At 66.4% G+C, this 54,676-nt stretch carries 56 protein-coding genes (1 of these 56 cut by a window edge); 32 read left to right on the top strand and 24 right to left on the bottom strand.

The annotated features are described in order from the left end of the window. On the bottom strand, positions 1-1,330 hold the 5' portion of the coding sequence (locus tag FCF25_RS03585; protein ID WP_137047348.1) for an amidohydrolase. It extends 86 nt beyond the left edge of the window; the window shows 1,330 of its 1,416 coding nt (coding positions 1-1,330); it begins with the start codon at positions 1,328-1,330; the stop codon falls past the left edge of the window. 277 nt (positions 1,331-1,607) lie between these two features. Between FCF25_RS03585 and FCF25_RS03580 the strand changes: the two genes are divergently transcribed. The 4 genes from FCF25_RS03580 to yciH all read left to right on the top strand — a co-directional run bounded on the left by FCF25_RS03580 (position 1,608) and on the right by yciH (position 3,929). Then, positions 1,608-2,423: a hypothetical protein gene (locus FCF25_RS03580; RefSeq protein WP_137047347.1), complete on the top strand. Its 816-nt coding sequence runs from the start codon at positions 1,608-1,610 to the stop codon at positions 2,421-2,423. Positions 2,424-2,564: 141 nt separating this feature from the next. Beyond that, the gene (locus FCF25_RS03575) at positions 2,565-2,804 is read left to right on the top strand and encodes a hypothetical protein (RefSeq protein ID WP_117594804.1); all 240 of its coding nucleotides are present in this window, start codon (positions 2,565-2,567) and stop codon (positions 2,802-2,804) included. 326 nt (positions 2,805-3,130) lie between these two features. Continuing rightward, entirely contained in the window at positions 3,131-3,538 is a 408-nt protein-coding gene (locus tag FCF25_RS03570) for a type IV pilin (protein ID WP_137047346.1), read from the top strand. Positions 3,539-3,626: 88 nt separating this feature from the next. Then, a complete protein-coding gene (yciH, locus tag FCF25_RS03565) occupies positions 3,627-3,929 on the top strand; it encodes a stress response translation initiation inhibitor YciH (RefSeq protein ID WP_117594802.1) in 303 nt (100 codons plus the stop codon). Positions 3,930-3,958: 29 nt separating this feature from the next. Here yciH and eis read toward each other — a convergent pair whose 3' ends face one another. Continuing rightward, a complete protein-coding gene (gene eis / locus FCF25_RS03560) occupies positions 3,959-5,323 on the bottom strand; it encodes an enhanced intracellular survival protein Eis (protein ID WP_137047345.1) in 1,365 nt (454 codons plus the stop codon). A 140-nt stretch (positions 5,324-5,463) separates the two neighbouring features. On the opposite strand from eis, the gene FCF25_RS03555 reads away from it, so the two are divergent. The 4 genes from FCF25_RS03555 (at position 5,464) to FCF25_RS03540 (ending at position 7,507) form a co-directional block, all read left to right on the top strand. After that, positions 5,464-5,718 (top strand): hypothetical protein, encoded by a 255-nt coding sequence (locus tag FCF25_RS03555; RefSeq protein ID WP_117594800.1) that lies wholly within the window; start codon positions 5,464-5,466, stop codon positions 5,716-5,718. A 43-nt stretch (positions 5,719-5,761) separates the two neighbouring features. Then, a complete protein-coding gene (locus FCF25_RS03550; protein ID WP_117594799.1) occupies positions 5,762-6,010 on the top strand; it encodes a hypothetical protein in 249 nt (82 codons plus the stop codon). Positions 6,011-6,089: 79 nt separating this feature from the next. After that, positions 6,090-6,965 (top strand): homoserine kinase, encoded by an 876-nt coding sequence (locus FCF25_RS03545; protein WP_117594798.1) that lies wholly within the window; start codon positions 6,090-6,092, stop codon positions 6,963-6,965. An 89-nt stretch (positions 6,966-7,054) separates the two neighbouring features. Beyond that, on the top strand, positions 7,055-7,507 hold the full coding sequence (locus FCF25_RS03540) for a universal stress protein (protein ID WP_117594797.1): 453 nt from the start codon (positions 7,055-7,057) through the stop codon (positions 7,505-7,507). Positions 7,508-7,549: 42 nt separating this feature from the next. On the opposite strand, the gene pdxS is transcribed toward FCF25_RS03540, so the two are convergent. Continuing rightward, the gene (gene pdxS / locus FCF25_RS03535) at positions 7,550-8,458 is read right to left on the bottom strand and encodes a pyridoxal 5'-phosphate synthase lyase subunit PdxS (protein ID WP_117594796.1); all 909 of its coding nucleotides are present in this window, start codon (positions 8,456-8,458) and stop codon (positions 7,550-7,552) included. Between the two features lie 91 nt (positions 8,459-8,549). Continuing rightward, positions 8,550-10,208, bottom strand: coding sequence for a TrkA family potassium uptake protein (locus FCF25_RS03530; protein WP_137047344.1), 1,659 nt, complete (start codon positions 10,206-10,208; stop codon positions 8,550-8,552). A 128-nt stretch (positions 10,209-10,336) separates the two neighbouring features. Here FCF25_RS03530 and FCF25_RS03525 point away from each other — a divergent pair, with 128 nt between their 5' ends. Next, positions 10,337-11,059 (top strand): DUF1405 domain-containing protein, encoded by a 723-nt coding sequence (locus FCF25_RS03525; RefSeq protein ID WP_137047343.1) that lies wholly within the window; start codon positions 10,337-10,339, stop codon positions 11,057-11,059. 50 nt (positions 11,060-11,109) lie between these two features. Next, positions 11,110-12,174, top strand: a complete 1,065-nt coding sequence (locus FCF25_RS03520) for a hypothetical protein (protein ID WP_137047342.1) — start codon at positions 11,110-11,112, stop codon at positions 12,172-12,174. On the opposite strand, the gene FCF25_RS03515 is transcribed toward FCF25_RS03520, so the two are convergent. The 5 genes from FCF25_RS03515 to FCF25_RS03495 form a co-directional block, all read right to left on the bottom strand. After that, complete coding sequence (locus FCF25_RS03515; protein WP_137047341.1) at positions 12,175-13,143, bottom strand: DUF6293 family protein; 969 nt, start codon at positions 13,141-13,143, stop codon at positions 12,175-12,177. It lies immediately after the preceding gene. A 59-nt stretch (positions 13,144-13,202) separates the two neighbouring features. Beyond that, positions 13,203-13,781, bottom strand: coding sequence for a cysteine hydrolase family protein (locus FCF25_RS03510; RefSeq protein WP_198665719.1), 579 nt, complete (start codon positions 13,779-13,781; stop codon positions 13,203-13,205). Continuing rightward, positions 13,778-14,587 (bottom strand): YqcI/YcgG family protein, encoded by an 810-nt coding sequence (locus FCF25_RS03505; RefSeq protein WP_137047339.1) that lies wholly within the window; start codon positions 14,585-14,587, stop codon positions 13,778-13,780. The genes FCF25_RS03510 and FCF25_RS03505 overlap by 4 nt, the downstream gene beginning before the upstream one ends. A gap of 70 nt (positions 14,588-14,657) precedes the next feature. Further along, positions 14,658-16,121, bottom strand: coding sequence for a sodium:solute symporter (locus FCF25_RS03500; protein ID WP_137047338.1), 1,464 nt, complete (start codon positions 16,119-16,121; stop codon positions 14,658-14,660). Further along, positions 16,114-16,329 carry a DUF3311 domain-containing protein gene (locus FCF25_RS03495; protein WP_117594789.1) on the bottom strand — a complete coding sequence of 72 codons (216 nt, stop codon included), beginning with the start codon at positions 16,327-16,329 and terminating at the stop codon, positions 16,114-16,116. The genes FCF25_RS03500 and FCF25_RS03495 overlap by 8 nt, the downstream gene beginning before the upstream one ends. 238 nt (positions 16,330-16,567) lie before the next feature. On the opposite strand from FCF25_RS03495, the gene dnaG reads away from it, so the two are divergent. The 3 genes from dnaG (at position 16,568) to FCF25_RS03480 (ending at position 20,566) form a co-directional block, all read left to right on the top strand. Further along, complete coding sequence (dnaG, locus tag FCF25_RS03490; protein ID WP_117594788.1) at positions 16,568-17,986, top strand: DNA primase DnaG; 1,419 nt, start codon at positions 16,568-16,570, stop codon at positions 17,984-17,986. Between the two features lie 48 nt (positions 17,987-18,034). After that, the gene (locus FCF25_RS03485) at positions 18,035-19,699 is read left to right on the top strand and encodes a DUF255 domain-containing protein (RefSeq protein WP_137047337.1); all 1,665 of its coding nucleotides are present in this window, start codon (positions 18,035-18,037) and stop codon (positions 19,697-19,699) included. A 63-nt stretch (positions 19,700-19,762) separates the two neighbouring features. Beyond that, the gene (locus FCF25_RS03480; protein WP_137047336.1) at positions 19,763-20,566 is read left to right on the top strand and encodes a TrmB family transcriptional regulator; all 804 of its coding nucleotides are present in this window, start codon (positions 19,763-19,765) and stop codon (positions 20,564-20,566) included. A 10-nt stretch (positions 20,567-20,576) separates the two neighbouring features. On the opposite strand, the gene mptA is transcribed toward FCF25_RS03480, so the two are convergent. Continuing rightward, positions 20,577-21,503 carry a GTP cyclohydrolase MptA gene (gene mptA, locus FCF25_RS03475; protein WP_137047335.1) on the bottom strand — a complete coding sequence of 309 codons (927 nt, stop codon included), beginning with the start codon at positions 21,501-21,503 and terminating at the stop codon, positions 20,577-20,579. 277 nt (positions 21,504-21,780) lie between these two features. Between mptA and FCF25_RS03470 the strand changes: the two genes are divergently transcribed. Continuing rightward, the gene (locus tag FCF25_RS03470; RefSeq protein ID WP_137047334.1) at positions 21,781-22,227 is read left to right on the top strand and encodes an ester cyclase; all 447 of its coding nucleotides are present in this window, start codon (positions 21,781-21,783) and stop codon (positions 22,225-22,227) included. 32 nt (positions 22,228-22,259) lie between these two features. Here the strand turns inward: FCF25_RS03470 and FCF25_RS03465 are convergent, their stop codons facing one another. From FCF25_RS03465 to FCF25_RS03455, 3 genes are all read right to left on the bottom strand, one after another. Then, positions 22,260-22,676 (bottom strand): hypothetical protein, encoded by a 417-nt coding sequence (locus FCF25_RS03465; protein WP_117594783.1) that lies wholly within the window; start codon positions 22,674-22,676, stop codon positions 22,260-22,262. A gap of 57 nt (positions 22,677-22,733) precedes the next feature. Further along, on the bottom strand, positions 22,734-22,943 hold the full coding sequence (locus tag FCF25_RS03460) for a hypothetical protein (protein WP_137047333.1): 210 nt from the start codon (positions 22,941-22,943) through the stop codon (positions 22,734-22,736). 87 nt (positions 22,944-23,030) lie between these two features. Continuing rightward, positions 23,031-24,269, bottom strand: coding sequence for an NAD(P)/FAD-dependent oxidoreductase (locus FCF25_RS03455; protein ID WP_117594781.1), 1,239 nt, complete (start codon positions 24,267-24,269; stop codon positions 23,031-23,033). Between the two features lie 159 nt (positions 24,270-24,428). Between FCF25_RS03455 and FCF25_RS03450 the strand changes: the two genes are divergently transcribed. The 4 genes from FCF25_RS03450 to FCF25_RS03435 all read left to right on the top strand — a co-directional run bounded on the left by FCF25_RS03450 (position 24,429) and on the right by FCF25_RS03435 (position 29,740). Then, entirely contained in the window at positions 24,429-25,031 is a 603-nt protein-coding gene (locus FCF25_RS03450) for a DUF6149 family protein (RefSeq protein ID WP_117594780.1), read from the top strand. Between the two features lie 183 nt (positions 25,032-25,214). Beyond that, complete coding sequence (locus tag FCF25_RS03445) at positions 25,215-26,018, top strand: ABC transporter ATP-binding protein (RefSeq protein WP_137047332.1); 804 nt, start codon at positions 25,215-25,217, stop codon at positions 26,016-26,018. After that, entirely contained in the window at positions 26,006-27,262 is a 1,257-nt protein-coding gene (locus FCF25_RS03440; RefSeq protein ID WP_117594778.1) for an ABC transporter permease, read from the top strand. The genes FCF25_RS03445 and FCF25_RS03440 overlap by 13 nt, the downstream gene beginning before the upstream one ends. 801 nt (positions 27,263-28,063) lie before the next feature. Continuing rightward, complete coding sequence (locus tag FCF25_RS03435) at positions 28,064-29,740, top strand: hypothetical protein (protein WP_168191198.1); 1,677 nt, start codon at positions 28,064-28,066, stop codon at positions 29,738-29,740. Positions 29,741-29,888: 148 nt separating this feature from the next. Here the strand turns inward: FCF25_RS03435 and FCF25_RS15855 are convergent, their stop codons facing one another. Beyond that, positions 29,889-31,343 carry an NAD(P)/FAD-dependent oxidoreductase gene (locus FCF25_RS15855; RefSeq protein WP_137047330.1) on the bottom strand — a complete coding sequence of 485 codons (1,455 nt, stop codon included), beginning with the start codon at positions 31,341-31,343 and terminating at the stop codon, positions 29,889-29,891. 125 nt (positions 31,344-31,468) lie between these two features. Between FCF25_RS15855 and FCF25_RS03425 the strand changes: the two genes are divergently transcribed. The 3 genes from FCF25_RS03425 to carB all read left to right on the top strand — a co-directional run bounded on the left by FCF25_RS03425 (position 31,469) and on the right by carB (position 36,036). After that, positions 31,469-31,900, top strand: a complete 432-nt coding sequence (locus tag FCF25_RS03425; RefSeq protein WP_137047329.1) for a hypothetical protein — start codon at positions 31,469-31,471, stop codon at positions 31,898-31,900. A 41-nt stretch (positions 31,901-31,941) separates the two neighbouring features. Further along, positions 31,942-32,478, top strand: a complete 537-nt coding sequence (locus FCF25_RS03420) for a DUF5815 family protein (RefSeq protein ID WP_117594772.1) — start codon at positions 31,942-31,944, stop codon at positions 32,476-32,478. 345 nt (positions 32,479-32,823) lie between these two features. Next, positions 32,824-36,036 (top strand): carbamoyl-phosphate synthase large subunit, encoded by a 3,213-nt coding sequence (gene carB / locus FCF25_RS03415; RefSeq protein WP_137047328.1) that lies wholly within the window; start codon positions 32,824-32,826, stop codon positions 36,034-36,036. 222 nt (positions 36,037-36,258) lie between these two features. On the opposite strand, the gene FCF25_RS03410 is transcribed toward carB, so the two are convergent. Next, positions 36,259-37,131 (bottom strand): NAD(+)/NADH kinase, encoded by an 873-nt coding sequence (locus tag FCF25_RS03410; RefSeq protein WP_117594770.1) that lies wholly within the window; start codon positions 37,129-37,131, stop codon positions 36,259-36,261. Positions 37,132-37,279: 148 nt separating this feature from the next. Between FCF25_RS03410 and FCF25_RS03405 the strand changes: the two genes are divergently transcribed. The 3 genes from FCF25_RS03405 (at position 37,280) to FCF25_RS03395 (ending at position 39,156) form a co-directional block, all read left to right on the top strand. Next, positions 37,280-38,467 carry a KaiC domain-containing protein gene (locus FCF25_RS03405; RefSeq protein ID WP_137047327.1) on the top strand — a complete coding sequence of 396 codons (1,188 nt, stop codon included), beginning with the start codon at positions 37,280-37,282 and terminating at the stop codon, positions 38,465-38,467. 85 nt (positions 38,468-38,552) lie between these two features. Further along, a complete protein-coding gene (locus tag FCF25_RS03400; RefSeq protein WP_117594768.1) occupies positions 38,553-38,792 on the top strand; it encodes an amphi-Trp domain-containing protein in 240 nt (79 codons plus the stop codon). 1 nt (position 38,793) lies between these two features. After that, a complete protein-coding gene (locus tag FCF25_RS03395; RefSeq protein ID WP_117594767.1) occupies positions 38,794-39,156 on the top strand; it encodes a hypothetical protein in 363 nt (120 codons plus the stop codon). Between the two features lie 83 nt (positions 39,157-39,239). Here FCF25_RS03395 and FCF25_RS15490 read toward each other — a convergent pair whose 3' ends face one another. The 4 genes from FCF25_RS15490 to FCF25_RS03380 all read right to left on the bottom strand — a co-directional run bounded on the left by FCF25_RS15490 (position 39,240) and on the right by FCF25_RS03380 (position 42,736). Continuing rightward, complete coding sequence (locus FCF25_RS15490) at positions 39,240-39,416, bottom strand: hypothetical protein (RefSeq protein ID WP_168191197.1); 177 nt, start codon at positions 39,414-39,416, stop codon at positions 39,240-39,242. A gap of 97 nt (positions 39,417-39,513) precedes the next feature. Further along, the gene (locus FCF25_RS03390; RefSeq protein WP_117594766.1) at positions 39,514-40,149 is read right to left on the bottom strand and encodes a nitroreductase family protein; all 636 of its coding nucleotides are present in this window, start codon (positions 40,147-40,149) and stop codon (positions 39,514-39,516) included. Positions 40,150-40,249: 100 nt separating this feature from the next. Further along, positions 40,250-40,669: a universal stress protein gene (locus FCF25_RS03385; RefSeq protein ID WP_117594765.1), complete on the bottom strand. Its 420-nt coding sequence runs from the start codon at positions 40,667-40,669 to the stop codon at positions 40,250-40,252. 141 nt (positions 40,670-40,810) lie between these two features. Continuing rightward, positions 40,811-42,736: an ATP-binding protein gene (locus FCF25_RS03380; protein WP_137047326.1), complete on the bottom strand. Its 1,926-nt coding sequence runs from the start codon at positions 42,734-42,736 to the stop codon at positions 40,811-40,813. 104 nt (positions 42,737-42,840) lie between these two features. On the opposite strand from FCF25_RS03380, the gene FCF25_RS03375 reads away from it, so the two are divergent. Next, a complete protein-coding gene (locus tag FCF25_RS03375) occupies positions 42,841-43,182 on the top strand; it encodes a hypothetical protein (protein ID WP_117594763.1) in 342 nt (113 codons plus the stop codon). A 15-nt stretch (positions 43,183-43,197) separates the two neighbouring features. Here FCF25_RS03375 and FCF25_RS03370 read toward each other — a convergent pair whose 3' ends face one another. From FCF25_RS03370 to FCF25_RS03355, 4 genes are all read right to left on the bottom strand, one after another. Continuing rightward, on the bottom strand, positions 43,198-44,454 hold the full coding sequence (locus tag FCF25_RS03370) for a DNA double-strand break repair nuclease NurA (protein WP_117594762.1): 1,257 nt from the start codon (positions 44,452-44,454) through the stop codon (positions 43,198-43,200). A 188-nt stretch (positions 44,455-44,642) separates the two neighbouring features. Further along, positions 44,643-44,948 (bottom strand): hypothetical protein, encoded by a 306-nt coding sequence (locus FCF25_RS03365; protein ID WP_198665718.1) that lies wholly within the window; start codon positions 44,946-44,948, stop codon positions 44,643-44,645. Between the two features lie 141 nt (positions 44,949-45,089). Continuing rightward, positions 45,090-45,536: a hypothetical protein gene (locus FCF25_RS03360; RefSeq protein WP_137047325.1), complete on the bottom strand. Its 447-nt coding sequence runs from the start codon at positions 45,534-45,536 to the stop codon at positions 45,090-45,092. Positions 45,537-45,559: 23 nt separating this feature from the next. Next, positions 45,560-46,024 (bottom strand): DUF2240 family protein, encoded by a 465-nt coding sequence (locus FCF25_RS03355; RefSeq protein WP_137047324.1) that lies wholly within the window; start codon positions 46,022-46,024, stop codon positions 45,560-45,562. A gap of 145 nt (positions 46,025-46,169) precedes the next feature. Here FCF25_RS03355 and FCF25_RS03350 point away from each other — a divergent pair, with 145 nt between their 5' ends. After that, complete coding sequence (locus FCF25_RS03350; RefSeq protein WP_117594760.1) at positions 46,170-46,547, top strand: 30S ribosomal protein S8e; 378 nt, start codon at positions 46,170-46,172, stop codon at positions 46,545-46,547. A 389-nt stretch (positions 46,548-46,936) separates the two neighbouring features. Here FCF25_RS03350 and FCF25_RS03345 read toward each other — a convergent pair whose 3' ends face one another. Beyond that, a complete protein-coding gene (locus FCF25_RS03345) occupies positions 46,937-47,938 on the bottom strand; it encodes a phosphate uptake regulator PhoU (protein WP_117594759.1) in 1,002 nt (333 codons plus the stop codon). A gap of 334 nt (positions 47,939-48,272) precedes the next feature. On the opposite strand from FCF25_RS03345, the gene FCF25_RS03340 reads away from it, so the two are divergent. From FCF25_RS03340 to phoU (FCF25_RS03315), 6 genes are all read left to right on the top strand, one after another. Further along, positions 48,273-49,304 (top strand): PstS family phosphate ABC transporter substrate-binding protein, encoded by a 1,032-nt coding sequence (locus FCF25_RS03340; RefSeq protein ID WP_137047323.1) that lies wholly within the window; start codon positions 48,273-48,275, stop codon positions 49,302-49,304. Positions 49,305-49,403: 99 nt separating this feature from the next. Beyond that, the gene (pstC, locus tag FCF25_RS03335; protein ID WP_137047322.1) at positions 49,404-50,324 is read left to right on the top strand and encodes a phosphate ABC transporter permease subunit PstC; all 921 of its coding nucleotides are present in this window, start codon (positions 49,404-49,406) and stop codon (positions 50,322-50,324) included. A 40-nt stretch (positions 50,325-50,364) separates the two neighbouring features. Then, complete coding sequence (gene pstA / locus FCF25_RS03330; RefSeq protein ID WP_117594756.1) at positions 50,365-51,990, top strand: phosphate ABC transporter permease PstA; 1,626 nt, start codon at positions 50,365-50,367, stop codon at positions 51,988-51,990. 3 nt (positions 51,991-51,993) lie between these two features. Next, entirely contained in the window at positions 51,994-52,872 is an 879-nt protein-coding gene (pstB, locus tag FCF25_RS03325) for a phosphate ABC transporter ATP-binding protein PstB (RefSeq protein WP_137047321.1), read from the top strand. Positions 52,873-52,878: 6 nt separating this feature from the next. After that, complete coding sequence (phoU, locus tag FCF25_RS03320) at positions 52,879-53,544, top strand: phosphate signaling complex protein PhoU (protein ID WP_117594754.1); 666 nt, start codon at positions 52,879-52,881, stop codon at positions 53,542-53,544. A gap of 320 nt (positions 53,545-53,864) precedes the next feature. Continuing rightward, a complete protein-coding gene (gene phoU, locus FCF25_RS03315) occupies positions 53,865-54,536 on the top strand; it encodes a phosphate signaling complex protein PhoU (RefSeq protein ID WP_117594753.1) in 672 nt (223 codons plus the stop codon). Positions 54,537-54,676 lie beyond the last annotated feature (140 nt).

Raw genomic sequence — 54,676 nt, 5'->3', positions numbered from 1 at the left:
CGCGCGCCGCTTCGACCGTCTCCGGACTCGTCAGCAGGTCGTACGTCGCCCCGGCGAGCACTTTCGCGGTGAACGCGACGCCCTTCAGCCCGAAGTCGCCGTTGGCGGCGACGACCTGCCAGGAGTGGCCGGGCGCGCCGACGGGCCACGTCGCCGCCGTGAACTGGCCGGTCGGCGTGATCCAACTCACGTCGGCGACTTCCGTCGAGCCGTGGGTCTGGTGGTCGCGGTCGAACGGTTCCACGGGGTCGGGATGCAGCGACTTCTCGCGTATCTCGTCGTACAGTTCGTCGGGGACGGTCGAGAGCCCAGACTCGATTCGGTCGTCGGGGACGGTCGCCTTGAGTTCGGCGGCGAACTCGTAGTCGGCGTCGTCGTACGGAATCGGGCCGACAGCCTGCATGTTCCGCCAGATGACGTCGGAGACGACGTCGTTGGCGCGGTAGTCGTAACAGCCCGTGAGGAACCGTTCGGTGACCTCGGTCTGCGTCATCAGCGCCGCCGCCTCGGCGATGTCGCGGAGCCACTCGGTGTTGCGCTCGACCTCCTCGCGGTCCGGCGCGCGGACGTAGTGCCACACCGTCGCCTCCGCGGGGACGACGTTCGGGGCTTCTCCCCCGTCCGTGATGACGTAGTGCATCCGCGCGTCGTCGGAGATGTGTTCGCGCATGTACTCGACGCCGGTGTTCATCAGTTCGACCGCGTCGAGCGCGCTCCGACCCGAATCCGGCGACCCGCCCGCGTGCGCCGCCTCGCCCTCGAAGGTGAACATGACGGAGTCGAGCGCGTTCGACGAACCCATCCGCGGCGTGCTGAGGTCGCCCGGGTGCCACGTCAGCGCCGCGTCGAGGTCGTCGAAGACGCCCGCGCGGGCCATGTACGTCTTCCCGACCAGCGTCTCCTCGGCCGGGCAGCCGTAGAAGACGACGGTTCCGGGGAGTCCCGACCCGTCGATGGCTTCCTTCACTGCGACGGCCGCGCCCGCCCCGGCGGTGCCGAAGAGGTTGTGGCCGCACCCGTGGCCGGGGCCGCCCTCCTCGACGGGGTCGCGTTCGGCTTCGACCTTCTGCGAGAGCCCCGGGAGCGCGTCGTACTCGCCGAGGATGCCGACTCTCGGTCCGCCCTCGCCGTAGGCGGCGACGAACGCCGTCGGCATCCCGGCGACGCCGTGTTCGATCTCGAACCCCTCACCTTCGAGGAACTCGACGAGCGTCGCCGCCGACTGTTCCTCGTGAAGCCCGAGTTCGGGCGTCTCCCAGATACGTTCCGCGACGTCGACGAGGCGCGATTCGTTCTCGTCGACCCAGTCGAACGCCGTTTGCTTGCTCATAGCTCACACACAACAAAACCCTCGATAAGCCTGCGTTCTCCGGAACGTGTCGCCGGTTCGCGGACGAGGGGAGCGGAGAACTGAGCGTCGACGGCGGTGACCGAACGGTCGACGATAGCGGAGGGGAAAGAGGAGGAAAGAGGGGAAACGGGGGTAGCGTCGGTTCTGTACTCACTCGTGCAGTCGTAGCCGGGAGCACCGCGGTCGGTCGCCAACCGCGCCGGGGGTCAGGATAATGGACAGGTTGATACCGCCGGACTGACGAGCGAGGACGACGATGCGGCATCTCGACGCGACTCCCCCCGAGCGGACCAGCCTGTTCCACGGACGAGCGATTCGTCTCCCGATGCCGAGCGTCGAGGCCGAACTGGAGTTCCACCGCAACATGTGGCGAGTCGCGGAGGGACTCGAACGGAAAGCCGAGATGGTCGCCGACCCGCGGGCGTCGGTTCACGAGGCGTGCGACCAGCAGTTCGAGCGCATCAAAACCAGCTACGAGACCACGCTCGAACGGTTCGTCGGCGACGAGTACGAGTCGGTCGCTCACGCGTACCTCGAAGGCGAGCGGTCCGACGGGCGGGCGGCGCTCGCGGGCTATCTCTCCGAGGCGTTGTGGCGGCTCCAACAGCTGTACTCCGTCTCGAACCTGACCTTCTTTCCGGTCGTCCTCCGGTATCCGCGCTGCTGTACGGTCAACGCGCGGTTCGTCCACGGACAGGTAGTCGAGAACACGATCCAGTACGAGTCCCCCGAGCACTCGGCGGTCTGTCCGGACGAGTCGTACGCCGACATCTACCACGGCGAGAGCCGCTGGTCGCAGAAACAGGCGGCCGAGCACCTCGCGGCGAGCGCGCAGTCGATCCGCGACCGGTTCCCCGACCCCCGGGAGACGCCGGACGACGAGCGACGCGCCGGAGGAATCGTGAGCGTGTTCGGACGCCGCGGGTCGACGTTCACCTCCGGACTGGAGCTCGTCGAGGCCGACCCGGACCGCTTCGACGACGACGTCGAAGAACCGACACTGGTCGCCGAGAGTTCGGTCGCCAGGTGCACGGAGCGCGAGTGGCTGCCGCGCGGAGCGGCGGTTCTGTGACCGACGAGCGGACAGTTCAGAACAAAAGACCTACTACAGCCACCTTCCGATGAACGACAGAAACTGCATGAGACACCTGCGGAGCGCACGAGTAGAGACGGGGGGAACCGACGCGACGAAGCGGCCTACGGGAGGGGACCGATGAGCGACTCGCCGTCGTTTTACGACCCGGCGGACGCCCGCTCGGACGTCCACATCCCGGACTGCGAGGTCTGCGGCTGCGACACGGTGTTTATCGGTGTGACGCCCGCCGACTACGAGTACCATCTCATCCGGGACCACGACTACCTCGGCGGCTTCACCGCGTCGCAACTGCGCTACGCCGTCGAACGCGGCGTCGAGCGGGCGAAAGCGCAGGAACGCGAACCGCGCGACGACTGAACCGAGCGGCGCGCTCGACGCGGTAGGCGACCTCTACTCGCCGCCCGCGCTCGAACTCACGTCCCGTCAGTTCGGCGAAACGAAATCGACACGTTGTTCCGAAATTCTGGATGTAGAGCACTCAACAGCCGATGGTAACTTTCGAGGACTGTGTTTATGACTACAGTATTCAAGCCCTAAATTTATATGGGATGGGTTCATTCGGATGAACAAGACACACCAATGAGACAGAACGTATCCGGGCAGGGTGTCACCGCCCAGGGCACACGGGTCCCTCGCATGGCGGGGTACAGTGCCTCTACTCAGACGGTGTGTTCGAGACAATCATGAACATTAAGAAATTGTTTAACGACGAACGAGCTGTTTCGCCGGTTATCGGCGTAATTTTAATGGTCGCTATTACTGTAATTCTAGCGGCTGTCATCGGCACGTTCGTCCTCGGACTGGGGGATCAGGTTGGTAACAGCGCGCCGCAGGCGAGTTTTGATTTCCAATACAATGGAAATACAGTGGACATCACGCACGACGGTGGTCAGGACCTCAACATGGAGCAAATCACTGTCCAAGGTGTAGATACTAGTGCTACTGGTGCTACGGAAGCAACTGGCATCGTAACTGCTGGCAATCCTATTGTTGAAGAGGGCGACGTATCGGGCACGACCACTGTTCGCATCGTCTGGGAGAACCCGGCAGGCGGTTCCTCCACGGTAATCGCTGAATCGCGCGTCCCGTAGACTTCCACAACCGAATTAGCAGTTTTCGTTATTTATCACGCACCAACCCGGAGTGACAACCCAAGTACTCTGAGACCCTACTGCTAATGTGGCAAAGGACAAAGACCTCGGTTCGATCTCCGGACTCCCGGACGAACTCGGCATCGACGACGACCTCGCGCGCACCCAGCAGGTGCTCACCGTCTCCGTGGACACGCGGCGCTACGGCAAACCCGTCACGCTCGTCGATGGGTTCGAGGGCGACACGGACCTGAAGGAACTCGCCTCGACGCTAAAGCGGAAACTCGCCTGCGGCGGCACCGTCGAGGACGGCGTCATCGAGTTGCAGGGGAACCACAAGGAGCGAGTGCCGGACATCCTGCGCGAGCAGGGGTACACCGTCGAGACCTGAGCGGAGTCGAAGAACCCGAGCGCGCCGAGTCAGAAGAACTCGTGCAGGAACACGTTTTCCGTCGGATAGAGACTATCGAGCGTCGCAACCGCCTCCGCCGCCTCCGTCGACCCTCCCGCCTCCATCGCGTCGGCGTCGGTGACGCCGTCGGGCGGTTCGAGTCGGCCGTCGTCTCGCAACTGCGGCGCGGAGCGCGCCCCGACGAGAATCTGCGAGAGCGCGCCGATACCGAGACGGAGCGAGGGGGCGGCGTCGGTTCGCTCGCAGGTGACTCCGGACTCGTCTGCGCGTAGCTCGAAGGTGTCGTCGTTCCACGCGCAGCGGTCGTCGACGACGGAGAGGACGACCGCGCCGGTTTCGTGCTCCGGAACGGGCGTCGACTCGACGGCGTCGACCACGTCGACGACGCGGACCATCGGTCCCGGACGGCGTTCGACCGTCGCCGCCCGGGGGTCCGAGAGGCGGAACAGCAGGTCGCCGCCGAGCGGTCCGTCGAGTCGGACGCGGTCGACCTGCGAGTCGTGGTCGCGGCAGAACCGAAGCAGGTGGCGCTCGGCGTCGGCGTCGACGCCGACGAGTTCGCGGACCGCCATCGTCTTCTCGTCCTCGGCGTCGTCTCTCTCGACCGTGTAGACGAGATATCCCCGGAGGTCGCCGTCGGCGTTCTCCCACCCGTAGACGTACGGTTCGGTTCCCCAGCGGTCGAAGACGCGGTGTCGCCACCAGCCCTCGGTCCGTCTGAGCGCGAGCGTCTCCGTCGCCGCCTCGCGGTGGACGGCGTCGACGGTTTCGTACGCCTCGACGTCGATGCGGCGGAATCGACCGCTCGCGTCGGCCGCGTCGTCCGCGTTGTCAACGTCGGCGTCGTCGGCCGCGTTGTCAGCGTCGGCCGCGTTGTCAGCGTCGGCCGCGTCGCCGGCGTCGGCGACGACCGAGGAGAGTTCGCCCGGCGGCACGGTCGTTCGCTGGTAGGTGTTCGTCGTCGCCCAACCGAACCGCGCGTAGAAGGCGTACTCGAACGGCCAGAGCGCGGAGAACGGAACGTCTTCGTCGCGGAGTTCGCCGAGAAACGCGTCGAGCATCCACCCGATGTGGCCCTGTCGGCGCGTCTCCGGCGGCGAGGCGACCGCGGCGAGGCCGCCGACGCGACGGGTCGCACCCCGAATCAGCATCGAGAAGTCGTACCAGCCGCAGACGGCGCGGATGTCGTCGGCGTCGAGCGCGTCGTCGGACGTCCCCGCGTCGGCGTCGGCGTACACCGCCCGAGGCGAGTAACTGTCTGGGCGCTCCGGCGGGTCGTCGTCGAGTTCCGGCCCCGCCTCGGGGCGGAACGCGTACTGGAGCGTTCGCCGGACGGCGTCGCGATGCGCCTCCGGCAGCGGTCGGTAATCCATGCGATGGCGTCGGAGTCGGCGTACAAAGCCTTCGTGGTGGCGTGCGACCGGCGCTCACGGGAGCGGTCGGTGCAGCGGCCGAGTCGGGAACGCGCCCCCGAAACCGAGTGATTCAGGGGCGCCGAGACCCAACCGTGGGTATGGCCGACAGCGACGACGAACTCATCACGTACGACAACTTGCTTCTGATACTGATTCTGTTCACCGGCATCGTCGGAACCGGCGTCGTCCGATGGGTGTTGGGCAATCTCGGCTACAACGGCGTCGGGAGAGTCGTCTTCGCGGTCGGCTACGGGGCGATGGTGTTCGTGCTCTGGTACGGCTGGATTCGACCGCTGGACATCACCGGCCCCTCCGAACGCGAGCGCTCGGAGCGCGAGCGCGGCGAGCGGTAGAACGGAACTTTAATGCCCAGTTCCGGGTCACTTACGGGTAAGGATGCTCCTGCAGATCATCGACAGTTTCCTGCTCAATTACAACGTGGGGCAGGCGCTTCTGCTCGGCTTCGTCGTGTTGACCCTCGGGGCGCTACCGCTGGGGTCGCGCCGGGTTCTGGGAATCAACTTCATCGTGTTCGGCCTCGTCTTCGCGCTCACGCCGACCGACCTCGTGCCGGTGCACTACCTGTTTCTCGGCATCGCGCTGTTGGTCGTCGGTCCGATGCTGTACGTGACCGCCAGCGAGTGAGCGACGGTCGAACCGCGAGCGGGCGGCCGGTGCTCCGCGCTTCGCCACCTTTTTCTCTCGACTCCGGATACCGCAGGCCATGATAACCGTGCGCGCGCCCGCGACCAGTGCGAACCTCGGCAGCGGCTTCGACGTCTTCGGCGTCGCGCTCGGTCGACCGGCGGACGTCGTCCGCGTCGAACGCGCCGCCGAGACGACCATCGACGTGACCGGCACCGGCAGCCGGTACATCCCCGAGAACCCGAAGAAGAACACGGTCGGAGCCGTCGCCGAGGCGCTCGACGCCCCCGCGCACATACGGATCGACAAGGGCGTGCGCCCCTCCTCGGGGCTGGGGTCGTCGGCGGCGAGCGCGGCCGCGGCGGCGCTGGCGCTCAACGAACTGTACGACCGCGGTCGCAGCCGCGAGGAGCTCGTCTCCGTCGCCGCGAAGGGCGAGGCGGTCGTCTCCGGCGAGGCCCACGCCGACAACGTCGCGCCCGCGCTGCTCGGCGGCTTCACCGTCGCCACCGACGACGGCGTGACGAGCGTCGACGCCGACGTCCCGCTGGTCGCCTGCCTCCCCGACATCGCCGTCTCGACGCGCGACGCCCGCGGCGTCCTCCCCGAGTCGACGACGCTCGACGAACTCGTCTCGACGGTCGGCAACGCGTCGACGCTCGCCGTCGGGATGTGCCGGAGCGACCCCGAACTCGTCGGCCGCGGGATGGACGACCCGGTCGTCACACCCGCCCGCGCGGCGCTCATCACCGGCTACGACGACGTGCGCGACGCCGCGCTCCGAGCGGGCGCGACGGGCGTCACCGTCAGCGGCGCGGGCCCGTCGGTTCTCGCCGTCTGTCGCCGCGACGAACGCAGGCGCGTCGCCGCCGCGATGGTCGAGTCGTTCGGCGATGCGGGCGTCGACGCCCGGGCGTACCAGACCGAAATCGGTCGCGGCGCGACGGTGCTCTGACGGGGTCGCGGGTCGCGAGTCACGGAGCGAGGCGCGGAACCGTCTCTCCCGCCGGAACGTTTTTGTGCAGCTCCCGTAATTCACGATTAATGAAACGTGCACTCGTCGCCGTCACCGACTCCGAGCGCTCGAAACGACTCGTCCGCGAGGCCGGTGAACTCGCCGCCGGCGTCGACGCCGAACTCGTGCTGCTGGCGGTCACCGCCCAGTCGGCGTACGACGACACCCGCCAGTCGACCGTCGACGCCGGTGCGCCGGGGTCGGCGTACTCGCTCAGCGACGCCCGTAGTGACGCCGAGGCCCTCGCCGAGAACGTCGCGAGCGAGGCGCTCGACGGTATCGCCATCGAGTACGAGACGGTCGGTGCGGTCGGCCGCCGCGCGGACCGAATCCTCGGCATCGCCGACGAACTCGACTGCGACCACCTCTTTCTGGCGGGGCGGCGACGCTCGCCGACGGGGAAAGCGCTGTTCGGCGACGCGACCCAGGAAGTGCTGCTGTCGTTCGACGGCCCGGTGACCGTGAGCCTCGGCGACGACTGAGCGTCGCCGGCGCTGTCTTCGCCGATATCCTCCGATTAACGCTCAGACGCCGCGACCCTGCAGTTTCTCCTCGTCGGCCATCTCGCTGTTCGACTGGCCCTTCATCCCGCGGCCGACGTCGGTCGAGATGTCGGCGAGGCGTTCCGGGTCGTCCCAGTTGTTGACGGCCTCGACGATGGCTTCGCCCATCGCTTCGGGGTTCTCCGCGCCGAAGATACCGGACCCGACGAAGATACCGTCGCAGCCGTGGTGCATCATCAGCGCCGCGTCCGCGGGGGTGGCGATGCCGCCGGCGGCGAAGTTGACGACGGGAAGGCGCCCCATCTCCGCGGTCTCGTGGACGAGGTCCGCGGGCGCTTCGTGCTCGCGGGCCCACTTCTCGCGCTCCTCGAAGTTCTTGCCGACGAGTTCGCGGATGGAGCCCTTGATGGTGCGCTGGTGCTGGACGGCCTGGTTGACGTCGCCAGTGCCGGCCTCGCCCTTCGTTCGAATCATCGCCGCGCCCTCGTCGATGCGGCGGAGCGCCTCCCCGAGGTTGCGTGCGCCGCAGACGAACGGCGAGGTGAACTCGCGCTTGTCGATGTGGTACTCGTCGTCGGCGGGCGTCAGCACCTCGGACTCGTCTATCATGTCGACGCCGAGCGCCTCGAGAATCTGCGCCTCGGTGTGGTGGCCGATGCGGGCCTTCCCCATCACCGGGATGGAGACCTCGTCGATTATCTCGGTGACGTTCGCCGGGTCGGGCATCCGCGCGACGCCGCCGCGCTTTCGGATGTCGGCCGGGACCGCTTCGAGCGCCATCACGGCGACGGCACCGGCGTCCTCGGCGATACGGGCCTGTTCGCGCGTGACGACGTCCATGATGACGCCGCCTTTCTGCATCTGTGCGAAGCCTCGCTTGACGAGGTCGGTGCCGCGCTTGAGTTCGTTGAGGTCTGTCTCCTCGGCCATACGCGGACGTAGGAGTGGGCTCACTTATCGGTGTCCTTCCGGCGAAAAGCGCCGCGAGCGCGCCGTAGGGTCGCGTCGACCGCCGACCGCGTCACCCCGTGTCGACCGTTCGCTCGAACTCCTGTATGGCCTCGTCGCTCCCGGCGACGAACATCTCGTCGCCCGACTCGACGACCGTCTCTTCGGCGGTGTGAACGCCGCCGTTGCGAGCGACGGCCACCACCGTCCACTCCCGGTCCGCGTCGCGGCGGGCGTCCCGCAGCGACTCGCCCGCGAACGCCGACGCGTCCGCCCGGACGAGCCGAATCTGGCCGACGGGGTCCATCACCCGTTCGCCGTGGACCTCCGCCGCCACGAGCCTGGCGCAGAGCTGTTGAATCGAGAGCACGTAGTCGGCTCCGGCCCTGAACGCCGGCCCCGTCTTCTCGGTGTCCGTCACCCGAACGAGTATCTCGACGTCCGGGGCCAGCGCGCGAGCCATCGCGGTGGTCAGGAGCGCGTCGGCGTCGTCGTTCACGGTGACGATGAGCGCCGAGGCGTCGTCGACGTCGGCTTCGCGGAGCGTCTGCGGTTCGGTCACGTCGCCGACGACGTCGGGGTCGGCGTCCGGCGATTCGTCGACGGTCGTCACCGAGACCTGCTCGGGCAGCGCCTCGACGGCGGCGGTACCGCCCTCGCCGAGTCCCGCGACCACGACCCGCTCGCGTGCGGATTCCTGCGGCGTTCGGATGCCGGCGACTTCGCTCGCCACCTCGTCGAGCGTCCCCTCGGGGCCGGCGACGACGAGCACGGTGTTAGCGGTCAGTCGAGCGTCGGCCGACGGTGAGACGCGCAGTTCGCCGTCGAACCATCCCGCGACCAGCGTGAGGTCCGGATGGGTGGCGAGCGGCGAGTCGCGTATCCGGACGCCGTGAAGCGAACTGCCGCGGCGGACGAGCACCTCCCGAATCGTCACCGACGTGTCGCCGACGCCGCTGTCGACGGTGACGGGCGTCGTCGCCTTCTCGGCCAGCCGTCGGCCGATGAGCGCGTGCGGCGCGACGCTGCGGTCGACGCCGATCTCGGCGAACGCGGCCTTGCGACGCGTCGAGTCGGTGAAGCTTATCACCCGGAGGTCCTCGTTCGCCTCGAGCGCAGTCAAGACGATGCTGGCGGTGCGGTTTCCGGCGTCGGTGATGAGCATCGACGCCTCCTCGATGGTGGCGCGTTCGAGGTCTTCGCGGTCCTCGGGGTCGCCGTGTATCGCCTGGTAGCCGTCGTCGGAGAGCCGCTTCGCTTCCTCCTGATCTGACTCGACGAGCACGTAGTCGACGTCGAGTTCTTCGAGTTCGTCCAACAGTACCTCGGTGTCGCGCTGGTACTCGGCGACGACCACGTGGTCGCTCTTGACCGAGAGTCGGTCGTCGAGGTTCAGCGGCGCTCGCTCGAACAGCGGGATGACGAGCACCCGAAGCGTGACGAAGCCGATGACGACGCCGGTGACCTGCATCGCGGCGACGAAGACGTTCATCGCCGGGGTTTCCCACGGGGAGTCCGCGCCGTAGCCGGTCGTCGTCATCGTCTCGATGACGGTGTTGAGCGCCTGAAAGATGGAACGCGGGCGACCTTCGAGCGTCCGCATCCCCCAGTAGTACAGGAGCGTAAACACGACTATGACCGAGACGAGGCCGACTCCGTAGCCGAGAACGAGTCGTTGGCGCCGGGTGAGGTCGTTCGGATGGAGTCCTTTCAGATTTCGGAGTTCACGCATTCGTGAATCTACTTCTCGGTTAGCGGTCCAGGACGAGGTAGTTTGCGGCGGTGAGAACGAGCGAAGGAGTTCCCGTCGGCCCGGCGGGAGACCGCTACGCCTTTGACGACTCCATCTAACCCACGGACATGTCTCTCGCGCGCGACGCCCGCGAACTGTTCGGCGGCGACGGACTCCCGTCGTCGGAGGGGCTTCCGCGCTGGCTCGCCCCCCTCCCCCGGTGGTTGGAGAACTTCGGTCTGAACCTCGCGTGGCTCGTCGTCGCCGTCAACCTCGTCGGAACGGCGTTCGGGTTCTGGTACTACCGTTTCCAGTTCGCGGAGACGCCGGTCGTGATGTGGCCGTTCGTCCCCGACAGCCCGGTGGCGACGCTGTTCATCGCGCTGTCGCTCGCGCTGTGGAAAGTCGGCCGCACCAACGAGTATCTGAACGCGCTCGCCTTCTTCGGCTGCTGGAAGCTCGGATTCTGGACGCCGTTCACGCTCGTCGTCTTCGCCGACGGCTTCCTCGCGTACACCGCGGTTCCGATGTACCTCTTTCTGTTCTTCAGCCACCTCGCGATGGTCGTCCAGGCGTTTCTCGTCCACCGATACTCGGACTTTCCGGTCGGTGCCGTCGCCGTCGCCGCGCTCTGGTACGGCTTCAACGACGTCGTGGATTACTTCGTCCCCGTCGTCGGCGACCCGCACCACACGAATCTCCCGTTCGCGGATTTCGCGGCCGTCTACGGCGACGTGACGGCGCTCCAGCTCGCCGCGGCGGGCGCGGTGACGCTGACGCTCACCGCGACGTTCCTCGCGCTGTCGACCCGAATCAAGAAGTTCGAGGTCGGCGCGCTGGGCGGTCGGTAGTCGACGATAGCGCGCCACAGAGTTAACCGAGCGGCGACCCAACTGTCGCCATGACGCTCTACGACCGACTCGCGGACCTCCCGCTCGTCGTCTCCGACACCTCCCGGTCCCGGCGCGAACGGGCGACATCCAGCGGGTTCACCCGCGCGACCACCGTGTTCGCGCTGCTCGGCGACGGCGAGACGGGACGCGGCGAGGACGTGACGTACGACGCCGAAGACCACGACGCGCTCGCGGACGCACCGCCGTTCGATTTCACGGGCGAGTACACGCTCTCGGAGTTCTCGGCGATGCTCGACGACATCGACCTCTTCCCGACGAAGCCTCCCGAACGCGAGACGGGCGACCACTACCGGCGGTGGGCCGTCGAGAGCGCCGCGTTGGACCTCGCGCTCAAACAAGCGGGGACGACGCTCGGCGAGGCGCTGGACCGGGAGTACGACCCGGTCCGGTTCGTCGTGAGTACGCGCCTCGACGGCGAGGCGGGGCCGAGCAGCCGTCGAGTCGACGAACTGCTCGCGGCCTATCCCGACTCGGAGTTCAAACTCGACCCGACGAGCGACTGGGGCGACGAACTCGTCTCCGACCTCGCCGAGACCGACGCGGTGCGAATCCTCGACCTGAAGGGGTACTACAGCGGGACGACCGTCGACCAGGGCGCCGACCCCGACCTGTACGAGCGCGTCTTCTCGGGCTTTCCCGACGCCGTCGTCGAGGACCCGGCCGTCACCGGCGAGACGGAGGCGATGCTCGAAAGAGAGACGGGTCGGCTCTCGTGGGACGCGCCGATAACCGGCGTCGAGAGCGTCGAGTCGCTCCCGTTCGAACCGCGGTGGCTCAACGTCAAGCCCTCGCGGTTCGGCACCCTCGAATCCTTGCTCGAAACCATCGAATACGCCGAGGAGCGCGACATCTCGCTGTACGGCGGCGGCCAGTTCGAGTTGGATGTCGGCCGCCCGCAGATTCAGCAACTCGCCTCGCTGTTCTACCCGGACGGCCCGAACGACGTCGCCCCCGGCGAGTACAACGACCCGGAGGTGCCGGCGGCGGCTCCGACGAGTCCGCTCGACGGCGTCGAACCGGCACGCGGGTTCGGGACGGTCGAGGAGCCGTAGCTACGGTTCGGCGCCGGACTCCTCGCCGGTGTGAGCGCGAACCCACAGTTCGCCGATGCGCGAGAGCCGCGTCCGGTGGGATTTCCCGCGCTCGTCGCGCTCGATGTACCCCTTCCCGCCGGGGCCGAGGCGGTCGACGTTGTAGATGACTTTCGAGCGGAAACTGTCGGTGTACTCCTCGTCGAGTTCGCCCGCCAGCGTCTCGGCGAGTTCGGAGACGGACTCGAAGACGCCGTGTTCGCCGAGCGTGAAGAGGATGAGCTCCTCGAACGGCTTGACGTTCGAGAACGACGCCACCGGCAGTTCGACGATGTGGCGCTCGCCGATGCGTTTCGCGCCGATAGTCGTTCCGCGCTCGTCGAACTCCGACAGCAGTTCCGACGCGGCGTCGAGGCGCTCGCGGAGACGGTCCTCGTCGACGCCTCCGTCCGCGAGCAGGTCCGAGAGCAGTTCCCGGTTGGCGCGGAGCTCCTCCGCCAACTCCGTCTCCAGATACTTCTCGGGGGCGGTGTAGTAGGTGTGGATGCGCTCTCTGTCGTCCTGCCGCTCGACCATGATGGAGTGGGCGGCGGTGGCGAACGCGAAGGAGACGGGACGCGGCATCGCGCTGACGTTCACCCACACCTCGCCGGGGTCGGAGCCGGCGGAGTTGTCGGGTCCGTCGGCGGCGACTGCGTCGCCGCCGTCGATTCCGCGGTCCAGTTCGGCGTTGATGAGGTCGTACGCCTGCTCGAAGGCGGCGTCGTAGTCGTAGACGTCCGCGAGAACGAGGCGTTCGGTCGTCGCGCCGAGCAGGTTCTGAAAGTCCTTTTCGAGTTTCCCCGAGAGCCGTCGCGAGTACTCGACGTTGGCCTCGCTGCCGACCGCGCCCTCGAGGAGAATCACCCGGTCGACGTCTAACTGGTCCCGGATGAGGGGCGCGATGAGCCGGTCGTAGTCGAAGCCGACCGGCACGATGTGCGTCTGCATGGCTCTCAGTTGGACGGACGGCGGTTAAACGGATGCGGTTCGGGAGACGGCCGGAGTTCTCAGTCGAGCGAGGCCAGCAGTTCGTCGGTGTCGACGATTCGGGCGAACTCGCCGTGAAGGTGCGCCAGCGCGGTTCGGTGCATCTCCTCGGCGTCGTAGTACTCGCCGTCCGGGCCTTCGCGGTCGAACGTCGCCGTCGCGTCCGAGACGAGGACGGGCGAGAAGCCGAGGTTCTCGGCCATCCGTGTCGTCGTCGAGACGCAGTGGTCGGTCGTGAGGCCGACGACGACGATGGTGTCGTACTCGCGCTCGCGGAGCCAGTTCTCCAAGTCGGTGCCGACGAACGCGCTGTTGACCGTCTTCTCGAACGTCTGTTCTCCCGCTCCGGGTGCGGTCTCGGCCTGGTACGCGAACCCGGGTCGGTCCGGGCGAAGCGGCGAGTCGTCCTCCTTCGACCGGTGGCGGACGTGGACGACGGGCATTCCGCGTTCGCGCCACGCCGAGAGCAGGTCCGCCGCGTACGACTCGGCGTCGGGGTTGTTTCGATCGCCCCACGCCGGGTCGTCGAACCCCGTCTGAAGGTCGACGAGGAGCAAAACCGCGTCTTCGGGCAGCGAGAACTCGGCCGCCGGCGTCACGCTTTCACCCTCGGTTTTAGCAGTTCGGGGTCGACCTTCGGGTGGGTGCGACTGACGGTCATCGGGCACTCGTCAGGCGCTTGATCGGGGTCCGCCGAGAGCATGTACTGGTGCCACTCGCGGTCGCCGTCGACGCCCCAGTCGCCGATGTCGGCGTGCGGGCAGACACCGTCGTACGCCTCGATACGCCGTTTGATGACTTCGCGGGCCTGTTGGCCGGCCTCGGTGTCGGCGGTGATGCCCGCGAATACCTTCCGGGGTTGGAAGGTGATTTCGAGGCCGAGCGGGCAGTAGCGACTCATCCGCCTCTCGTAAAAGGGGGCACGCGTCGTCGGGAACATCGGTTCGCCGCCGAAGGAGAACTCCCAGTGGGGGTCGTCGGGGTCGGTCGGAATCGCCTCGGGCCACGGCTCGGGGTCGTGGACGTGCAGAAACTGCAGAACGTGCCAGAGCTGTTCGTGGTACTCTGCCTCGGTGAGCTCTTCTCCGGGTGGTTTGAAGAACGCGACGAGCGAGGCGCGCTCGGAGAATCCCTCGAACTCCTCGACGTACTCGAGCAGCGTATCTCGGAACCGGAGGAGGGCGTCGGGATGCGTCGTCGAGGGGACGAACGTGTAGAGAGCGTCGCCCTGTCGCTCGGACTCGATGCCGAAGTAACACGGGAACGGCTCGTCGTCCCGGTCGTCGAGCATCGTCTTCCGGAACGTCTCGTAGTGCGAGACGGCCCAGTCGGGGAGGTCACCGCGGCGAATGCGGCTTCGGAGCGTCGACTGGTCCACGAGCGACTGGAGCCCGGGGTCGTTCATACCTCGGCTTAGGAGCGATAGAAATTGTATGCTTCGGAGGCGTTCGGGGCTGAACGGGGAGAGAACTCGCTCAGTCCGCGCTCAGTCCGTCAGTGAACGTCGCCCGCTTCTCGTCGGGTGCTGGCGAGGTGACCGCGGAGACGCCGACGGTGAGCGCGAGACCCAACACCATCCCGTAGAGCGCAGCGTCCCATCCGAAGTACGTCGCCGGGAGCGGGCCGAGCGAGTGGAGCACGTAGAACGCCTGACTCCCGAGAACGCCGGCGTACATCCCGTCTCGGGTCGTCTTCGCCCAGTACAGAGAAACCAGCACGGGAAGCGCGAGTTGGGCGAACCCGCTGAACGCGAGGTCGCCGACGTCGATGAGCGACCCCGGCCGGAACAGACTGGCGACGAACGTACCGACGGCGAAGACGGCGACGCCGACGCGGGCGACCCACCCCTCCTTCGCCTCGCTGGCGTCCGGGTCGACGAGCGGGCGGTAGAGGTCGCGCGTGAGGTACGACGACCCCGAGAGCAGCATCGAATCCGAGGAGGACATCATCGCCGCCATCGCGCCCGCGACGACGAGCGCGGCGAACCAGACGGGCGTGTACTGGTTGAGCAGCACGGGGATGACGTTCGCGCCCTCGGGCACCTCGACGCCGAGACCCGCCGCCCAGGTGCCGAGCATGAACGCCGGCACGAAGAGGAGCACGACCAGAATCGGCCACAGCGCGAACGACCGCTTCAGCACGCGACCGGATTTGGCGACGAAGAACCGCTGGTTGATCTGCGGGAACATCGCCACGCCGAAGGCGATGGTGACCGCCGTCGAGACGATGTACTGCGGCGTGTAGAGGCCACCGCCGAGCGCGAGTTCGTCCGCGTCGAACCCAGCGTAGGCGGTCGCCGAGCCGTCGACGGCGACGAGCACCCAGCCGACGGCGACCCAGACGATGCCGAGCATGAAGATGCCCTGCACCGTGTCGGTCCACGCGACGCCGCGGAGTCCGGCGGCGGCGACGTACACCACCATGAAGACGGTGATGAGCGCCGCGCCCGCCCAGTACGGTATCGCGCCCCCCGTGAGGCCGACGATGGCCTCGCCCGCGCCCATCTGCTGGAGCATGATGTACGGGAACAGCCAGAAGAGGCTGATGCCGGCGACCAGCGCCCGGAGTCCGGTCGACCCGAAGCGGTCGCCGAGCATCTCTCCGAGCGTCACGTAGCCGCGGGCGCGTCCGACGAGCCACTGCTTGTAGCCCAGCACGTACCAGAGAATGGCGAAGAGGATGCCGTCCATCAACCCCATCACGAGAATCCACTCGGGGCCCGCCGCGTACGCGAGGTTCGGGCCGCCGAAGAACGTGAACGCCGAGAGCAGTGTCGCGAACGTCGTAAAGAGGAGGACGACGGTGCCGAGCGAGCGACTGGCGAGGTAGTAGTCCTCCGCCGCGCGGTCGGTGAGTCGGTACGCGACCAGTCCGACCGCGAGCGCGACGACGAGGTACGCGCCGATGACGCCCAGTTGGACCGCGAGCGAACTAACCACGGGTTACCCCCATGCCGCGGTCCCACGCGCCGCGGGTGAACGCGTAGAACGCGACGCTCGCGACGCCCATCCAACCGACGTGCCACCAGAGCCACAGCGGCAACCCGGCGACGACGCGGCTGTCCCCCCAGAGGAACCACGGCACGGCGAAGACGACGAGCACTGCGAACACCACCACCCAGAGGTAATCGGCTTTCTGTCGGGTCACGTATGACGATAAACGGCTACTCGGTGATAAATTCTACTAAACTGGCTTCGATTTACGTCTTTGAAGAGAATTTTTCTTAATGTCGTCGAAATGCCTCTACGGTCGGCTTCCACCGAGTGGAGTCCGAGCGAGGCGGGGAGTGCGACAGGTATATCCCTCCTGCGAAACTTATATACGGGGGTGTGGATGGACGGACCGTCCACGTTTCACATCAACATCAATCACCGGTGATTCAATTATGGAAGACACTGCGAAATATCTCATTCACGCTTCGGTAACCGCCGACGGGGTGGTCGAACGAAGCGACGTGGTCGGAGCGGTCTTCGGGCAGACCGAAGGCCTCCTCGGCGACGACCTGGACCTCCGCGACCTCCAGCAAGGTTCGAAGATCGGACGGATAGACGTCGAAATCGACAGCGAGAACGGGCAGTCGTTCGGGCGGATAACCATCGCCAGCAGTCTCGACAAGGTAGAGACGGCGATTCTCGCGGCCGCGCTAGAGAGTATCACGCGCGTCGGCCCGTGTCAGGCGCACGCGGAGGTCGTCGACATCGAAGACGTGCGGAGCGCCAAGCGGCGCGAGGTCGTCGACCGGGCGAAGGAACTGCTCTCGGAGGCGTTCGACGACAGCGTGATGACGAGCCGCGAGATTCTCGAAGAGGTGCGCGAGAGCGTCCGCGTCGAGGACATCACGGAGTACCACGGCTTGCCCGCGGGTCCGCGCGTCGCCGACTCGGACGCCATCGTGGTCGTCGAGGGGCGCGCGGACATCCTGACGCTGCTCCGATACGGCATCAAAAACGGCGTCGCGGTCGAGGGGACGAACGTCCCCGACAGCGTCGCCGAACTGACCGAAAACCGGACCGTCACCGCCTTTCTCGACGGTGACCGCGGCGGCGAACTCATCCTCCGCGAACTGGCGCAGGTCGGCAACGTCGACTACGTCGCCTTCGCGCCGCCGGGCCGCTCCGTCGAGGACCTCGCGCGCCACGAGGTGATGTCGGCGCTGCGCGACAAGGTTCCGTACGACGCCGTCGCCGGCGACAACGACGTTCGGTCGACCGTCGCGGCGACCGACGGCAGTTCGACGCCCGCCCCGGAGCCGCCGTCGGACCCTCGAACGGAGTCGCCGGAAGCGACTGACGCTCCGGCGACTCCCTCCCCCGCTGTAGGGGAGACGGCCGACGAACCGACCGCCGAGGACCCCGCCGACGGCACCGAACCGAGGCGCGACGAGACGACCAACGGCGAAGAGGGCGGTGCCGGCAGCGTCGACACGGAGCTCGACAGCGACGCCGGGGACGGGGCGGAGGCGAGCGCAGACGCCTCGCAGTCGTCGCTCCCGCCGGAACCGAAGAGCCTCAGAGAACACGTCGTCGAGGTCATCGACGAGTCGAGCGGTCTCGTTCGACTGCTCGACGCCGACCTGGACCTGCTGACGGAAGGCGAGCAATCGACGGCGTTCGACGCGCTCGTCGACGCCGACCTGGTGCCGTACGCGGTCGTCGTCGACGGCGAACTCGACCAGCGCCTGCTCGACGTCGCCGCACAGCGCGGCGTCGACCACGTCGTCGCCCGTTCGACCGGCGAGTTCGTCAAGAAACCCGTCGACGTTCGGATCCGGACCGCGGCGCAGTTGCAGCGCGCGAACACGTAGCCTCGACGACCTCGAAGCGCTTACCCCCGACGCTCACCGAGGACGTGTATGGACGACGAGACCCGCGTCGAGTGGCGCGAGTGGGGGCCGGCCGCGTTCGCCGAGGCGGCCGAAGCCGAGCAACCGCTGTTGCTGTCGCTGTCGGCGACGTGGTGCGCCGGCTGTCACGAGATGGACGTCGAGACGTACGCCGAACCGCGTATCGCCGCGAACGTCAACGACGACTTCGTTCCGGTCCGCGTCGACGTCGACCGCCAGCCGCGCGTCCGCGAACGGTACAACGCGGGCGGGTTCCCCTCGACGGTGTTCGCGACGCCCTCCGGGGCGATCATCTCGGGGGCGGGCTATCTCGGCCCCGACGGGATGCGACAGGTGCTCGACAGCGTCCGCGAGACGTGGGCCGACCGCGGCGGCGACGCCGGGCGCGTCCCGCGTGCGCTCGCCGACGACCCCACGCCGGTCGGCGAACTCTCGCCGGCCGTCGAGGCGTACATCGCGGGACAGCTCGGCGAGAAGTACGACGAGGTCCACGCCGGGTGGGGCGACGACGCGAAGTTCCCGCTCCCGCGCACCGTCGAGTTCGCGCTGAAGCGCGAGCGGGGTCAGGCGCTTCGGACCCTCGACGCGGTCCGCGACCACCTGTTCGACGACGTTGCCGGGGGGTTCTTCCGCTACGCGAGCGGCCGCGACTGGAGCGGCGTCCACCACGAGAAACTGCTGGACACGAACGCGGCGCTCGTCCGCGCGTTCGCCAACGCCTACCTCTACACCGGCGACGACGCCTACCGTCGCCCCGCGAAGCGGACCATCGACTTTCTCACCGACGACCTCTGGACCGGCGTCGCCGTCGGCGGGAGCGTCGGCCCCGCGGCCGGGCGCGACTACTACGCGCTGTCGGCCGACGAGCGAGGCGAGACCACCCAGCCGCGCGTCGACCTCACCGCGTTCGCGGGCGGCAACGCGCTGGCCGCCGAGGCGATGCTCACCTACGCTGGCTACACCGACGACGAGAGCGCGAGAGGGTACGCCGAGCGCGTCCTCGACTTCCTCGAAACCGACCTCGTCGACGACGACGGGGCGGTGACGCACTACCGCGCGGGCGACGACGCCGGAGAACGACTCCTGCTCGGCGACCACGCCCGCGTCGTCGCCGCGTTCATCCGCGCACAGCAGGTGCTCGGAGCGGGCCTCGACGTCGCCGAACGCGTCGCCGACAGGGCGATAGCCGAGCTCCACGACGACGGGTCGTTCCTCGACGGCCCGAAGGAGGGGCCGGGTCTCCTCGACCGGCCGTTTCGGCCGCTGGACGACAACGTCGAGATGGCCGGGGCGCTCTGCGACCTCGCGGTTTTGGCCGACGACGACCGCTACCGGGAGGTCGCCCGCGAGACGATCGAGGCGTTCGCCGGAGCCGCCGACCGGATCGGCGTGCAAGCGGCCGACTACGGCGCGGTGGCCGCGCGGCTCGGCGGTGAGCCCCTCGTCGTCGCCGTCGCCGACGACCCCGGGAGCGACCTCCACCGCGCGGCGCTCCGCGTCGCCGACCACGAGAAAGTCGTCGTCCCCGACGCCGGCGCTCTCGTCGCCGACCGCGACCTCGAACGCGGCACGGCGGCCGTACTCGTCGGCGAGACGGCGCTGTCGGCGTCGACGCCCGACGAACTGATGGCGCAGGTGTCGGCGGCGACTCGCAGCCTCGGCGGGAACAACTGACCGCGACGCCGGTCCCGTGTAAACTTCCGGTGTGTTTATAACCCGGGCGTGAGATTCACCCGCATGGCGAGTCTCCGAGACCTTGGGCTGTCCGAGTACGAGGCGCGTTCGTACCGAGCGCTCCTTCGAACGGGGCCGACAACGGCTAAGGAGTTGTCACGGGCTAGCGACGTGCCGATGGGCCGCATCTACGACGTGCTCAACAGCCTCGAACAGTACAGTCTCGTCCGGAGTCAGGCGGCGAGTCGACCCAAGAAGTACGTGGGCGTCGAACCGGACGCCGCGCTGGACCGGCTGCTCGAAGACAAGCGCCGCGAACTCGAGGAGAAGGCTCAACAGTACGAGGGCATCGTCGACGAGTTGGTCGACGAACTCGACGCGGGCGAACCCGTCGAGGGGCAGTTCTGGACGGCCGCCGTCGGCCCGGGCGAGACGATGGACCTGCTCGTCGAGCGACTGGCGACGGCCGACGACCACGTCGTGATGGTGGCGGCGACGCCCTCGCCGCAGTTCGACCTCGGGACGGTGAGCGAAGCCGTCGTCGACGAACTGGCCGCGGCGTTGGACCGCGGCGTCTCCGTCTCGCTGCTGATGACGCCGGAGCTGGTGGCGACGCTTCCGCCGAGCGTCGGCGAGCGCTACACGGAGGGGCTGTCGGAACACCCGCAGTTCGAGGTGCGGACGAGCGAGAACGTGACGGGGACGTTCAACCTCATCGACGACGTGGAGGTGTGCATCGAGGTGCCGAATCCGCTGGACCCGGGCGAGGCGCTGGCGATGATAGACCTGAAGGACCCCGAGTTCGCCGCCGACGTCCGCGCCGTGTTCGACCCGCGCTGGGAGGCGGCCGACCCGCTGTCGTTCTGACCTCTCCGTTCTACTGACCGAGTTCGCTCCGCAACTGCTCCATCGTCACTTCCCGCTCTGCGTGGGCGTTGTGCTGGTGGATGGACTCGTCGTTCGACTGCTTCATGTGGATGACCGCGTCGTCCGGCAGTTGGTCGAACCGGCCGACGGCGTCCTCGGCCATCGAGCGGACGCAGTCCTCGACGAACTTCGCGTTTGCGTGCGCGTGGAAGGTCATGTAATCCTCGTCGGGACGCTTCGCGAGGTTGTAGATGCGCGCGCTCATCGAGTCGCGGGCGACGTCGATGATGTCCATGAGGTCCACGTCGGGCGAGCCCTCGCTCGTCACGGTGAACGTGGCGTGGCCGCGCTGGGAGTGGCCCGGTTGCGGGACCGCGTCCAGGAACTGCTCGACCGTCTCGTCGTCGACGCCGAGGTCGCCGAGCTCCTCGCGGGCGCGAGAGGCCGACATCCCCTGCGAGCAGGGACAGACCGTCATACCGGTGACGCGGGCGCCGATCTCCTCGCGGGTGCCCTCCTCGGTGGCGACGGCGCTGGCGATGATGGTCGCGGTGCCCTGCGTCTGTTTGTCGCTGGCGGGCGTCCGCTCGCGCGTGACGAGTTCGGCGGTCATCCGAACGTCGGCCGTCGAGGTGTAGTCGTGTTTCTCCAGCAGGCGCTCGGCGGCGTCGCCGCAGACGTCCTCGACGCGGTAGCTCGGCTCCTCGACGGCGGCTTCGAGCGTCTCGTCGATGACCTCCATGTTCCGGCTCATGTCCGCGCCCTTGCGCGTCGCCGGGAGGTCGACGAACACCTCGAACTCGGCCATCAGGACGATGGGCCGCTTCCCGTCTCGGGCGAGTTTCACGAGTTTCTCGACGCCCGTGACGCCGACCTGACTGAGTCCGACGGTGACGTCGGGCTGGCTTGCCTGCACGTCAGGCAACTGGTGACTCATTATCGGTATCCAGGGACCGTTCGCGATTAGTGCTTTCGATAGCGTCACTCGGCGGACGTGCGGGGGAAGTGACGGAAAGAGACGGACGTCTCGGCCGTCTCGCCGTAGAGCGCGAGCCGCCGCGGTGTAGAGTCGTCGAGCAGAATCTGTCGACCCGGAATTACGAAGTTCGGACGTTCCGGTGTCAGTAGGTGCACGAAACCGCACTATCCTTCCGATTGCCGTGTTCTCTGCTAGCTTATAGCGCTGTGACGCGTACGTTCCTGTGGTGAGAGAGATGTCGACATCAGAGGAAAACAAGGCGCTCGTTCGAAGGTACTACGAGGAGGCGTTCAACCAAGAACGAACCGGCCTCCTCGACGAGCTAATCGCCGAGAACGTCGTCAACCACGACCCGCTGTCGGACGAGACGCTCACCGCCGAGGAGGCGCGCGGCTTCGAGGGGTTCCGACGCCACGTCGAAGTCGCTCACGAGGCGTTTCCGGACGCGACCGTGACGATAGAAGAACTGATTGCAGAGGGGGACACCGTCGCCGTTCGGTTCGTTTTCGAGGGAACCCACGAGGGACGGTTCGGCGGGATCGAACCCACCGGGAATCGGGTTTCGGGGACCAACATGGGTTTCTTCCGCGTCGAGGACGGGAAGATCGTCGAGCGATGGCTCGAGTCGGACAATCTGGAACTGCTCGAACAACTGGGCGTCGCGGGACCGGTCGCGCAGTAGCGCACCCGATCCGCGTTTTGACGTGAGACGGCTCAGGGCCAGTCGTCGCGCGTCTCGCCGTCGAAGGGGTCCTCCTCGGGCGCGTCGCCCGCGAGGTCCCATCCCGCCGCCTCCGCGGCTTGTTCGAGCGGGAGATACTCCCAGTCGGTCGCCTCGGCGAGTTCGCGGTCCTCCTCCGTGGTCCCGACGAACACGTGCCGGTCGGTGTCGAACTGGCGCTTGACGTTTTCGAGGCTCTCCTCGACGCCGCGCGGTCCCGAGAAGAAGTCCTGTCGGATGCGCTCTTTGCGCGTGAAGTTCGTCACCACGTACGTCGGTTTCTCGCTGACGACGCCGACGTATTTGGTCCACTGCCGAGCGTCGTTGAACACCGTGTTCGGGTCGGCGAGCCGTTTCAGCGCCTCCAACTCGAACGCGAGGGTCATATCGTTTGAGCCGCCGCCTTGCATACCACCCTCTCGTCGTCGTCGGCCGAAAACGGCTTCGGTCCGTCCGGCAGCGGTCGCTCAGTGGACTCGGTAGTAGTCGGTGAAAACGACGATATCTCCGCTCCGGAGGTCGGAGGAGGAGGCGGTGTTCGTCAGCTGCCCGTTCGCGGCCGCGAGGACGAGTTGCTGTGCGCTCTCGTCTAACTCGTCGAAGTGACGGACGCGCGCCCCGGACGGAACGGTGTCCGTTCGCGTCGCGGCGACCGTCGCATTCGTCGACTGTGCCATGTGACAACTACTGTCACGGTAGAGTATGAATCTTTTGGCAGCGCTAACGATTGCGAAAGATAGAGAGAAACGGCGAAGAGAGCCGGGTTACTGCTCTTGGGTCGCTGCGAGGTCGTCGAGGTCGATCTTCTTCTCGAGGAGGACGTCGGCCTGGTCGGCGACGACGCGCTCTTCGCGCATCAGCTTCTTCAGCGCGCTCTGCGCGGAGAGGTCGCCGATGAGGACGCCGCCGACGACTTTGCCGTCTTTGAACGCGATGCGCCGCCACTCGGTGTCGGAGTACTTGCGCTCCGCTTCCTCGTCGCCGATGGTCGGGTGGCCGAACGAGAGGAACGGGAAGTCGAAGTGAGTGATGGAGTACGACGAGACCCAGCGGAACTCCTTCTCCTCGCCGTGGACCATGTTGTGGCCCGCGATGGAGCCCTGTTCGCGCGCGCTGCCCCACGACCCGTTCTGGGCGTACTCGCCGAGGATGGTGTCGTAGAAGCGCGTCAGGTCGCCCGCCGCGTAGATGTCGTCGACGCTCGACTGCATGTACTGGTCGACGACGACGCCGTCGTCCTGTTTGACGCCCGTTCCTTGGAGGATTTCGGTGTTGAAGTTCAGCCCGATGGCGACGCCCGCCCAGTCGCAGTCGTAGTGGTCGCCGTTGGGGTCGACCGCACCGGTGACGCGGCCGTCGTCGTCGACCTCGAAGTGGTCGACGCCGCTGTCGAAGACGGGTTCGACGCCCACGTCGCGCATCGCCTCGTGCATGATTTCGGCGCCCTCCTCCGAGAGCGCGTAGCGCCACCAGGCGTTCCCGCGCATCAGATACTTCGCGGAGACGCCCTGCGCGCCGCAGATGGCCGCGAGGTCGATGCCGAGGAGGCCGGCACCGACGATGACGGCGTTCTCGCCCGAGTCGGCGCTCTCGCGGATGCGCCGGGCGTCCTGAAACGTCCAGAAGTGGTGGACGCCCTCGGCGTCGGAGTTGTCGACGGGCAACTGCGTCGGCGTGCCGCCGGTAGCGACGAGCAGTTTGTCGTACGCCAGCGTCTCGTCTTCGTGCGTCGTGATCTCGTGGGCGTCGGGGTCGATCCTCTTGACGTGCGTGTTGAGACGCAGGTCGATGTCGCGTTCGTCGTACCACGACTCGTCGTGAATCGAAATGGGTGCCTCCGGCAGTTTGCCTTTGGCGAACTCTTTGATGAGAATCCGATTGTAGAGGGCTTCACCCTCGTCCGTGATAACGGTGACTTCGGCGTCCGGTGCCTCCTCGCGGAGCGTCTCCGCCGCGGAACTACCCGCGATACCGTCGCCGATAATCACGTACGATTCGGTCATGTGAGAGAGGTTCGTAACGGGGGTTAATGTGGGTTGCTATCCACTTATGGAGATTCCAGCCCCGAACGCCGCGAAACGAGGGTGAGACGCGTGACGCGCCGGAGTCGCGGCCACGGAATACGCGTGGCGTTGAAGTCAGTCGGGTCCCAAAGACCGGCTATGAAACTCCGTCAGAACGTCCGCCACTTCGCCGCCAAGCAGGCGCTCACCATGCCGGTCGTCGGCGACATCGCTACCAGAAAGCTCGTCGACCTCCACGTGAACATCTTCGGTAAGAAGGCCGAGGAGGGCCGCCGCGAGGAGCGCGAACCGCACATGGAGGCGTTCTTCGATTGCACGTTCGACACGTACGTCGCCGCGCTCGACGCGGGCTTTCCCGAGGCGGAGGCGCGCGAAATCACGCACGTCCAGGCGAACTTCGACTTCTACAACCACGGCTGGACGGAGATGATGGAGATTCCGACCGACGAACTCGAAGCCCACTACGAGCGCTACGAGGAGTTCTTCCGGCGGCACGACATCACCATCGCCGACCCGCTGGGCGAGTTCCGAACGCGCGAGATTCCGGACGCACCGTCGACGCCGGAGAAGCTCGACGACCCCGAACACCCGCACGCCCAGGGCGGGTTCGCCGACGACGTGTACGTCGAAGGCGACGACGGCGAACTCCGCGTCGGCGGCAGAGAGGAACCCGAAGACGTCGACGTCGGCGCCGCGCCGGGGATGCAGGACCTCGACGACGACGAAGACGCTCGCGCGTAGCCTCGCCGCGGTCGAACGGACGCCGACGGTCGAACGGACGCCTCCAGCGAGCGGACGCCGACGTCGAAGGGGTGGTCTCGTCTCGGGACGTCTCCGACAGTGAGGCGTTAACCGGCGAACGGCCCCGATATCGACCTGCGACGGCCACTACATCTTTTGTGCCCGACGCTCGTCTTAGCGCACATGGACGCATACACCGACGGTGGAGGACCGACCGAAGACACCGTCGTGTCACTGTCGGGGGTATACAAAGTCTACGAACTCGGTGAGCCGGTGCCGGTACTCGACGACGTCTCCCTGAAGGTGCCGCGAGGGTCGTACACGAGCATCATGGGCCCGAGCGGCTCCGGCAAGAGTACGCTTCTCAACCTCATCGGCTGTTTAGACACGCCCACGGCAGGCGAGATTCGAATCGACGGGACGAACGTGACGAAACTGTCCGACTCCGAACGGGCGAACGTCCGCGGCGAGAAGATCGGATTCGTCTTTCAGACGTTCAACTTGATGCCGCGGTTGACGGCGCTGGAGAACGTCGCCATGCCGCTGTCGTTTCGCGACGTATCGCGGGAGGAGCGGACGAAGCGAGCCGAGTCGCTCCTGGCCGACGTCGGACTGGCTGACCGAGTCGACCACAAGCCGACGGAGCTCTCGGGCGGGCAGCGCCAGCGCGTCGCCATCGCCCGCGCGCTCGTCAACGACCCGGCCATCATCCTCGCGGACGAACCGACCGGGAGTCTCGACAGCGAGACGAGTCGGCAGATAATGCGGCTGTTCGAGGAACTGTACCAGCGCGGCAACACGATTCTGATGGTGACCCACGAGCGGGACATCGCCGAGCACGCCGAGCGAATCGTCCACGTTCTCGACGGCGAGATAGAACGCATCGAGGAACTCGGCGAGAAGCGACGGATTCCGTCAGTGGACGAGACGAAGCCGGTCCAGAATCCCGGTGAGGGAGCTACCGAGGGAGAAGCGTGGACCTCCTAGAGAGCCTCCGGATGAGTTGGCGGAGCATCGTCGGCCACAAACTCCGTTCGACGCTGACGACGCTCGGCGTCATCATCGGCGTCGCCGCCGTCATCGCGTTCGTCACCCTCGGGGCGAGTCTGCAGGCGGATATCGTCAACACCATCGCCGGGGACAACCAGGACGTGATGTACGTCTCGGCGTCCTCGCAGACGCAGAGCGACATCCCGCAGCTCGGGCAGGGCGGACAGTCGGTGTTCACCCAGTACGACGTCCAGCAGATCCGCCAGATAGAGGGCGTCGCAGCCGCCGTCCCCGTCGGTGGGATCGCGACCGCACAGGTGCGGTACAGAAACGACTCGGTGGGGAGGCAGTGGGTGACGGTATCGCGGCCGCAGTACTTCGAGCTGAAAGGTCAACGGATCGTCGAGGGACGACCGTACCAGTCGGGGCAGCGGGAGGTGGTGTTGAATCGGCCTGCGGTCCGGATGTTCGCCGAGAACGTCACCGTCGGTGAGAACATCACGCTCACCCGAGCGGCGAACGGACAGCCGATAAACGCCACCGTCGTCGGTATCGCCGAGGGCTCTCAGGAGGGGGCGGGCGCGCTCACCGGCGGTGCGCAACCGAGCATCTACGCGCCCACGAACCCGTTCTACGAGCGAGCAGTCATCAGTCCCAACACGGACCAACAGCAGCGTGTGTACTCGCAGGTACTCGTGAGCGCCGGCAGCATTCAGGAGATAGAGGCGGTCCAGGGCCGGATCATCTCGTACCTGACGGAGCAGTCCGACGCTCGGGTTCTCAAAGCCGAGGGCTACCAGTTCGAGGTGACGACGTACGACCAACTCGTCGACCAGATTCAGCAGGTCAGCAGCACGTTCACCGCGTACATCACCGGTATCGCGGTCATCTCGCTCATCGTCGGTGCCATCGGTATCGCCAACATCATGCTCGTCAGCGTCACCGAGCGGACGCGCGAGATCGGCATCATGAAAGCGGTCGGCGCCAAGCGCCGCGACATCATGCAGTTGTTCCTCCTGGAGGCGATACTGCTCGGGCTGTTCGGCTCCGTCTTTGGTGCACTGGTAGGCATCAGCGGCGGGTACGCCGCGACGGTACTCATCGACCTCCCGCTGCGGATCCGTCCGCTCTGGTTCGTCGTCTCCGTCGTGGTCGGACCGCTCGTCGGGGTGTTCGCCGGTCTCTATCCCGCCTGGAGCGCGTCGACGGTCGACCCGATAGATGCACTCAGACACGAGTGAATGCGCTCAACGAGTCGTTTCCGGGACAAGTTTTCGCCGAGGCTTCGACCGGATTACCCGGGCGGCGCGACGAAGACGGAGCGATGCCGCAGCGCCCGAGGCGAGCGCGTCAGACGCCGTCGGTCGCTCTCTTCGGGGTACGGGCGACCCTGACTGACCGCCGAGTCCCGGCGTCTGTCGTGCGTAGGGAGTTCCTACGGCGGCGCGACCACCGACGGCGTCTCCGGCGGAGTTCGGCGGGGACCGCTCGCGTCTCAACTACACGTTTCCCGAGGCGGGTGTCGTTCGAAGGCCGAGTAAAACGGGGGAAAACTCGCGGCAACGATAGCGTCGATTATTACGGTGAAGGACGAAACGGGGAGTGAATGAGTGCACGTCTTCGACCGACGGGAAAACGTTCCGTCGCGTACCGTCGGCGGACTCCCTCTGTCGCCGTCCGCGCTCGTCGGTCTGCGGTTCGTTTCGGCCGGGCGCGGTCGAGGAGGCGCTACCGTCTCGAACGCTCCCGGTCGATTTGGGTTGGATCCTGAGATGGCGTCCACAGTAGCCTCTCGGCCGACACTCGCACCCGCCGTTCGCTCGGCGGTGACGTCCGGCGGCAGACGACAGATCGCCGACGGGGGCGACACGCCGAAGACGAACGGCGGACTAATAACGCCCGTGTCCGTCGGCACCGGGTGGGTCGTCTCGGTCCGCGTCAACGACCGTTTCGATCAGCGCCAACCGCCGCTTCGGTCCGCACCAACCGCCGTTTCGGCTCGGTTTCGAACACCCGCGCGCCTCCGGAGGAAGTAACCGACGATGATGGACCCACGAAAGCTGACGAACACGGACGGTGTACGGCGACGACAGGTGTCGAGATTCGGCCGCCTCGAAGCCATCGCCGGCGAGTTCGCGTGGCTCGCACCCGCGATAATCGTCGCGCTGGCGACGTACACCGCCTACGTCGTCACGCACCCGTACCCCGCGTTCGGCGCCGGCCTCTTCCTGTACATGGCCGAGCAGATTATCCGCGAGGGGTACGCGCTGCCGGCGATCATCCCGCACTACACGCCGGAGGGGATTCCCTTCGCCTACCCACCGCTGGCGTTCTACGTCGCCGCAGTGTTGCACGACGCGTTCGGACTCTCGTACCTGACGATAAGCCGCTATCTGCCCGGCTTTCTGACGGTCGTCTACCTCGTGCCGTTCTACCTTCTGGCGCGCGAACTGCTCGGCTCGGAGCGGCAGGCCGGACTGGCGGCCATCTTCGTCGCCGTCGGGCCGCCGATTCTGCAGTGGCACATCTCCGGCGGCGGCTTCGTCCGGTCGCTCGGCGCGGTGTGGCTCTACACCGGCCTCTACACCGGGGTCAAACTGTTTGCGACGCGAGACCGACGGTGGCTCTGGCCGTCGGTGCTGCTGTTCGCACTGACGATACTGACCCACCCGGTGTACACGGCCTTCTTCGGCCTGTCGTACATCTGGCTGTTCGTCTACTTCGACCAAAGCCTCACGGGACTGCTCGAAGGGGCCGCCGTCGCTATCGGCGGTCTCGTGCTCGCGTCGCCCTGGTGGCTGACGGTGATCTCGAACCACGGCGTCGGCATCTTCGCCGGCGCGGCGGGGACCCACGGCGGCATCGGCAAGCAGCTGTTCGAGTTAGTCCCGACGTTCGTCCCCGGGTCGGCGTCGTTCAACCCGCCGGCGGTGCTGTTCTCCATCCGTCCGGGGCTGTTCAACCTCCAGTCGTTCGGGATGATCATCATCTCGGCGTTCTTCGTGCTGTACATCTTCTCGGGCGTCTACCTCGCCTGGCGGCGCTCGTTCTTCCTCCCGGGGTGGTTCGCGCTCTGTATCATCTTCGTCTCGAAGCCGCGGTTCGTCTTCACCCTCGGGCCGCTTATGGCCGCCGTCGTCATCTTCGACGTGCTTCGGCTGGCGTACCGGCGACTGTCGATCACGTCGCAGCGTCGGCGGCGGGCCGAACTGGCGGCGATATTCGTCGTGGCGATTCTCGGGATGAGCGTCTCGGTGTTCTACGCGGGCGGACACCTCGACTCGCACGCCGGGAGCACCTCGCAACCGGCGTTCATCAACGGCTCCGACGTCGAGGCGATGGAGTGGGCCGACGCAAACACCGAACCCGACGCCACCTTCGTCGTCGTCGGCGACGCCGCCGAGTGGTTCCCGCTGTACACCGACCGGACGATTCTCGTCGGGCCGTGGGGGGTGGAGTGGCGCGGGCAGGCGCAGTACCAACACCAACTCGGCCTGTTCAACCGCCTCTCGACGTGCCGGAGCGAAGCCTGTATCACCAAGTATCTCACCGAGTCCGGGACGACGCCCGACTACCTCTACGTCCCGAAGGGCGAGTACTCGGTGCGCGGGATGGAGAGCATCCAGTCCGCGGAGATGCGACAGGAACTCGTCGACTCGGGGCGGTACGAACTCGCCTACGAGAACCGCGGGGTCATGGTGTTCAGGGTTGTCGGCTGACGCCGTGGCTCTCTCGGTACTGCGGTGCCGTCACCCGCCCGAAACTGTCGACCAGGTGACGTAGTTCGGCTGCCACGGTCGCTCTCGTCTGCCCGGCCGGTGACAGAGTGGCCGAAACCAGTGACAGAGTAGCCAAAGTGTCAGTGACTCAGTCGACCCGCCCCTTCTCGTCGATTCGGTCGGCGCACTCGTAGCCCGCGACGATGCCGCCGTTGAGGCTCCGTTCGGGGTACTGCGCGGCGCTGGCCATCCCCGCGTAGTAGACGCCCTCGCCGATGTCGTCGCTCAGGTCGTAGGGGACGACCATGTCGCGGTAGCCGCGCTCGTAGACGGGCGCGGCGCGGGGGTTGCGCGCGAGACGGAACTCGCTGACGAGGCGGCGGTGGAAGTTCGGGAACATCGTCTCCAACTCCGAGAGCCACGTCTCCTCGACCTCCTCGTCGGACATCTGCCAGAGCTCCTCCTCGTAATCTTGGATGTAGCTGGCGATGTACAGCAGATGGTCGCCGCCGTAGCGCTCCGGCGGGACGAAGTTCGTGTGCTCGATGAGCGCGCCGAACGGTGCGTCGTGGGCGACGTTGAGCCAGTAGGTGTCGGTGAGTTGCTCGTCCATCGTCACGACGGCACAGACTGCCCCCTGGAAGTCGATGTCGCACTGGTAGCCGGTGAGCCCCTCCAAGACGTTCGGCATCGTCGCGCAGACGACGGCGTCGGTCTCGTACGTCGTCGCGTCCGTGACGGCCGACTCGGCGGCTGCACTCGCGACACCGCCGTCCGTCGCTTCCGCCGCCTCAGCGACGTCCGACGACTCGGCGTCCCCTTCGACCGCTCCGTCCCCCTCGACCGCTCCGTCCCCCTCGACCGCTCCGTCCCCCTCGACGGTTATCGACTCCACGCCGTCGTCGCCCGTCTCCAGTTCCGTCACGCGGGCGTTCGTGACGATGTTCTCGCGGCCGACGGCGTCGACGAGCGCGTCGACGAAGGGGGCGAACCCGCCCTGGAAGTAGCCGAGAATCTCGCCGCGCAGCAGGTCGCGCTCGCCGCGGAACTTGACGCGGCCGAGCAGCCAGGCCGCGCTCACGTCGTCTTTCCGACTGCCGAACTTCGCGTCGAGCAGCGGTTCGAAGAAGTTGTCGTAGACGCCCTGGGTCGTGTGGTCGACGATGAACTCCTTCAGCGGGACGTGTTCGAAGTCTTCGAGGTTCTCATAGGTGTCGAACTTCGGTCGGCCCCCGCGTACGTCGATCTCCTGGGTGAGCATCGTGAGGCGGAACTTGTCGTAGACGCTCAGATGCGGGAAGGCGAGAATCTCCCAGGGGGTGTCCATCGGGTACACCGCGCCGTTGAAGTAGTAGCCGTTCTTGCCGATGAGCCACTCCAGTTCGTCGCCGACGCCGAGCTCCTCGGCGAGTTCGACGATGGTCTCCTCGGACTTCGAGAGGTGGTGGTAGAACTTCTCTATCGGGTCGCCCCTCGTCTCGTAGACGGCCGCGAGACCGCCGACCTGGTCGCTGGCCTCGAAGACGCGCACGTCGTGACCGTGCTGTTGGAGGCGATACGCGCAGGCGAGTCCGGCGATGCCGCCGCCGACGACGCTTATCATACCCTGTACTGCGGCGTATCGAGGTAAGTCGCTTGTGGCTGGTTCGAGTCGGTAGGCGGAGGGTATCACCGACAACGGTGCGATGACCACCGAGCTATTTGCCCCTCTCGAACGTAACACCTCCCATGGCAGACCGACCAGACGTCGACGTAGACGTCGAAGTGGAAGTGGAAGTCGACCGGCAGGAGCTCGAGATCGAGGTGGGCGAAACCCGCAGCGCCGAGGCCGAACTGGAAGTCGACGGCGTCTCCATCGAGGTGGAACTCGAGATAGAGGGCGTCGAATCCGAAGCGGGAGGCGAGGAGGACGCCGAACTGAGCGAGTTCGAGGAGTCGACCGACGACGTCGCCCCCGGCGGCGTCGCCGCGGCGAGCGAGAGCGAGAGCGACCTCGAAGGCGCGGAGTCGGAAGCGAGCGACGACGAGGACGACGAGGAAGAGGACGCCGAATCAGAGGACGAAGAGGACGACGAGGAAGAAGACGAAGGAGAAGGCGAAAAAGACGACGACGAGGAAGAGGACGAAGAAGAAGGCGAAAAAGACGACGACGAGGAGTAAACAAACGCGCTTTTTAACCCTTCGAGACTGCAATCGGAGGTATGGCACAACCGCGCGTCCCCGGAGGCGGGGGCGACGAACTCGAACTCCCCTGCGGCGAGACAAAGCGCGTCAGAGACCTCGACTTGGGGCTGCGCGAGTTCGACTGCGCGTGCGGCGAGACGCACGCCGTCGTCACCGACTCCCACCCCCCCGAGCGGTTTCTCCCCGAGTTCCTCGTCGAGGTGCTGCGCGAGGCCGTCGAGACGACCAGCGAGGAGATGCCGGAGTTCGGCACGCCGCACCTGATGGGTATCGTCCTCGAAGAGTTCCCCCGCCGCGTCGTCGGCGAGGACGTGAGCGAGGACCAGCAGGTGGGCTACGCGATGGTGTGGGTCACCGACTTCGACTCGCGCCGCCTCCACGAGATAATCGTCGAACTCGTCGTCGAACTGATGGAACACGCGGTCAGCCACGCCGAAGACGACGCCGCGCTCTCGCAGTTCGAGACGGAGATGCTGCAGTTCGACGTGAGCGAGTTCGTCGAGCAGTACCGCGCCGAACGGGATTTCTCGTCGGACGACGTGTACGCGCAGTGAACGCCCGGTTCGACGCGTAGCCGGGTCGAGACGCGCCGAGTGAGAACCGGACGTCAACAGTTATCCGACCGGACACAGTACCGAAGAGTGGCTTCTTTCGTCGCGTTTCGAAAGTGGAAGCCGAAGCGACGTGCCCCCACACGCCGCTTCTGCCGCGTCTCAGGCCGCGTGAGGCGGTGGCTTCCGTCCGAACGACATACTCGGTCGGTGGTAACTCCTGCGATTCCGAAACTGTGCCCCAGCTGACGGTCGGCCGTCGCGCCGGTGCTGCGAAATTCGAAAAGAGGTTACGCATATCGCACTGTTTCGCCGGGCTTATTACGATGTACGAACTTCCCTGGAACGATGACCGACGAGGAACCCTCGACAGACCAGCAGGCGACGTCCGACGACCGGACCATCCTGCTCATCGGCAGCGGCCCCATCCAGATCGGACAGGCGGCGGAGTTCGACTACTCTGGCGCGCAAGCGTGCCGGGCGCTTCGAGAGGAAGGGGCGCGAGTCGTCCTCGTCAACTCGAATCCGGCGACCATCATGACCGACCCGGAGATGGCCGACCGCGTCTACATCGAACCGATCACGACCGAGGCCATCTCGGAGATAATCGAGAAGGAACGGCCCGACGGCGTCATCGCCGGACTCGGCGGGCAAACGGGACTAAACGTCACCGCCGAACTCGCCGAGGAGGGCGTCCTGGAGGAGTACGACGTCGAAATCATGGGAACGCCGCTGGACACCATCTACGCGACGGAGGACCGCGACCTGTTCCGCCAACGGATGGAGAAGATCGGCCAACCGATGCCGAAATCGACGACTATCTCGCTCGACGAGGGCGAGAAAGTGGCGAACATCACCGAAGCGGACCTCGAAGAGCGCGTCGACGCCGCCGTCGACGAGGTCGGCGGCCTGCCCGTCATCGCGCGCACGACGTACACCCTCGGCGGATCGGGGTCGGGCGTCGTCGACGAGATGGAGGAACTAATCGAACGCGTCCGCAAGGGGCTTCGCCTCTCGCGCAACAGCGAGGTGCTCATCACCGAGTCCATCGCGGGCTGGGTCGAACTGGAGTACGAGGTGATGCGCGACGCCGACGACTCCTGTATCATCATCTGCAACATGGAGAACCTCGACCCGATGGGCATCCACACCGGCGAGTCAGTCGTCGTGACGCCCTCGCAGGTGATTCCCGACGAGGGACACCAGGAGATGCGCGACGCCGCGCTCGAAGTGATCCGCGAGCTCGGGATTCAGGGCGGTTGTAACATCCAGTTCGCCTGGCACGACGACGGCACCCCCGGCGGCGAGTACCGCGTGGTGGAAGTGAACCCGCGCGTCTCGCGCTCCTCGGCGCTGGCGTCGAAGGCGACGGGTTACCCCATCGCCCGCGTGACGGCGAAAGTCGCCCTCGGCAAGCGTCTCCACGAGATAGAGAACGAGATCACCGGCGAGACGACCGCCGCGTTCGAGCCGGCGATCGACTACGTCGTCACGAAGGTGCCGCGCTGGCCCAAGGACAAGTTCGAAGACGTCGACTTCACGCTCGGGACGGCGATGAAGTCGACCGGCGAGGCGATGGCCATCGGCCGGACGTTCGAGGAGTCACTTCTGAAGGCGCTTCGCTCCTCGGAGTACGAACCCGCCGTCGACTGGGCCGACGTGGCGGACGAGGAACTCGAAACGGAGTACCTCGAAAAGCCGTCGCCCGACCGTCCGTACGCCATGTTCGAGGCGTTCGAGCGCGGCTACAGCGTCGCCGACGTCGCGGAACTAACGGGCATCGAGTCGTGGTACGTCGAGCGCTACGGCCGCGTCGTCGAATCGACCGTCGCCGCCGCGGAGGGCGACTTCTCCGCGGCCGCCTCGGCGGGACTGACGAACGTAGACGTCGCCGCGACGGCGGGCGTCGGCGTCGAGGAGGTCGAGATGAGCGTCCCCGACCGCTCGTTCAAGCAGGTCGACACCTGCGCCGGCGAGTTCGAGGCGTCGACGCCGTACTACTACTCGGCGCGGCAGCCCGAGTTCCTCAACGGCGACCCCCTCGACGAGGTCCGCGTCGACCGCGACGCGACGAGCGTCGTCGTCGTCGGCGGCGGCCCCATCCGCATCGGGCAGGGCGTCGAGTTCGACTACTGCGCGGTGCACGCGGTCCGCGCGCTCCGCGAGCAGGGGATAGACGCCCACGTCGTCAACAACAACCCCGAGACGGTCTCCACCGATTACGACACCTCCGACGGCCTGTTCTTCGAGCCGATAACCGCCGAGGAGGTCGCCGACGTCGTCGAGGCGACGGGCGCCGACGGCGTGATGGTGCAGTTCGGCGGGCAGACCTCGGTGAACGTCGGCGAACCGCTGGAGGCGGAACTCGCGCGGAGAGGTCTCGACTGCGAGATTCTCGGCACCACCGTCGAGGCGATGGACCTCGCGGAGGACCGTGACCGGTTCAACGCGCTGATGGAAGAGATGGGCGTCGCCCAACCGCGCGGCGGGACGGCGACGACCGAAGAAGAAGCGCTGGAACTCGCGGGCGACATCGGCTACCCCGTGCTCGTCCGCCCGAGCTACGTCCTCGGCGGCCGCGCGATGCGCGTCGTCGACGACGACGACGAACTGGAGGCCTACATCCAGGAAGCCGTCCGCGTCAGCCCCGACAAACCCATCCTCGTCGACGAGTTCCTCGACGGCGCGGTCGAACTCGACGTCGACGCCGTTTCGGACGGCGAGGACGTGATAATCGGCGGCGTGATGGAGCACGTCGAGTCCGCGGGGGTCCACTCTGGCGACTCCGCCTGCGTCATCCCGCCGCAGTCGCTCGACGCCGAGACGATGGGGCGCGTCCGCGAGGTCACCGAAGACATCGCCCGCGCGCTGGAGACGGTCGGTCTGCTGAACGTCCAGTTGGCGGTGAAGGACGGCGAAGTGTACGTCCTCGAAGCGAACCCGCGCTCCTCGCGGACGGTACCGTTCGTCTCGAAGGCCGCGGGCGTCCCCATCGCCAAGCTCGCGGCGAAAGTGATGGCGGGCGCGTCGCTCGCGGAACTCAGTGTGGAAGAACAGATTCCCGAGCACGCGAGCGTCAAGGAGGTCGTCCTGCCGTTCGACCGCCTCCCGGGGAGCGACCCGCGCCTCGGCCCGGAGATGAAGTCGACGGGCGAAGTGATGGGGACCGCCCGCTCGTTCGGCAAGGCGTACGGGAAGGCGCAGTCTGCGGCCGGGTCGCCGATTCCCGAGGGCGGGACGGCTGTCGTCTCGTTCCTCGGCGACTCGTTCCCCGCGCCGGAGAGCGAGGAGGCCGAAGAGCTCCGCGAAGAGCTCTCGACCGTCTATGACGTCGGCGAGTTCGACGACGTGACCGCGGCGCTTCGCAAGGGCGACGTGGACCTCGTCGTCTCCGACGACCGCGACCTACTGGAGACCTGCGTCTCCGAGGAAGTGCCGTACTTCTCGACGGCGGCGAGTACGAAGGCGGCGCTGACGGCGCTGGACGTCCGCGACGAGCCGCTCGACGTGATGGCCGTCTCGGACCGCCCGCGCCGGACGGCCGAGTGGGGTCGTGACTGAACGCGCGCCTCGACGCCGTCCCCCTCGCGACAGCGTTCGCCGAGCGGACTGTCCGCCGTCCGTGTAAAAGTCGTTATCCAGTCCGAACGCGTAGATGCAGCACAGGGCGGACCGTTGCACGGGGATCGGTGACCTGGTCACCTACGAATCGCGTGCCCGCAGCGGTCCGTCCTGCCTTTTCGTCGGAGCATCGACCGAGAGCGCGGCGGCAGTCGCGTCGACTCAGTCCAGTTTGTTGAGCGCCTCGAAGAAGTCCGAGGACGGGCCGGCGATTCTGAGCGGCGTCTCCGCTCGGCGAATCTCGACTTCCGTCGGCGGCGAGACGGGGTAGGAGTGTTTACCGTCGCTGACGACGACGGCGTCGTCGGCCGTCTCGTCGTCACTCGCGGGACGTTCGTCGGTCTCGTCCCGTCGGCCGACGGCGGTCACCGTCACGGTCACCGTGGCGTCGGGGGCGACGAGAAGCGGCGGCATCCCCTCGTCGGGACACATCTCGTTGACGACGAGGCCGCCGACGCTCGGGTGGACGAGCGGGCCGCGCTCGCTCAGGTTGTACGCCGTGCTCCCCGTCGGCGTCGACACGAGGAGTCCGTCGGCGTGACCGCTGGTGTACAGCGAACCGTCGATTCTCACTTCGAGGTCGACGCCGCCGCCGCGGCCTCGACGGCCGCCCTGAACGACGATCTCGTTCGTCGCCGGGTCGCTTCGCCAGCCGTCGCCGACGGCGACGAGTCGGGGGACGACGCGGACGCGCTGGTCGCCCTCGCGGACGGCGGCGACCTCCGCGAGCACCGCGTCGACGGCGTCGTCGGGGCCGACGGCGTTCAGAAAGCCGACCTCGCCGAGGTTGACGCCGAGAATCGGCGTGCCGTCGGCGCCGCTGGCCGCGAAGAGGAACGTTCCGTCGCCGCCGATGCTGACGATGAGGTCGCAGTCGCCGAGCGCCTCGACCGGGCGACCGTCGAGGCCGAGCAACCGGCCGGTCGCTTCGTCGAGGGTCACGGAGGCGTCTACGGCCGAGAGTTGCTCTCGAAGTTCTTCAGCGAGCGTGGTCGCTCTGGTGTTTCCCTTCTGAGCGACGATGCCGACGTTCATGGAACGGCTTCGCCCGCGGCCGTCAAAAGCGCACCGTACGGGCAACATTGATAGCGGCGGCATCCGAGAGACGGACGATGAGTAGTCGACCGCCAGGGGGGAGTCGCCGCGCCGGACCCGACCGTGGTCCACGCGCGACGGAGAGACGATGAGCGAGGACGACGACGACTGGTTCGAGCAGGCGCTCCGCGACGGAGAGGACGGGAGTGACGGAGAGGGGAGTGACGGAGAGGGGGGACGTGACGAAGACGTGAGACGCGACGAGGACGAGAGACGCGACGAAGACGGAGGACGCGACGAAGATGGAGGACGCGACGAGGACGAGAGACGCGACGAAGACGACGAGGGCGCGGGCGTCGAGACGGAGAGCGGCGAGGACTCCGACCGGCCGGCCGCCTCCGAGACGCCCGACGGTGAAACCTTCGGTTTCGGAGGCTTCGGAGGCGGAGAGTCCGGTTTCGGTGGTTCCTCGGGAGGCGACGAGGACCTCGGTTTCGGAGAGGGGTTCGATAGCGCCGACGGCGACGACTTCGGCTTCGGCGGGTTCGACGACGACCCGCGCGACGAGGAGTTCGGCTTCGGCGGCGGCAACGACGCCTTCGGTGGCGAGGAGTTCGACGAAGAGGCGCTCGACTCCAGTATCGAGCGGGTCAGAATCGGCATCGACGGCCTCGACGAGATGATTCTCGGCGGCGTCCCGAAGCGGTCGCTCATGGTCGCTATCGGCAGCGCCGGGACCGGGAAGACGACGTTCGGCCTCCAGTTCCTCGACGAGGCGCTTCGCGACGACGGGCGAGCGGTGTTCATCACGCTCGAACAGAGTCGCGAGGCGGTGTTGTCGACGGCCGAAGAGAAGGGGTGGCCGTTCCGACGTTACGTCGAGGAGGACCGACTGGCAGTCGTCGAACTCGACCCCGTCGAGATGGCGAACAGTTTGGCGAGCATTCGCAACGACCTGCCCGAACTCGTCGAGGAGTTCGGCGCGGACAGACTCGTTCTCGACTCGGTGTCGCTTCTGGAGATGATGTACGACCACCCCTCGAAGCGCCGAAGCGAGGTGTTCGACTTCGCTCGCTCGCTCAAGGAAGTCGGCGTGACGACGATGCTCACCTCCGAGGCGAAGGAGGACAGCCCCTACACCTCCAAACACGGTATCGTCGAGTATCTCACCGACGCGGTGTTCGTCCTGCAGTACGTCCGCCCGTCGAACTTCCGCGAGACGCGACTGGCTATCGAGATTCAGAAGATACGCGACGCCAACCACTCCCGAGAGACGAAACCGTACGAGATCACCCAGAACGGTATCAGCGTCTACCGACAGGCGAACATCTTCTGAGGAACGTGTTCGGACGGAAGAGTTTCGTCAGAAATTGACAGTCGCCCGACTTTTATCTCCTTTTGCGTTGTACGGAGAGACACCTATGGCCGACAAAACAGAGAGTAAGCAGGAGCGAACAGGGCCAGAGTTCGCGGCCTATCTGCGGAAACTGGCCGACGGGTTCGAATCGGGCGAAGAGGTCCGACTGACCGTCGGGAACAAAGAGGTGACCGTTCACCCGCCGGAGTCGTTCGACACCGAAGTGTCGGTGGTCGAGCGGTCCTCGGCGCTTCGGGGGAACAAGGAGACGGTCGAACTCACCGCAGAGTGGAGGGTGAAGTGAGATGGCGCTCGTCGACAGCGTTCTCATCGTGCTCGTCAACCTGCTCGTCGGGGGGCTCGGTCTCTACCTCGGGGTGAGACTGCTCATCGACAAGCAGGCGAGTTTCGCCTACGCCGTCGTGACGGCGGCTATCGGCGCGCTCGTCTGGGGACTCGTCAGCTTCTTCCTCGGCTGGCTCCCCATAATCGGGCCCGTACTGACGCTACTCGCGTGGGTCGGCGTCATCAACTGGCGTTACCCCGGCGGCTGGGGCAGCGCGGCCGCCATCGGCGTCGTCGCGTGGGTGGCTTCCGTCGCGGTGCTGTACGCGCTCGGTATCTTCGGAATCGTCGAACTCACCGCACTGGGCATCCCCGGCGCCTGAAGCGTCGGAGCGAACGGTCGGCCCCGTTTTCGTGGACCTCCCATCTCCGTGACCGGAGCCGCAGGTTTCGGAGCCGTTGCGACTCACGGCTTCCCGTGGCCGGTGTCTACCGTCTCGGCCACTTCTTCCGCAGTGAGAACCCAGGTGACCGCGGCAGCGACGCCGCCGACGGCAGCACCGAAGGCGCCGAAGAACAGGCCCCCGACCACGAACCCGACCGTCAGCGCCATCAGCACGAAAACGGGGTGGCTCGGCTTCACGGGTCGGTGTACAGTTGCGCTCCGAATGAATCTTTCCGGCGCGGGCGTCCGGTACGCCGCGAGAGGGCCACGAAGACGGGGCGAACCGCCGACTCGTCTACGGCGAGAACGTCTCGTAGTGGACGATTTCGTCGACCGACCGACGCAGTTTCCGCTCGTTCTCGACGTCGTCGGCGTCGTCAGGCGCGTAGCCGAGCGTCACCAGCATCACGGGTTCGTACTCGTCGTCGATGTCGAACGTCTCGACGAGCGCGTCGGCGTCGAACCCTTCGAGCGGACAGGAGGCGACGCCGTGGTTCCACGCCGCGTACATCAGCGACATCGCCACGAGCGACGTGCTCCGCGTCGTCCAGACGCGGCGCTCGGACTCGGGCATCTCGGCCATCCCTTCGACGTTCGCGCGAACCGCGTCGCGGACGTCCTCGTTCGGCAGGTAGCCTTTCTCCAACCAGTCGTCGAGTACTCGGTCGGCGTGCGCCTCGGGGTCTTTCGACCCGAGGACGACGACGCTCGCCGCGGCGTCGCCGACGTGTTCCTGCCCGCCGGCGACCTCCTGCAGTTTCGCCTTCGACGCCTCGTCGCGGAGAACGAGGAACTCCCACGGCTGGAGGTTGTACCCCGAGGGGGCGTAGCGAGCCTGCTCGAATATCGCTTCGAGCGTCTCGTCGTCGATGTCTTCGTCGGTGTACTCGTGCACGGAGCGGCGCGTCTCGATGACTTCTCTGAACTCCATCGTTCCAAGGTCGGAGCGAGAGCCCACTAAACCGGACGGTGTCCCTCGGATATTCCGGTATCTGCGTGACACGTTCGTCGGGGACGGCCGTCGTCGCCGGCTATCTGACGACGGTCACTGGCACCGGCGACTCGCGGACGACGGCCTCGGTGACGCTCCCGAGCAGTATCCGCGAGACGCCGGTTCGACCGTGGCTCCCCATCACCACGTGGTCGAACTCTCCGTCCTCGACGGCGTCGAGGATCGCTCGCGTCGGGCGTCCGACATCCGTGCGCGTCCGCACCGACTGCTCGACGATCGACGCCGCGTCCGCCAAGAGCGACGCCGACCGCTCCTTCTCGCTCTCGTACCACTCCTCGGCGCCGCTCGGAATCCCGGCGCTCGGGTTGCCTCCCGCGCCCGCCGGGTTGATGACGTGGAGTATCGTTACCTCCGCGTCGGGCCACTCCTCGGCGACGAACGAGAGCGCCGCCGTCGACTGCGGCGACCCGTCGACCGGAACGAGGATGCGTTTTGTCATACCTCGATATAGGTTCCGCTCCGAGTAAAATACGTTCCGGTGGGCGCAGAGCGCCGTCGAAGTACTCCCGGAGTAGCTGGACGAACTCCGGACGGACGAGCCTCGGGAGGCAGCGAGACGGAACCGGGGCGAAGCAGCCGGTTAGCGCCCGTGTCTCGTCAGGCACTTCGACAGCCCGATGAGTTCGACGGGCTCGGAGTTGTCCGGCGAGTAGACGACCATCTGGCCCTTCTCCATGTACGGCACCTTGCTTTCGAGGTTCGGTGGGATGTTCACCGACTTGATGGCGTCCTCGTCGCCGAGGTTCAACACGAGTTTCGTGTTTATCTGCTTGAACACCGAGTCGGCGACGTCCTGGGGGTCCTGCGTGATGAGAAACAGCCCGAGACGCTCCTTTCGGCCCTGTTTGGCCGCCTCGGTGAACTTTCCGATGACGTTTCTGGCCTGCACGCTGTCGGCGTCGGCGAGGAAGTTGTGCGCCTCGTCCATCCCCAGTACGACCGGCGTCTCGTCGATGCGGTCGTACTCGGGGTCGTTCGAGAGCTTCTCGTCGATGAGCAGACTCGACACCGCGAGGACGACCATCTCCGCCGCGCGGCTGTTGGAGACGTGGTACGTCGGTACGACCGTGAGCCCGCCGGGTCTGACGAGCTGGTGGACCAACTCGGTGATGGGTTTGGCGTCGCCGTCGAACACGTCGTTGGCCGCTTTGGTCCGCGTCTTCCGCTTGACCGCGTCGAACGTCGCTTCGTGGACGTGGCCCGACTCGTCGAGCTCCTCGCGCAGCGCCGGGTCGTCGAGGAACGACTGGAACCCCTTGTACGTCCCGGACGGGTTCTGCCGGAAGTAGCGGTCGAGTAACAGCGTGAGCGCGTTGTACTGGTTGTCGTTGAGCGCCGCGCCCGCGACGAGCCACGGCCAGCGCCGCACCATCGAGAACGGGATGGTGAAGCGGACGCGTTCGGCGCGGTGGCCCTCGCCGGGGTAGGAGGCGTCGCCGACCTGCGGGACGAACGCGAGCGTGTCGTCGTGGCCGCCGTAGGCGACGCCCTCGCGTTCGAGGCGGCGGGCGAACTCGCTATCCAATTCCGGGTTGTCGTCGTGCATCTGCGCGTACTCGTCCTGCGGGTCGAACTGAACGACCGCGGGCCGGGCCGTCCGACCGTCGCCCATCTCGTAGGTTCGCTCTTCGGCGAGGTACTGTCGAAGCACGTTCTTCGAGGCGTGGGTCTTCCCCGACCCCGTCCCGCCGGCGACGAGCGTGTGCCGGAAGACGAGCGGGTCGCCCTCGCTGTAATCGTCCTTCACCCGGTAGTCGATGGTCGGCGGGTCGGCGGCGGTGCGGACCTTCTCGCCGCCGACCGAGAGGTGGCCCAAGAAGACGCCGTCGCCCGGAATCTTCAGTCCCGTCTTTATCTCGTCGGCGTCGGTCGCCTCCGTCACCGTCGCGCCGGGTTTGGGCACGCGGTCGGTCATCCGGCGTTTCAGTTCGCCGCCGTCTTCCCGCTGGCTCTGCCCGCTCGAACGGTCCGAGGAGCTGCGCTCCTCGCTATCTTCGTAGAGGACCGCGACGGGGTCGAGCGCCGCGACGAACTTGTAGTCGCGTTCGGGGAACTCGGTCCGGCGCATCGCGCGGCGGGCGTGAATCTCCGTCGCGTCGTCGGCCTGGAACTCCTGTGCGTACTCCAGCCCGGTGATTCGGCAGAACAGCGTCTCGTCGTCCGGGTAGGGGACGAGCAGGTACTTACCGAGGCGGACGGTGTCGCGGTTGCCGGTCGTGACGAACGCGCGGAGGGCGGTGTCGCGCTCGTCTTCGGCGACGCAGAGCCCCTGCGACACCGAGAGCGCGCCGATACCGCGGTCGGCAGTGGCCGGTTCAACGTCGAGGCGGTCGAACGACTCCTCGGCGGAGTCGGTCCCGTCCGACACGGAACCGCCGCTCCCGTCGTCGAGTCCGCCGGCGTCGGCGTCGGAGGCGCCCGCGTCGGAGGCGTCGGTCCGCGACTCGGCGGACGAGTCGCCGTCGTCGTCGGGGTCGAAGTCGGTGAAGTCACCGAGGTTAGACATATCTCGGGACACGACGGCCCCCTTGATGGACCTTTCCCTCCGGCGGACGACTCGGTGGGAGCGTTCGGACTACCGCTTTTTACGCTCGCGCACGTACGTCGGGTATGCTTCTGGTTCGCGGTTCGGGCGGCGGGACGGCGCTCACCGGCACGGTTTTCGAGCGCGGCGAGACCGCGCCGTCGTTCAAGGGCGCGCCCGACGAGGACGCGCCGTACGTCTGGGTCTGCGACGAGTTCTACGAGGTCGAAAGCGGCGGTTCGCCGACCGAGATCGACGGCGAGACGATTCGCGTCGCCTTCGAGTCGCCGATGCCCCGCGGATTCGACACGCGAGACCAGGCGCTGGCGGCGGCGAAGGAACACATCCGGACGCAGTTCGCGCGCGTCGGCGTCGCCGAAGGCGACGTGACGATAGCAGTCGAGAAGGCAGAGCCCGGTCGTCGGTGAGTACTCCACCCGCCCTCAGAACAGCCCTCCCCAGCGGATACCGTCGTAGGTGCGGACGTACTCGGTGCCGACGTCTTCGGCCAACTTCCGCCGGAGCGACGCCTTCTCGTGGGCGCTGATTCGGGCGAGCTCGTCGGCCTTCGTGACCGCGGGCGGCGGGCCGCGGGCCCCGGCGACGTCGTGGAGAATCTGTCGCGCGAGTCTCGCGCGGCGTTCGGCGTCGCGGGTGAACGCGTACGGCGCTTCGACTTTGTAGAGCACGCCGTGTCGCGGGTCGTAGAGGACGAAGAACGTCACCTCGTACAGTTCCGGATCGAGCTTCCGTTCGACGCCGAGAGCGTCGCCGTCGGCCGCGAGCGTCCGGTCGGAACCGCCCCGGGAGACGAACCACGAGGTGAACGTGAGGTCGTCGGTCAGGCGCGTCGTCTCCCCTGCGGCGTCCGGCCGGGTTCGCCGCTCTAACAGCCGGGAGAACAGCGCCGTATCGTCGGCCCAGGGCGCGTCGACGCCTTTCGTCTGCAGCGTCCGAGTGACGAGCTTCGAGATCGGGTTCTTGACGAAGCCGACCAGCGGCACGTCGCGCTCGACGAACCGCTCGACGAGTCGAACGTAGTTCTCCACGATGTGGCGCGGTTTCGCCTCCTCGGCGAGTTCGCGGAGTTCGGCGTCCCGGTCCCGCCAGTTGAACAGCTCCTTCGGGTAGATGGGACCGTCGAGAATCAGGAGGTCGGAGACGTCGTCGGCGTGCCGGAGCGCGTGCTCGCTCTCGGCGAGGTACAGCGACAGCGCGTGGACGACGCCCTCTGCGTACCGGTTCACGTTGGGCGCTTGGAGCACCCGGAGGCGACTGTACGCCTCGTCGTGGGTCTGCCACTCGGTGCCGAGTTTCGCGTAACGGTCGTTCGTGTGCGTCGTGAGGACGATGCTGCGCGAGCGATGCAGGTCGAGGTCCGAGGGGACGCTCGCCATCGCGGCGTGCGCCATGTCGAGAACCAACCCGTTCTCGAACGTGGTCGGGTTGATCGTCCCCGAGTCGAGGCCGTGAACCGTCTCGAACGGCCGGTCGGTGAGGGCGACGTCGTCGACGTCGGCGGCGCGCAGCGACTGCTCGCCGAGCGGTTCGACGACCGTCCGGCCGTCGTACCGCAGCGGGTCCAACCACTCGTCCCACACCGTCCGCGCGAGGTCCGTGTGGTCGCCGTCGTCGACGTTCTCCGCGAGTTCGCGGGCGAGCGCCGCGATGCCGTCGACGTGGACGGGGTCGAGGGTCATACCCCCGACTGGGTGCTTCATCCGATAAAAAGCCACGCGGTCGCTCGTCGACGGTCGGGCGGAGTGGCAGCCAGTCGCAGCGACGGCGGCGAGAGTTGCGCGGCGTTGCGGGGGTTCGGAGGATTCGGAGGGTTCGAGCGTTTCGAGCGTTTCGAGCGCTTCGCGGTCCGTCTCGGTCGGTGAGCGCCTCAGTCGGCGTTCTGCGGGGCCGAACGCGGCGACGGCGACTCGGAACCGATATCGAACTGGTCGCTGTACGGGTGCGGCGAGCGCAACAGGGCGATGAGACTCCACATGACGCCGGTCAGAAGCGACCCGACCGCCGAGAGCGTCATGCCGAGCGTGAAGAACGTGGTTCCATAGACGATGCCGATAGTGGCGGAGGGGAGCGTCGTCCCGAGCGGGACGTTCGCCATCGAGTCGCGCAGCGTCGGCACGAGGACGATGAGCGAAAAGACGCTGCCAGCCAAGAAGATGAGGTCTTGCCACATCATCGGTTCAACACTCCTGCGGGGTTTTCGGAGGAAATCTTACTCATCGAATAGAAGCAGACGACTGCCTTTGAAAAGACTTACTCATTGTTGAGTAAATACAATCGTGACGGTTCGATTTGTCAGCGAGTGTCGTGGTCGGCCTCAGTCGTCGCGGGCGAGAACCGCCTCGAACACCGGGAGAATCCACTTGACCTGCGCGCCGTCTTCGACGAACGCGAGCGTTCGCGGGGGTCGAACCGCCTTCGGTCGGACGCGGAGGTTCTCCGTTTCGGCGGCTTCGGCCGCCGTCGTCGGTTCGACGAGGAACTCCACGCGTGCGCGGTCGGACTGGACGTACACCTCGGCGAGTCGGAACCGGTTCTCGTCGGCGGCGCTGTCGGCGCTGTCGGCGCTGTCGGCGTCCGCGTCGGCAGCGTACGACTCAGTGTCAACGGCGTCGACGGCGTAGGCGAACGCGCCGTCGACCGTCGCTTCGACGTCCGGGTCGGCGTCGACGACGCGAAGTCGCGCGGAGGAGCCGCCGCCTTCGAGTTCGGAGGCCAGTAGCTGTGCGATGCGCTTCCCGTCGATGGGTCGGTCGTCGGCCATGCGGGGAGAAGGCGCGTCTCGGGTTACTCGGCTTCGGTTTCGGTCAGGTCGGCCCGGACGGCGCCGGCGACGTCGTCGACGTCGACGCCCTCGCTGCGGGCGGTGAGTACCGCTGCGGTCTCGAGCGTCACGCCGAGGCGGTGCTGGCGCTCGTTGGCCGTCGCGACCGCGCGCTGCTTGTCGACGCCGGCGGCGACCATCGCGTCGAGGATGCGCTCGAACGTCGACTGCTCGCGGAGGATGGACTCGTCGGGAACGAACTCGCGCGGGATTTCCACGTCGTCGGGGTCGAACGCGGGGACGAGGTCGCCGCTGTCCTCGTCGCGGTCGAGTAGGCCGCGGCCGACCGCCACGTCGACGAGGCGTTTCGCCTGGTCCGGCGAGAACCAGCCGCGGTCCAGCGACAGCACGACGACGAACTCGCCCTCGCCGAGGCGTTCGCTCCCGCGCTGGCGAAACGGGACGGCCGTCGCGGTCTGCAGACTCATGAGCGAGACCACGGCGGCGGCGGTCACTAAAGTTTGCTACTCGCGGCGCGTTCGAGAGTGCTCCGCGCGAACCGGCGCGTGCGTCGTCTGAGTCCGGCGATGCAAGTTCGAGCGATTCAAGTAGTTGCTGGCAGTTCTTCGGGGTATGAAGGACCAAGGACGCTCCCAGCGGAAGCGAACCGGCGGTCGCCTCCGACCGTCCAGCAACAAGAAGCGCTACCAGCTCGGTCGTGAACCGGCCGAGACCACCGTCGGCGAACCCCGATTCCGGACCATCGACTCCCGGGGCAGCAACACGAAGACCCGCGCGCTGGCGACGAACGTCGCGCAGGTCGCCCAGGGCGGCGAGGTCGGCCAAGCCGACATCGAGAACGTCGTCGACAACCCCTCGAACGTCAACTACGCGCGCCGAAACATCATCACGAAAGGCGCAATCATCGACACCTCCGCCGGTCGCGCACGCGTGACCTCCCGTCCGGGCCAGACCGGACAGGTCAACGCCGTGCTCGTCGACGAGGAATAGAACGCCCACCTTTTACGCTGCGGGCTGCCTCCGGCAGCCCTCGGTAAAAGCTGGACCAAAAGCACTCCTCCTTCGCTCCACTTCGTTCCGCTCAGTCGTCGGCCCGCTCGCTCACGCCGGGAGAGCGAAGCTCTCCCGAGCTCTCGTTCGCCTCCGGCTCACGAGAACTCCGTTCGCTCGCGGAACGATGAGTCGGCGATAACCAACTTCGGCTACTGTAGACGAGCAGTTCTACCACGAGCGAGGGCGTAGCCCGAGCGAGTGGGCCGAGGAGAGAACGGAAGCCGCGAAGCGGCTGGAGTGAACGACGAGCGCTTTTGGTCCAGCTTTTACCGAGCGGACGGCGAAGCCGTCCGCGCAGCGTAAAAGGTGGGCGTCAAAAGGTGGCGTTACGGCGTGGGCGCGGCCTTCTGTAGCGCCGTCTCGGCGATGTTGCCGCCGTAGTCGGCGCTGCGCGAGAGCGAGTCGACGATAAGGCCGAGCATCTGGGCGCGGACGGGGTCGAGGTCGCGGAGCAGTTCGTCGATGGTGCGCGCGTGCTCGTCGATCTCTTGAACGGACTCGCGGGCCTCGTTGGCGACTTCGGTCGCTTCGACGCTGTCGTCCGAGAAGAGGGCGTCCATCCCCGCGTCGACGACGGTGGTCGCGTCCTCGTGCAGTTCCCAGAGCGCGTCGAGCACGTCGTCCTGAACCGGTTCCTCGATGTTGAGCGTCAGATGCGCGATCTTCGTCGCGTGGTCGGCGATGCGTTCGAGCTGCCGGGCGGAGGAGTGGTAGTCGAAACAGACCTCCCGCGGGAGCCCCAGTTCTTCGGCGGCTTTCGGCGTCCGAAGCGTCGCGCGGAAGATGCGCGAGACGACCATGTAGAGGCGGTCGACGTCGTCGTCGCGTTGGATGACGTCTTGCGCCATATCCATGTCGAGTTCGGCGAGCGCGCTCACCGCGTCTTCGAGCATCGACAGCGCGATGAGTCGCATCCGGGTGACGGCGTTGTGAATCGAGAGCTCCGAGGAGTCCAGCAGGTCGCGGATGACGATGCGGTCGCGGGTCTCCTCTAACACTTCGAGGCCGACGAGCCCCTGCGTCGCTTCCCGGACGGTCCGCCGCTGGTCGTTCGTGATGCGGCCGCTCTCGAGGGCGATGACGTCGAAGCCGCTGACGTACATCGTCATCACCGCGCGGACGAGTTCCTGGCCCTCCAACTTCGAGATGTCGAGCGTGCCCTCGGTCCGTTCCTCCTCGGTCCGTGGCGTCAAGAACAGCGAGTCCCCCTCCGGGTAGAACTCGACTTCGCTTCCGGCGCTGACGCCGTTTTCGGTCGCCCACTCTTTCGGAATCGATACCGTGTACGTCGACCCGCCCGTCACCTGCACCTTTCGCGTCTCGACCATGAGAGAAGGTGGGGCATCGCCATAATAAATCTACTCCTTATCTATATATTGTAGTGGCAAGATACAGCGAGATACCTATCTTCGACGACCAGTGTCGGACCGGTCTCTTTCCGGCCTCCTCCGGAAAGCGTCCGTTACGAGACGTTCCCGAGGTACTGTTTTCGATTAACGGAGAAAAGAAGGATTTAAGCAGGGATTGTCGGCGGTATCCGTTTGAACCGACGACGCGTGGGTGCGCCTCGTACACCGATTGCGGTGGATAGTAATTCACGTACATAACGCTATATAGCTGTCATAGCAGGGTACTTATGTCTCACTCGGCCATGAACGATTGATGACGCAACAGACGTCGGGCGAGAGGGGCGGCGTATCACGGCGTAAGTTCCTCGTCGGTGCAGGAACGGCTGGGGTAGTCGGCGTCGCCGGCTGTACCACAAATCCCGGTGCAAGTTCTGGCGGTTCCAACGGGAACGGGAGCTCCGGAGACGGCTCCGGGGGCGGCGGCTCCGGTGACCTCTCCGGCGAGGTCATCATCAAAGGTAGCAGTACGGTTTATCCGGTCTCCGAGGCGATGGCCGAGGAGTTCATGAAGGAACACGACGTGAACGTCTCGGTCGACTCGACCGGCAGCGGTGGCGGCTTCGAGAACCACTTCTGCCCCGGAAACGCCGACATCAACGGCGCGTCGCGTCCGATAAAGGAGACCGAAGTCCAGAGCTGCGGCGACAACGGCGTCGAGCCCGTCGAGTTCCAGGTCGCCAGTGACGCGCTGACGGTCGCCGTCAACAACGACGCCGACTGGGTCGACTGCCTGAGTTTCGAGCAGCTCTCGCAGATCTGGCGTCCGGACGGCGCGCAGAAGTGGAGCGACATCAACTCCGACTGGCCCGACGAGGAGTTCGAGCTCTACGGGCCGGCCTCGTCGTCCGGGACGTTCGACTGGTTCATCGACAACGTCATCCAAGACGCTGACACGATACGCGACGACTACGAACCCACCGAGAACGACAACCGCATCATCCAGGGTATCCAGGGCTCGGAGTACGCGATGGGCTTCTTCGGATACGCCTACTACGAGGAGAACCGGGACAACGTCAAGGCGGTCAAGATAAAGGAGAGTGAGGACGGCAGTTGCACGGAGCCGAGCATCGAGAACGCCAAGATCGGCGACTACCCGATGGCGCGGCCCCTGTTCATCTACGCGGCGCAGTCCTCACTCGAGGAGAAAGAACAGGTCTACGCGTTCACGGAGTACTACCTCGAACAGGCCGAGACGGACCTCGTCAGTCGGATCGGGTACGTTCCCTCCAGCGCGGAGCTACGCGACGAGAACCTGAGCAAGCTCGAACAGTACAGCGGCGAGTAAGTCGGGTCGGAGAGACCCCGATTTCAGCGGATAGACACGTACACACGACCGAAAACGAATCATGCCGCTTTTCAAGATGCACGACACAGTCACCACAAGATGAGCCAGGAAAGTAACACACCCGACTTCGTCGGTCGTTCGGGGATCCGCTCTGCGCGGGAGCAGAGCATCAAGTGGCTGTTGTTCGGTTGTGCCGCACTGTCGGTGGCGGTCACGGCCGCCATCGTCGCGACGCTCCTGTTCGACGCCGTGGACTTCTTCCTCGCCGTATCACCGCTGGACTTCTTCCTCGGTACGTCGTGGAGTCCGACGATACAGCAGGAGTTCGGCGTTCTCCCGCTCGTCGCCGGAACCCTGTTCGTGACCGCGCTCTCGGCGCTCATCGCCATCCCGGTCGGCGTCGCGTCGGCGACGTATCTGAGCGAGTACGCCAGCACCAAGACGCGGTCGGTGATCAAGCCGGCCCTCGAAATCCTGGCCGGAATCCCGACGGTCGTCTACGGGTACTTCGCCCTGGTTTATCTCACGCCCGCGCTCGAGTGGCTCGGGCTCCCACTGAGCACGTTCAACGCGCTCAGCGCCTCCATCATGATCGGCATCATGATCGTCCCGATGGTGTCGAGTCTGAGCGAGGACGCGATGAGCGCCGTCCCCGACTCGCTCCGGCAGGCCGGGTACGGGATGGGCGCGACGAAACTGGAGGTGTCGACCGGTGTCGTCATTCCGGCGGCGGCGTCCGGCATCTTCTCGTCGTTCATCCTCGCGCTCTCGCGGGCCATCGGCGAGACGATGATCGTCGTCGTCGCCGCCGGGATGCGCCCTCGGCTCGTCCCGAGCCCGTTCGAGTCGCTCGAGGTGATGACCGCCGCGATGGTCCAGCTCGTGACGACGGACATCGCGGGCGGGTCGACCGCCTACAAGGCGATGTTCGCCATCGGAATCACGCTGTTCACTATCACGTTCGCAATGAATCTCGCCAGTACGTTCGTCGCGTCGCGGTACCGGGAGGAGTACCAATGAGTCGCCGAACCGCCGGCGCGTCGATGGAGGGGTGCCGCTGATGGCGGCCGAGACCGAGGGAGCGACCGGCGACTGGTTCGGCGACGCCGAACGAATCAGCCGTCTCCCGGGGAAAGTGTTCGCGGCGGCCTGCCTGTCGGCGACGCTGTTCGGCATCGTGATGGTCGCCGGACTGCTCGTCTACGTGACGAAGGACGCGATTCGGCCGTTCACCGCGAACCCGGGGTGGTTCCTCGTGTTCTTCCTGACGTTCGTCCTCCCGTCGACGGCGTTGCTCGGCTACTTCAGGCGGCGCGGCGACGGCGAGGCGACCGTCGCGCTGACCGCACTCGGCGTCCCGCTGTTCGGCTCGCTACTCGGTAGCGGCGTGTTGCTGCTGTTCATCGACGTGCTCAGCATCGTCGAGTGGCTGGCGTTCGTCGTCGCCGCCGTCGTCACCGGGGGCGTCCTTCTCGGTCACAGGCGGGCCCGAACGAGAGCGTCGTTCCTCGAAGAGGCGGTCGTCGCCGTCGTCGCGCTCTTCGTACTCGCGCCGGTGACGTTCGAGTTCGTCGCCACCTTCCCGACCGTTCCGCAAGCGTGGCTCATCTACCTGCTCACGTTCGGTCTCGGCGGAGCGGTCGTCGGTGGGCTGATCGTCGCCCGGCGGCGAAACGACCAGCGCGCCGGCCTCGTCGCCGGGGGCGCGCTACTGGCGACGGTCACCGCCGGCGTGTTCATCGACCCCTCGACCGGAATCACACCGCCGGTGTGGGTCATCCTCTTCACGTTCGCGGGGGTGCCGACGGCGCTGTACGTCGAGGGCGTCGTCCGCCGTCGGGACCACCGTCCCGTCGGCCTCGCGTTCCCGCTGGTCGCCATCGCCGGGATACTCCTCGGTGCGGTACTGGTCGAGATGCTCGGATTCGCCGGGCCGGAAGCGTGGCTCGATCTCCAGTTCCTCACCAGCGCGAACTCGCGGTTCCCCGAGGAGGCGGGCATCTACCCGGCGCTCATCGGGTCGGTGATGATGATGGTCGTCGTCGCCGTTTCGTCGTTCCCCATCGGCGTCGGCGCGGCGCTGTACCTCGAAGAGTACGCGCCGAGCGACGGCCCACTCGGCGTCGTCGTGAAGTTCATCGAGATAAACATCGCGAACCTCGCGGGCGTCCCGTCGGTCGTCTACGGGTTGCTGGGGTTGGCGCTGTTCGTCAACTGGCTCAACTTCGCCAGCGGTATCGTCGTCGTCGGCGGGATGACCGTCGGACTGCTCATCCTGCCCATCATCATCATCTCGGCGCAGGAGGCGATCCGAGCGGTTCCGGGGTCGCTCAGACAGGCGTCCTACGGGATGGGTGCGACCCGCTGGCAGACGATTCGTCGGGTCGTCCTTCCCGAGGCGCTGCCGGGCATCCTCACGGGGAGTATCCTCGCGTTCGGTCGCGCCATCGGGGAGACGGCACCGCTTCTGATGATCGGTGCCGCCGCGTCGGTGTTCCAACCACCGGGCGGCTTCTTCGACATCTTCAGCGCGATGCCGCGTCAGATCTACGCCTGGGTCGGTCAGCCGTCCCAGGAGTTCCAGTACGGCGTGATGGCGGCGGGCGTCGTCACGCTTCTCGTCGTCATGTTGTCTATGAACGCCGCAGCGATACTTATCCGCAACAAATATGAGCGGAGGTCGTGAACAATGAGTAAGGATACTATGACTACGTCCGAACAAGACACCGAGAGCGGCAGTAGCGTCGAATCGCAAACGTCGCCGCGTCCCGGTTCGGGGGTAGTCGACAGCACCGAGCAGAACCGTTCCCAGCGCGCCGAGACGGTCGTCTCGTCCAAGGACCTCGACGTGTTCTACGGCGACACGCAGGCGCTACAGAGCATCGACATCGAAATCCCGAAGCGACAGGTGACCGCGATGATCGGTCCGTCCGGCTGCGGGAAGTCGACGTTCCTCCGGTGTATCAACCGGATGAACGACCTCATCGAATCCTGTCGTATCGACGGCGAGCTGCGGTTCGAGGGCAAGAACGTCTACGACGACGACGTCGACCCCGTCGCGCTTCGCCGCCGTATCGGGATGGTGTTCCAGTCGCCGAACCCGTTCCCGAAGAGCATCTACGAGAACGTCGCTTACGGCCTCAAGATACAGGGCAAGACCGAGAACTTGGACGAGAAGGTCGAGAACGCCCTCAAGTCGGCGGCGCTGTGGGACGAGGTAAAGGACCGCCTCGACGAGTCCGGTCTCGACCTCTCGGGCGGTCAACAGCAGCGACTCTGCATCGCCCGCGCCATCGCCGTCGACCCCGACGTCATCCTGATGGACGAGCCGGCCTCGGCGCTCGACCCGGTCGCCACCTCGCAGGTCGAAGACCTCATCGCCGACCTCGCGGAGGACTACACCGTCGTCATCGTCACACACAACATGCAGCAGGCGGCGCGCATCTCCGACAAGACCGCGGTGTTCCTCACCGGCGGCGAACTCGTCGAGTTCGGCGACACTCAGCGGATATTCGAGAACCCGGACAGTCAGCGCGTCGAAGATTACATCACCGGCAAGTTCGGGTAACCGACCGTGCCGCGCGAGCAGTTCCAGCGCGAACTCGACGACCTGCGCGACGAGGTGCTCACCATGGGTGAGGCCGTCGTCTCCCGCCTTCGAAAGGCGCTTTCGGCGCTCGAAGCCCGCGACTCCGAGAGAGCGCGATCGCTCGCGGAGCGTGACCACGAGATCAACGAGTGGTATCTCCGACTCGAGAGCCGCTGTGTCGACCTCCTCGCGCTCCAGCAACCCGTCGCGGGCGATCTCCGTCTCGTCGTCGCTTCGTTCAAGATCATCACCGACCTCGAACGCATCGCCGACCTGGTGACGAACATCTGCGGGTACCACCTCTCGCGGGAGCGCGAACTGTTCCCGGAGGTGAATCTCCAGGACCTCGGAGACATCGCCGCGGAGATGGTCGAGGACGCACTGGCGGCGTACGCAGGCGCCGACGCCGACGCCTGTTACGCGGTCGCCGACCGCGACGACGAACTCGACGGCCTCTGCGAACGCGTCGGCGAACTCGTCGTCCGCGACCTCGTCGAATCCGCTCCCGACGACCGAAGCGGGTCGCTGTTCGGCGAAGTGAACCGATTCCTGCTCACGGTCCGCGACATCGAGCGCGTCGGCGACCACGCGGTCAACATCGCCGCGCGCACGCTCTACATGGTCGAAAGCGACGACGCGCTCATCTACTAAACCTCGACCTTCGTACTGCGTCGGGTGTGTTCGCTCCGTCTGCGGGCGACCTACGAGTCGCCCGCACGGCCTGCGAGACCTCCGGTCTCGCTTCGCTCACACACCGCGCCTTGCAAAAAGCTCGGCCAGAAAGGGCCGCTCGCTCACTCGCGCCGCTCGTTCGCTCACGGTACGAGGGTCCGAACACTCACCGCTCGTCCACTCATCGCTCGTCCACCCACCGCTCGGTCCCCGCAGAACCGCCCACGGTCGAAACAAACGGGCCGCGGTGACCGACTCAGGCACAACATACATTACACCGACCGACGCATGTCGGAGGTATGCCGCGAAACGAATACCAATCTCAACTCGAATCTCTCCGCGAGGACGTTCTCTACATGAGCGAAGTGGTCAGCGAACGCCTGCGGATGGGGATGGACGCGCTCGAACAGAAGGACGAACAGCTCGCCGAGGAGATCATCGAGGGCGACGCCGAGATAAACCGGATGTACCTCGACCTCGAACAGCAGTGTATCGACCTCATCGCCCTCCAACAGCCGGTCGCTGGCGACCTCCGCTTCATCGCGGCGTCGTTCAAAATCATCACCGACCTCGAACGCATCGCCGACCTGGCGACGAACCTCGGCGGCTACGCCAAGAGCGCCGAGCGCGACGTGTTCCCGGATGTCGACATCCAACGGATCGGCGACCTCACGCTGGAGATGCTCAGCGCGGCGATGGACGCGTACGACCGCGACGACCCCGACGCCTGTTACGACATCGCCGACCGAGACGACGACCTCGACGCGATGTGCGAGGCCGCGAGCGAAATCGTCGTCCGCGACCTCATCGAAGCCGACACCACCGACAGCGGAAACATCGAGAGTCGGATGCAGGACGTCTCTCGGCTCCTGCTCACGGTCCGCGACCTCGAACGCGTCGGCGACCACACGGTCAACATCGCCGCGCGCACGCTCTACATGATCGAAAACGACGACGCGCTCATCTACTAGAACCTTTTACACTGCGTTCGGGCGGCTGCGCCGCCCTCACTCGGCAGAAGGTTCATCAAAAACACTCCGTCCTCGCTTCGGCCTTTGGCCTCCGCTCGGTCGTCGGTCCGCTCGTTCGCTTCGCTCACTCGCGGTACAGT

It is taken from the genome of Haloprofundus sp. MHR1 (assembly GCF_005155585.1).
GTDB classification, from domain to species: domain Archaea; phylum Halobacteriota; class Halobacteria; order Halobacteriales; family Haloferacaceae; genus Haloprofundus; species Haloprofundus halophilus.
Note: the sequence above shows the minus strand (reverse complement) of the source record. Positions and strands in the feature narration are given on the sequence as shown.

Bases quoted from the DNA above. Each gene is read 5' to 3' on its own strand.
- FCF25_RS03580 (WP_137047347.1), top strand. From the start codon at position 1,608: ATGCGGCATCTCGACGCGACTCCCCCCGAGCGGACCAGCCTGTTCCAC.
- FCF25_RS03575 (WP_117594804.1), top strand. From the start codon at position 2,565: ATGAGCGACTCGCCGTCGTTTTACGACCCGGCGGACGCCCGCTCGGAC.
- FCF25_RS03570 (WP_137047346.1), top strand. From the start codon at position 3,131: ATGAACATTAAGAAATTGTTTAACGACGAACGAGCTGTTTCGCCGGTT.
- eis (WP_137047345.1), bottom strand. From the start codon at position 5,323: ATGGATTACCGACCGCTGCCGGAGGCGCATCGCGACGCCGTCCGGCGA.
- FCF25_RS03555 (WP_117594800.1), top strand. From the start codon at position 5,464: ATGGCCGACAGCGACGACGAACTCATCACGTACGACAACTTGCTTCTG.
- FCF25_RS03550 (WP_117594799.1), top strand. From the start codon at position 5,762: ATGCTCCTGCAGATCATCGACAGTTTCCTGCTCAATTACAACGTGGGG.
- FCF25_RS03545 (WP_117594798.1), top strand. From the start codon at position 6,090: ATGATAACCGTGCGCGCGCCCGCGACCAGTGCGAACCTCGGCAGCGGC.
- FCF25_RS03540 (WP_117594797.1), top strand. From the start codon at position 7,055: ATGAAACGTGCACTCGTCGCCGTCACCGACTCCGAGCGCTCGAAACGA.
- pdxS (WP_117594796.1), bottom strand. From the start codon at position 8,458: ATGGCCGAGGAGACAGACCTCAACGAACTCAAGCGCGGCACCGACCTC.
- FCF25_RS03530 (WP_137047344.1), bottom strand. From the start codon at position 10,208: ATGCGTGAACTCCGAAATCTGAAAGGACTCCATCCGAACGACCTCACC.
- FCF25_RS03525 (WP_137047343.1), top strand. From the start codon at position 10,337: ATGTCTCTCGCGCGCGACGCCCGCGAACTGTTCGGCGGCGACGGACTC.
- FCF25_RS03520 (WP_137047342.1), top strand. From the start codon at position 11,110: ATGACGCTCTACGACCGACTCGCGGACCTCCCGCTCGTCGTCTCCGAC.
- FCF25_RS03515 (WP_137047341.1), bottom strand. From the start codon at position 13,143: ATGCAGACGCACATCGTGCCGGTCGGCTTCGACTACGACCGGCTCATC.
- FCF25_RS03505 (WP_137047339.1), bottom strand. From the start codon at position 14,587: ATGAACGACCCCGGGCTCCAGTCGCTCGTGGACCAGTCGACGCTCCGA.
- dnaG (WP_117594788.1), top strand. From the start codon at position 16,568: ATGGAAGACACTGCGAAATATCTCATTCACGCTTCGGTAACCGCCGAC.
- FCF25_RS03485 (WP_137047337.1), top strand. From the start codon at position 18,035: ATGGACGACGAGACCCGCGTCGAGTGGCGCGAGTGGGGGCCGGCCGCG.
- FCF25_RS03480 (WP_137047336.1), top strand. From the start codon at position 19,763: ATGGCGAGTCTCCGAGACCTTGGGCTGTCCGAGTACGAGGCGCGTTCG.
- mptA (WP_137047335.1), bottom strand. From the start codon at position 21,503: ATGAGTCACCAGTTGCCTGACGTGCAGGCAAGCCAGCCCGACGTCACC.
- FCF25_RS03470 (WP_137047334.1), top strand. From the start codon at position 21,781: ATGTCGACATCAGAGGAAAACAAGGCGCTCGTTCGAAGGTACTACGAG.
- FCF25_RS03465 (WP_117594783.1), bottom strand. From the start codon at position 22,676: ATGCAAGGCGGCGGCTCAAACGATATGACCCTCGCGTTCGAGTTGGAG.
- FCF25_RS03460 (WP_137047333.1), bottom strand. From the start codon at position 22,943: ATGGCACAGTCGACGAATGCGACGGTCGCCGCGACGCGAACGGACACC.
- FCF25_RS03455 (WP_117594781.1), bottom strand. From the start codon at position 24,269: ATGACCGAATCGTACGTGATTATCGGCGACGGTATCGCGGGTAGTTCC.
- FCF25_RS03450 (WP_117594780.1), top strand. From the start codon at position 24,429: ATGAAACTCCGTCAGAACGTCCGCCACTTCGCCGCCAAGCAGGCGCTC.
- FCF25_RS03445 (WP_137047332.1), top strand. From the start codon at position 25,215: ATGGACGCATACACCGACGGTGGAGGACCGACCGAAGACACCGTCGTG.
- FCF25_RS03435 (WP_168191198.1), top strand. From the start codon at position 28,064: ATGATGGACCCACGAAAGCTGACGAACACGGACGGTGTACGGCGACGA.
- FCF25_RS15855 (WP_137047330.1), bottom strand. From the start codon at position 31,343: ATGATAAGCGTCGTCGGCGGCGGCATCGCCGGACTCGCCTGCGCGTAT.
- FCF25_RS03425 (WP_137047329.1), top strand. From the start codon at position 31,469: ATGGCAGACCGACCAGACGTCGACGTAGACGTCGAAGTGGAAGTGGAA.
- FCF25_RS03420 (WP_117594772.1), top strand. From the start codon at position 31,942: ATGGCACAACCGCGCGTCCCCGGAGGCGGGGGCGACGAACTCGAACTC.
- carB (WP_137047328.1), top strand. From the start codon at position 32,824: ATGACCGACGAGGAACCCTCGACAGACCAGCAGGCGACGTCCGACGAC.
- FCF25_RS03410 (WP_117594770.1), bottom strand. From the start codon at position 37,131: ATGAACGTCGGCATCGTCGCTCAGAAGGGAAACACCAGAGCGACCACG.
- FCF25_RS03405 (WP_137047327.1), top strand. From the start codon at position 37,280: ATGAGCGAGGACGACGACGACTGGTTCGAGCAGGCGCTCCGCGACGGA.
- FCF25_RS03400 (WP_117594768.1), top strand. From the start codon at position 38,553: ATGGCCGACAAAACAGAGAGTAAGCAGGAGCGAACAGGGCCAGAGTTC.
- FCF25_RS03395 (WP_117594767.1), top strand. From the start codon at position 38,794: ATGGCGCTCGTCGACAGCGTTCTCATCGTGCTCGTCAACCTGCTCGTC.
- FCF25_RS03390 (WP_117594766.1), bottom strand. From the start codon at position 40,149: ATGGAGTTCAGAGAAGTCATCGAGACGCGCCGCTCCGTGCACGAGTAC.
- FCF25_RS03385 (WP_117594765.1), bottom strand. From the start codon at position 40,669: ATGACAAAACGCATCCTCGTTCCGGTCGACGGGTCGCCGCAGTCGACG.
- FCF25_RS03380 (WP_137047326.1), bottom strand. From the start codon at position 42,736: ATGTCTAACCTCGGTGACTTCACCGACTTCGACCCCGACGACGACGGC.
- FCF25_RS03375 (WP_117594763.1), top strand. From the start codon at position 42,841: ATGCTTCTGGTTCGCGGTTCGGGCGGCGGGACGGCGCTCACCGGCACG.
- FCF25_RS03370 (WP_117594762.1), bottom strand. From the start codon at position 44,454: ATGACCCTCGACCCCGTCCACGTCGACGGCATCGCGGCGCTCGCCCGC.
- FCF25_RS03365 (WP_198665718.1), bottom strand. From the start codon at position 44,948: ATGATGTGGCAAGACCTCATCTTCTTGGCTGGCAGCGTCTTTTCGCTC.
- FCF25_RS03360 (WP_137047325.1), bottom strand. From the start codon at position 45,536: ATGGCCGACGACCGACCCATCGACGGGAAGCGCATCGCACAGCTACTG.
- FCF25_RS03355 (WP_137047324.1), bottom strand. From the start codon at position 46,024: ATGAGTCTGCAGACCGCGACGGCCGTCCCGTTTCGCCAGCGCGGGAGC.
- FCF25_RS03350 (WP_117594760.1), top strand. From the start codon at position 46,170: ATGAAGGACCAAGGACGCTCCCAGCGGAAGCGAACCGGCGGTCGCCTC.
- FCF25_RS03345 (WP_117594759.1), bottom strand. From the start codon at position 47,938: ATGGTCGAGACGCGAAAGGTGCAGGTGACGGGCGGGTCGACGTACACG.
- FCF25_RS03340 (WP_137047323.1), top strand. From the start codon at position 48,273: ATGACGCAACAGACGTCGGGCGAGAGGGGCGGCGTATCACGGCGTAAG.
- pstC (WP_137047322.1), top strand. From the start codon at position 49,404: ATGAGCCAGGAAAGTAACACACCCGACTTCGTCGGTCGTTCGGGGATC.
- pstA (WP_117594756.1), top strand. From the start codon at position 50,365: ATGGCGGCCGAGACCGAGGGAGCGACCGGCGACTGGTTCGGCGACGCC.
- pstB (WP_137047321.1), top strand. From the start codon at position 51,994: ATGAGTAAGGATACTATGACTACGTCCGAACAAGACACCGAGAGCGGC.
- phoU (WP_117594753.1), top strand. From the start codon at position 53,865: ATGCCGCGAAACGAATACCAATCTCAACTCGAATCTCTCCGCGAGGAC.